This is a genomic window from Chishuiella sp. (assembly GCF_032109125.1).
Taxonomy (GTDB): Bacteria; Bacteroidota; Bacteroidia; order Flavobacteriales; family Weeksellaceae; genus Empedobacter.
In genome coordinates, this window is sequence record NZ_DAMCLZ010000009.1 from 57,672 (window position 1) to 115,342 (window position 57,671).

Below are 57,671 nucleotides of genomic sequence, written 5' to 3' on the forward strand. Positions count from 1 at the left end.
ATTTATTTCTTCATGAGCTTTTATTCCACAATCTAAAACAATAACTAAAGATATATTATTTTCTATAGCAAAGTCTATACTTTCTTTTGAAATACCATATCCTTCATTATTTCTATCAGGAATATAAAAAAAGACTTTCGAGTAGATGGAAGTCAGAAACTCATAAAAAAGAGTTACAGCTGTGGTTCCATCTACATCGTAGTCTCCAAATATTAATATATTTTCTTGATCATCTATAGCATTTTTAAGTCTTGATACAGCATCAGCCATACCTTTCATTAAAAATGGATCATGTAAATTTTCTAAGGAAGGATTAAAGTAAGATTTTGCAGTATCAAAATCATTAATTCCTCGTTGGGCTAATAAAATAGCAAGTGCTTCAGAAATATTTAGTTCTTTTTTAAGATTACTAACTACCTCTGTAGACGGCTGTTCTTTTATTTCCCATTTTTTTTCCATCTCTTTAATTTACATAAATTTTAATTAGAGAGAAGGGTAAAAGCGTAAAAATTTATTTAGATTTATTTGCTTCTTTAACGTATTTATCTAGTGCCATTGTCATAGACGGTATTTTAGGAGTTGGCACTTCAATATCTACACGTAATCCCATCTCTTTAGCTTGTTTTACTGTTGATTGTCCAAAAACAGCAATTCTAGTTTCTCCTTGTACAAAATCAGGGAAATTTTCAAATAATGATTTAATTCCTGAAGGTGTAAAAAATACTAAAATATCATATTTTACATCAGATAAATCAGACAAATCACTAGAAACAGTTCTAAATAAAGTTGCTCTTTGCCAATCTAATTTTAATCCATCCAATAATTTAGGAACATCAGCTTTTAAAACATCTGAAGCTGGTAATAAAAATTTTTCGTCTTTATGTTTTTTCAAAAGAGGAAGCATATCTGCAAAAATCTTTTCACCAATATACACTTTACGTTTTCTATACACAATGTATTTTTGTAAATAAAAAGCAATAGCTTCTGATTCACAAAAGTATTTCATTGAATCTGGAACTGTAAACCTTAATTCTTCTGCTAATCTAAAGAAATGATCTATAGCATTTCTACTAGTAAATATGACAGCTGTTGCTTTCGAGAAATCTATTTTTTGATGTCTAACGTCTTTCGCATCTACTCCAACAACTTGGATGAATGGTCTGAAATCAATTTTGATTTTGTTAGCTTTCTCTATCTCGTAGTACGGCGAGTTTTCTGCCTGTGGCTTAGGTTGTGATACTAATATTGATTTAACTTTCATAGTAATTTTAGATTACCTTACCTATTGTCAATAGTTTCATTAAAACCATAAAAGGTAAAATTTCTAGGGTGCAAAGATACAAAATATTATAATACCATATCGACTTATTATTGCTTATTTGCTTCGAATAAATATGATATATTTCAATTACTCGATTCAAAAATAACAATAAGAATCCTCCAATTATAAGATAATCTTTATTAATCGTTGTATAAAAAAATAAAAAACATACAATTAATAGTAATACGATATTTTTAGCATTTACAAAACTTGAGCTTTTCATGTAAAAAGTAACTGAGCTAGACTCATAAAAAACACGATAAAAAGTTATTTCAATAAAAAGCCTTAATAACATTACTACACTTATTAGTGTAAAAGTTATTCCTAAATTAGCCAAATAATGAAATTGAAAACCAGGAAAATAATTAAAATCAATATCAAAATAGGAAACTAATAATAAACTCATTAACAGTACCATAATTCCATCAACAATAAAACTAAATAATGTTGTATTGTCATCTGTAAAACTAACATATTCATTCTTATTCCCTAATAATTTATAATTTGTAGCAAATAAATATTTTACTGCACAAACTAATAAAAGACAAGCAACAATGATAATGATAACAGTATCATTACCTATCGCATTTTTTTGTATAGAAATTAAATCGGTTGTTTTCATAATTTTTTCAAAAATACAAAAGACTTACAATCTTATAACTATCTTTATCCCCACAAAATTATAATTATGTCGGACAAATTAGTGATTATCCCGACCTACAATGAAAAAGAAAACATAGAAGCTATTATAAGAGCAGCTTTATCAGTAGAAGAATCGTTTGATGTTCTTATTGTTGATGATAGTTCTCCTGATGGTACAAATGACATTGTAAAACGCTTGATTACTGAGTTTAATGGTCGTTTACATTTAGAAATAAGAACAATAAAAGATGGCTTAGGCCGTGCTTATGTTCATGGTTTTAAATGGGCTATAAAAAACAATTACAAGTATATTTTTGAGATGGATGCTGATTTCTCTCATAATCCTAATGATTTACCTCGGTTATATCATGCATTAATAGATGGTTCTGATTTAGTTATTGGCTCACGCTATTGCAATGGAGTTAATGTAGTTAATTGGCCTATGAATAGAGTTTTATTATCTTATTTCGCTTCTAAATATGTTCGATTAATTACTCGTTTACCTGTAGATGATGCTACAGCTGGTTTTGTAGGATATAGAGCTAAAGTTTTAGAAACTTTAGATTTGGATAAAATAAAATTCAAAGGTTATGGCTTCCAAATAGAAATGAAATATAAATCTTGGATTAAAAAATTTAGTTTAAAAGAAGTTCCTATTATTTTTACTGATAGAACTTTAGGAGAATCAAAAATTAGTTCGGACATTATAGGAGAAGCTGTTTTTGGTGTTATATCTTTACGTTTAAGAAAAATTTTTGGAAAATTATGAGATATCTTAATATAGTTTACTTTTTTTGCTTGATTTCAACTTTAAGTTGTGCTCCCAAAAATTTTGATGAGCCAGATAACTTAATAAAAAAATCAGAAATGATCAATATTATAACTGATCTATATATTAGTCAACAAGGTATACAAATGTTTCCTGCAGAAGGTAATGAAGATCAAAGTACATTATTAGCAAAAGATGCTGTAGATGTTATGAAAAAACATGATATTAATTTTCATCAATTTTCAGAAAGTTATAAATATTATAGTCTTCAACCAGAACTATTGAGAGATATGCTAGATCAAGTCAAAAAAAATCTTGAAGAAAAGCTTTCTAAAGAAGAAAAAGAAAGAATAAAGAATCAGAAAAATATAAAATAAAAAAAATCAAGCTTTAAAAGCTTGATTTTTTTTTATTTTAATCTTTATATATATCTTCTTCTAAAAAAGTAAGATAATTTTCGTACCTAGAAATTGCTATTTCTCCCTCCTCTACAGCATCCCTAACTGCGCATTTAGGCTCATTCACATGAATACAATTATCAAATTTACAATCAGATTTAAGTTCTAATATTTCAGGAAAATATCCTTGTAATTCCGATTTATCTATATGGACTAATCCAAATTCTTTGATTCCTGGTGTATCAATAATAAAACCACCAAATGGCCATTCATACATTTGTGCAAATGTTGTTGTATGCTGTCCTTTACTATTAAAATCAGAAACCACATGAGTCTTTAAATTCAAATTAGGATTTAAAGTATTTAGTAAAGTTGATTTACCAACACCAGAGTGACCAGCTACTAAGCTTACATTTCCTTTCATTCTATCTCTTACTAAATCTAAGTTAAGACCTGTTTCAGCAGAAATATCAATACTTTCGTAACCAATAGAATCATAAATAGATTTATATAGTTCTAAATCTATTAATTGCTCCTCCGTGTAAGCATCCATTTTATTGAATAAAATAACAACAGGTATGTGATACGCTTCAGAAGTAATTAAAAATCTGTCTATAAAACCAAAAGATGTTTTAGGATTAGAAAGAGTTACAACCAAAAAAGCAACATCTATATTTGAAGCAATAATATGTGTCTTTTTTGATAAATTAACTGATTTACGAATAATATAGTTTTTACGCTCATGAATATTCGTAATTACAGCAATATCATCTTTGTCAATTTCAAAATCAACCTCATCTCCAACAGCGATAGGATTGGTATGTTTGATATTTGCTATTCTAAACTTTCCTCTAATTCTAGCCTGGAAAGTTGTACCATCTTCCGTAAGAAGATGATACCAACTACCAGTTGATTTTATTACAATTCCTTTCAATATATTTTATTTTTTCCCCATAATTTGATTCTGTTGTGCAACAGACTCTTGATGGATTGCTTGTAAAAGTCTATCTACAAAATCTTCAGACAAACCTAAAGAAACACCTGCTTTTACAGAGTTATCTTTGATTTGTTTCCAACGATCTGGTTGAAAAACAGCTACGTTATGATCTTTTTTCAAATTTCCGATTGAATTAGAAACTTTCATACGTTGTGCAATAGAATCTAAGATTGTTGTATCTAACTCATCTATTTGATGACGTAAATTATCAATTGCAGACTTGTAGATTGCATCTTTATCATCTGATTGACGAATCTCTAAATCTTTTAAAATCTCTAATAAACGAGCTGGTGTAATTTGCTGTGCAGCATCAGACCAAGCTTCATCTGGATTGTTATGTGTTTCAATCATTAACCCGTTGTATTCGAAGTTGAATGCCTGTTGTGCAACATCATATAATCCTGTTCTGTTTCCACAAATGTGAGATGGATCACAAATGATTGGAACATTAGGTAATTTATTTTTGAAATCTAAAGCGATTTGCCACTGTGGATTATTACGGTATTTTGTTTTCTTGTATGTTGAAAAACCACGGTGAATAGCACCTAAATTTTTAATTCCTTGCCCTTCTAAACGCTCTAAAGCTCCAATCCATAAATCTAAATCTGGATTTACTGGATTTTTTACTAAAACTGTTTTATCTGTATCGCGTAAAGCTTCAGCTATTTCTTGAACTGTAAAAGGATTTACTGTAGAACGAGCTCCAATCCATAAAACATCAACATCATATTCTAATGCTAATTTCGCATGATTTGCATTCGCAATTTCCGTTGCGATTTTCATCCCGAATTCGTCTTTAACTTTCTTTAACCAGTTAAGACCAATTGCACCTACTCCTTCAAAACAGTTTGGTTTTGTACGAGGTTTCCAGATTCCAGCACGAAAAACTTTTACATAGTCTTTGTCTAAGTCTTCTGCGATTGTCATCATTTGTTTTTCGCTTTCAGCGCTACAAGGACCAGCAATTATCATTGGTTTCTCGTATTCTTTAATCCAGTTATTAATTTCCATAATTTCTACAAATTTAAGGTTTATCAATTATTATTTGATAGTATTATTTATTTCTTATTTAATATTCTACGTATATCGTTTGTATTCTTTAAATATTGATGAATATCTTTTTCATCTTTTTCATCAATCATTTTTCTAATTTTTGATATTTCTATCTGATAAGCATCAATTGCTTTTAACAAATTATCTCTATTTTGAATAAAAATTGGTGTCCACATATCTGGTGAACTTTTTGCTAAGCGAACTGTTGACTCGAATCCTGAACCTGCCATATCAAAAATTGCTTCCTCATTTTTTTCTTTCTTCAATACAGCTTGCCCTAACGCAAAAGATGTAATATGAGAAAGATGTGAAACATAAGCTATATGCGAATCATGCGCTTCTGATGACATAGTTTTTACATTCATCCAAAGTGATTGATATATTTTTTTTACTTTATTAGCTGCATCAATCTCACTTTGTTCAACATCACATAAAATAGCTACCTTATTCAAAAATAATTCTGCGAATGCTGCTTTTGGTCCTGAATTTTCTGTTCCTGCAATAGGATGTGTAGCTACAAACTGTTTTCTTTTGGGATGATTAAGAACTTTTCTGCAAATTCCTGCTTTAGTAGATCCCATATCCATCACAATTGTATTATCTCTTATTTTATCTAAAATTTCTGGTAATACATTCTGAATCGCATTAATGGGAACAGCTATCACAATTAAATCTGAAATTTGTATCGCTCTATCCAAAGAAACAACTTCATCTACAATGCCCAATTCTAAGGCTTCTTTTTGATGTACTTCATTTTGGTCTACACCAATTATATTTTCAGCTATTCCAACTTTTTTTAGAGCTAAAGCAAAAGATCCTCCTATTAATCCTAAACCTATTATCGAAATAGTTTTCATTTTTCTAATCGTTTTTTTACTTCTATTAATTTTTCGATTGGTGCACAAAGAGAAAAACGAATAAATCCTTCTCCATTACTTCCAAAAATACTTCCTGGAGTTATAAAAATTTTTTTATCATAAAGTATTTTATCTATAAATGCTTTATCATCTTTTTCTCCTTCTGGTAATTTTGCCCAAACAAACATTCCTACAGCATTTGGATTATATTCTACATTTAACAAATCTGCTATTTGCCATATGATCTCTCTTCGTTCGTTATATATTTTAGTTAAACCAGTATACCAGCTATCATCAACTAAAAGAGCTTTTGTAGAAGCTTTTTGGATTGCAAAATTCATCCCAGAATCCATATTCGATTTTACTTTTAAAATAGAATTAATTAAAGATTCTTTTCCTATTACCATTCCAACACGCCACCCCGCTATGTTAAAGGTTTTACTTAGTGAATTTAACTCAATACAAATATCCTTTGCTCCTTCTATAGATAATATACTTGTAGGCTCATCATTCAATATAAAACTGTAAGGATTATCATTTACAATTAGTATATTATGTTTTGTTCCAAACTCAACCAATTTCCTTAGGACTTCTTTACTTGCTTTTGCTCCTGTTGGCATATGAGGATAATTAACCCACATAATCTTTGGTTGTTGTTCTGCTAACTTTTCTAATTGATCGAAGTCTGGTAACCAGTTATTTTCATCTTTCAAATCATAAAATAATGGTTTTGCTTGTACCAATTCTGTTACCGACGAATAAGTTGGATAACCAGGATTAGGAATTAAAACTTTGTCACCTTCATTTAAAAAAGCTAATGAAATATGCATTATTCCTTCTTTTGATCCCATTAATGGTAATATTTCTGTTGAAGGATCAACTTCTACATCAAATTTATTTTTGTAGAAATATGCCATTGCTTCTCTTAATTCTGGAATTCCACGATAGCTTTGATAACCATTTACTCCACTTTGTGATACATTAATCAATTCTTCAATTACTGAAGAATGAGGTTGTAAATCCGGACTTCCTATTCCTAAAGAAATTACTGGAATATCTGTCTTCATATTTGCTATTTCTTGTAATTTTTTCGAGAAATAGTATTCTTGTACACTTTGTAATCGTTGGGCTTCTACTATCATTTTTTTCCCAGTTTATATTCTCCTAATATTTCTAAATCAGTTAATTTTCGTGCAATTTTTCCAAGTAATGCATAATATTGTTCTTTCTTTTCGAATGTAATATCGATATGAAAAGAGTATTCCCAAGGTTTCTCTATAATTGGAACAGATTGTATTTTATCCATATTTATACCACATTCTGCAATTTTATTCAAAACATCAACCAAAGCTCCAGATTCATGAGAAACAGAAAACCTCATAGATACTTTATTGAAATCTTCGTAATCATTGTGTTCTCGCTGCAATACAAAAAAACGAGTAAAGTTATCTTGAAATGTCTGTATACTAGATTCTAATATATCCAATCCATAAACTTCTGCTGCTTTTCTTGAAGCAATTGCAGCTACATTATGTAAATCTTGGTCAATAATATCTTTTGCTGTCAGTGCTGTATCTATATCATTTACAACTTTCCAAGTTTGATGTTTTTCAAGAAATTTATCACATTGTAAAATTGCCATTTGGTGTGAACGAACTTCTTGAATATCTTCTATAGTTCTTCCTTTTTTTACCATTAATTGATGTTGAATTGATAAAAAAATCTCTCCAACAATCTTTAAATTATACTTTGTAAGCAAAGCGTAATTTGGTAAAATAGCACCAGCGATTGTATTTTCTATCGCCATAACAGCTTGGTCAACTTTTCCTTTTGCAAGTGATTTTGCTAAAGTTTTGAATGTATCACATTCTACTATTTCTATATCATTTCCTAGATAATTATTAGCAGCTTCATGATGATAAGAACCAATGTAACCTTGTATTGCAACTCTTTTTTCCATATTTTTTGGCAAAAAAAAAGTCCCACAAACGCGGGACTTTAATTTATCTTAATATCATTCTAACAATCAATTATGAAAACACAGTCCCTGCTCTTTCGGATAATACCCAAAAAAGTAAAAGAAAAATGTGTTAAAATAATTAAATGTTGTCATTCTTGATTTTCAAATTATTGAACAAATCTACAGAATATTTTTTTAAACAAGCAAATCTTTTTCATTAATTTTATCAAAATTTTTCATCAAATGGGAATAATCATTAAAGATTTAACAAAGAAATACGGTAATCAATTGGCTTTAGATAAAGTTTCATTTTCTATAAAAAATGGTGAAGTTGTTGGTCTATTAGGTCCTAATGGAGCAGGAAAATCAACACTAATGAAAAGTATTACTAATGCTATAAATCCAGATACTGGAGATATTTTAATTAATGATTTTCATGTAACGAATAGCCCTATTGAAACAAAAAAAATGATCGGTTTTTTACAAGAAAATAATCCATTATATATGGAAATGTATGTAAAAGAATATCTAGAATTTGTTACAAATGTTAGAGAAGTTCCTAAAACAAAAATTGATGAAGTCATCGAAAAAGTTGGATTAACTAAAGAAAAACACAAAAAAATTCAACAATTATCAAAAGGCTATAAACAACGTGTAGGTTTAGCACAAGCTATTATTTCTAGTCCTGAAATTTTAATTTTAGATGAACCTACAAATGGTTTAGATCCTAATCAAATTTTAGAAATCCGTGACGTAATTCGAGAAATTGGAAAAGAAAAAACTGTTATTCTTTCTACTCATATCATGCAAGAAGTAGAAGCTTTATGTTCTCGTGTTATTTTATTAAATAAGGGTAAAGTAATTGCTGATCAAACGATAGAAGAGTTTAGAGGACAATATAGTAATCTTGAAGAAGCATTTCATACTTTAACACAATAAAAAAATCCGTAGACAAACTACGGATTTAGTTTATAAACAAATTGTGGTTCTGTTCTCATAAATATTTTTAATATTGAACATTTATTAATGAATCTAAAGGAATTAAAACTCCATTTTTTATTTGTAAGAATTTATCAGTAACAGACCATACTGTTGTTTCTATTTTCTTAGGACCTTGTTCTGTTTGAAATGTTATATAAGCCTTCGATTTAAATTCATTTCCTAATCTTACAGCACCATTTAATTTCTCTGTTTGTAGTTCAACATCCTCTTTGTAAGCATCTAAAAATTTGTATTTTTTTACGTCTTCCTTTTCGATTAACTCTACTTTTTCCATTTGTTTTAATTTTTAATGATTATATTTTTCCGTAATGCAATATGAAATTAATCATATTTTATAAATGAAACAAACACTAAAAGTAATTCTAATGTATTTTTAATTATTGATATTAATCTAAATGATATCTATATTTATAAACAATAAAATAACTAAATTTGCATCATGTCAGACGAAAAGAAATTTAAATCCGGTTTTGTAAATATTATTGGCAATCCAAATGTCGGTAAATCTACTTTAATGAATATGTTGATGAAAGAACGTCTTGTGATTGCGACTCACAAAGCACAAACAACTCGTCATCGTATAAAAGGTATTTTGACAGGGGAAGACTATCAAATAGTTTTTTCGGATACTCCAGGAGTTCTGGATCCAGCCTACGAATTACAGACTAAAATGATGGATGCTGTAAAAGAATCATTAGTTGATGCTGATGTTATTCTTTATGTTGTTGAAATAGGTGAAAAACGATTAAAAAACGAAGAAGTTTTTGAACGTTTACAAAAAACATCTACTCCAATCATTTTATTATTAAATAAAATTGATACAGCTACACCTGATCGTCTGAATGAAGCTGTTGAATACTGGCATGAACTTTTACCAAATGCAGAAATTTTACCAATTTCAGCAAAAGAAAATGTTAATGTTGATTTGTTAATCAATAAAATAAAAGCAATTATTCCTGAAGGTCCACAATATTATCCAGATGAGCAATTGACTGACCGTTCGGAACGTTTTATTGTAAATGAAGTGATTCGTGAAAAGATTTTATTAAATTATCAAAAAGAAATTCCTTATTCTGTAGAAGTTGTTACAGAAAGATTTAAAGAAGATTTACATCTAATTTCTATTGAATCTGAAATTTATGTAGAACGCGATTCTCAAAAAGGAATTATTATTGGTCACAAAGGAGAATCTTTATCAAAAGTAGGAAAAGAAGCGAGAGAAGAACTAGAAAAATTCTTCGATAAAAAGGTATTCTTAAAACTTTTTGTAAAAGTTAGAAAAGACTGGAGAAGTAAAGAAAATGATTTAAGACGATTTGGTTATTAAATCAATAGAATAAAAAATAACAAAAGCGTTGAAATTTCAACGCTTTTATTATTTTACTTCGATATACTTTCTACAAACTGATGTGCTCTTATTTCAGCCCAAGAATATTTATTATTTTTTAATGGAAAACCACAATGTCCTCCAAATTTTGGCATTTCGAATGTGCAAAATTTATGCTGACGGAACATCTCGACAGGAAAACATTTTTCTCCTAAAAAAGGATCATTTTGTGCATTAACAATCAAACAAGGTGTTTTTATTTGATGAATAACTGTCAAAGGTGAAGCTTTTTCATAATAATCATCTTTGGAAGAATATCCATGCAATGGAGCAGTATAATATTCATCTATCTCATCAAAAGATTTTATTTTATCCAACATTTCTTCGTTCAGTTGACCTGGAAATTGTTTTGCTTTTTCTTTGAATTTAGGAACAAGTGTTCGTTCAAAATTCTTGAAATAAACTTTATTAAATCCTTTTTTCAAAGTATCCGAACAAGAAGTTAAAGAAAGTGGTGCAGAAAAAATAATTCCACATTTTATTCTTTTATCTATTGCATAAGCACCAAGATAATTCAAAATAATAGCTCCTCCCATCGAGTAACCAAGTAATACTATTTCTTTGTAGCCATCTTTCAATGCTTTTTGTACCACACAATCTACATCATCAATAGAACCATGATGATATAACCTACATGTTGCATTCATTTCTCCCCCACAAGATCTATGATTCCAGGCAAGAATAGAATATCCTCTTTCGTAAAAATAATCAGAACAAGAATTAAGGTAAGTTCGCTTCGAATCTCCTTCTAAACCATGAAAAAGAATAACTAATTTTTCTTTGTTTGATTGTTTTCTCCAATCTAAGTTCAAAAAATCACCATCTGCTGTAGTTATTTTTTCCCTTGTATAATTTGGAATAGGATATTGTTTAAATTTTGAAGGATATATGGTAGAAAAATGAGAATTTCTATTAAGTAATGTTGGTTTTGGATAGCTAGATTCTTGGATATATGGCATTTCTAATAAATTTTAGCATCAACAAGAAAATCTTTTTTTATTTCTTCATTAATATTTGCAATAATTTTAGATTTCCCCATCAATAATTCTTGTCGCATCGCTGGTGAATTTATTTTTACATACAAAATACGTTGACGAACCTCAACTCGATCTGTATATTTCTCAAAAAACTTTCCCATCACAGCAAACCAAGCTTCTTCTGCTTTCACTTCCCAAATCAGCTCTTCTTTTCCACTTTGTTTTATAAAATGTTCTAATGCCTGACCTAAAGTTTGCTGATTACTTCGCTTTTCATACTTTTTCATAATCGGAAAACCTTACTTTCAGCATTTATTTGTTTTATAATTTGTTCTGTTCTTTCTGGATGTGTATCTGTAATAAATATTTGTCCAAATCGTTCTTCGTTCACCAATTTCACCAATTGCGTTACACGATGTTCATCTAATTTATCAAAAATATCATCCAATAACAACAATGGCGTAATATTTAATGATTTTTTTATCACTTCCAACTGTGCTAACTTCAATGCAATTAAATAAGATTTTTGTTGTCCTTGCGAACCAAATTTCTTTATGGGATAATTTGTTATCGTAAATAATAAATCGTCTTTATGTATACCTGCTGTAGAATACTGAGCAGAACGATCTTTGTACAAAGCATCTTTCAGTACTGTTTCAAAAGGCGAATCATTTAATTGTGAAACATATTCTATATTCACTTGCTCGCGTCCTTCAGAAATTTCATTGTAATATTTCAAGAAAGCATCCAAAAATGTTCCTACAAATTCCTTACGAACAACATGAATGTTTTTACCTAAATGAATCAATTCTTCATCATAAATTTCCAATGAAGTTGGATCAAATGTATTATTTGCCGCAAAATATTTCAACAAAGCATTTCGTTGCATAAGTACTTTGTTATAGCGTATTAAATCTGCTAAATACTGTTTGTTGGATTGAGAAATTATATTATCCAAAAACTTTCTACGAACTTCGCTTCCTTCCTTTATCAAATCGCTATCATAAGGGGAAATCATCACCAAGGGATATTGCCCAATATGATCAGAAATACGATCGTAAGTTTTTGAATTTCGTTTTAATTGCTTTGGTTGTCCAGAACGAACCAAGCAAAAAATCACATCATCAGATTCATTTTTATCAAACGTTCCTTCTAATGTAAAAAAATCACGTTCGAACTGTATGTTCATCGCATCAGAATGATTAAGATAAGATTTGCTCAAGGCCAAATAATGAATTGCATCCAACACATTTGTTTTTCCCTTTCCATTTTGTCCTACAAAAGCATTTATTTTCGATGAAAATTCGAAATTATTTTCATCAAAATTTTTGAATTGTCTTGCCTTAAGTTCTTTCAAATACATAAAGCAAAATTACAAATTAAAAACTTGTCTATTCAACGAAAAAATAAAGATTATAGAAAATGATTTTAAAACTAATCTCTTTTTTTGAGCAATCACTTCGTGCCGTGCTTTGCGTTGCGTTGCAATAAATCGTATAAAATTGAAATAAAAAAAGAAGGCTAAGATTAGTTTATCTTAGCCTTCTTTCATTAAGCATATTATGCATTTTTATCGTTGGATTTTTCGTCTTCCGATACAATCCAGCTTTTTAATGTATCCTTAATTTCGTCAATTGACTTTCCTGTTTTTTCTTGAATTCTACCAACAACATCATCAAATTTTCCATCTGTTGCAGTTTCATCATCTCCGAACCACTCTCCAAATTTTTGTTTTGCAGCTCCTTTTAATTGATTCCATTTTCCTTCGAATTCTAAATCACTCATAGTATTTTGTTTTTAATAGTTTCGAGTAATTAATCACAAAAATGAATCCATTTTTCTGTTTTATCACATATTTTTTTGATAAATACTCATTATTGAGTAATTATCAATTTATATATTTCTAGATAAAACAAGCATGATAAAGCGTTAGTAATTGAAATTCAAACCATTCTATACCAACAAGATAATATTGACTAATATTTTAATATAAAAGATTGAAATGGAAAGCACGAGCAGCAGGCAACGCCAAAATAAAAATTTAAAATTTATTTATTTTAGAAGATTTTTTTTAATTTTTCGGTAATTTTTAGACTTGATGATTCTACCATGATCTGTAATTAACAAAGCTGCATATTCTTTTTGTTGGTTTATCAATTCCAAACCTTTTTCTTTTCCAAGAACCATAATTGAAGTGCTAAAACCATTGCACAATTCGGCATTTGGACCAATTACAGTTACTCCTGTAAGCCCAGTAGACGGCATGCCTGTTTTGGGATTGATAATGTGTGAATAGCGAATACCATCGATTAAAATAAATTTTTCGTAATCACCAGAAGTTGTTACAGCAGCATTTTTCATTCCTAAAACATCTGCCATTTTATAACGTTGAAAAGGATTTGTAATTCCTATTTTCCAAGCTTTACCATTGGGTTGAGTTCCCCAAGTAGTCATATCACCAGAAGCATCAATAATCCCTGCTTTTATTCCAAAATGTGTAAGACATTCTCTAGCTTTTTGTGCAGCATAACCTTTTCCTGTAGAACCAAAACCTATTTTCATTCCAGGTTTTTTTAGAAAAATAGTCGAGTTTGATTTATCTAAAATTATATTTTGATAGCCTATATTTTTTATTGCTTTCTCGATATCTGCTTTTGATGGCATTGTATCCATTGAACCATCAAATTTCCAAATTTTATCCATTGCAGCAAAGCTAATATCGAAAGCTCCTTTTGTAATTTCAGAAAAATAAATTGCTCGTTCGGTAAGTTCAAAAACTTCTTGGTCAACTTTTATCGGTTTTATTCCTGCATTTTGATTCACTAAAGAAACTTGAGATGTTGGTATCCAATCGGAAATTAATTTCTCTATCCTTATCATTTCATCAATCGCTTTGTTGATATTTTTTTCAACAGAGATAGAATCATTATCAACCAATGTGATTTTGAATTTACTTCCCATTAAAATTGTATCTCTAATTCCGATAACTTGAGCATTTATCGGAACTAGAGTGTACAATAGTATAAAAGTGAATATGTATTTTTTTAAGTTAAGTTTCATGAAGAAATTTAATTCGAATTAATCATTATATAAATTAATAACAATCAGTCAAAAATTGTCCATTCATCTTAAATTCTTCAAATGTTTTTGCTAAATGTTCTTGACAAATAATTTCTAAAACTTTTTCAATATCATGTTGCATTGCTAAAGCTCCACAAATCATTATAATTCCACCATTTTGTAAAGTTTCAGCAAAAAAACGTTCATCTTGTTTTACCAAATCCATAACATATTGCTTTTGTTCTTCACGAGAAAATGCAATATTAAATTTCGCTAAATGATTTTTATTGATTTGTTCTTTTGCAAATGATTCGTAGTTCTTTGTAATGGAATTATGATATTTGAAACCTGTATATAAATGTGTTTCTACATTTTTATTATTTTCATCTATCATTCCTAAAAATGGAGCTATTCCTGTTCCATTTGCTATCATTATAACTTTTGTTGCCTTACTAGGAAAATGAAAAGCTTTATTCTTTACAATACGTGCCTTGATTGAAGCTCCTTCTACTAGTTGATGTAAGTATTGAGAACCTAAACCAAACTCGTGTAACTTAACTACCAATTGTAATTTATTATTAACTTTTCCGATTGAATATAATCTTTCTCGATGATCATTTGCAGGATATATTGCCAATAAATCTCCTGATTTAAATTTTTCCTTTACAGATAATGTCACATTAAATGTAGCATCTTCATCAGTAATTTTTGTTAATGAAAAAACATTCATGTTTTTTAATTTAGGAGCTTTTCCTACATACATTGCTGGTGTTGTAGCTAAAGGAATATCTGTAGCTTCTTTGTATTCTTTTACCCAAGTTGTAAATTCTTCTGGTGATTTATCATTTACAGTTACAATATTCAATAAACGATTCGTCCATTCCTGCTTTTCTAATAAATTATCTACCTTATAAGCATAAGCACAAAATTCTTTATAAGAACGAGATCCAAAACCAACCACTGTAAAATCAACTTTTTGTTGTTGTGGAAATTTACTGACTAATTCTTCAAATTTTTTAGCATTTGTTGGTGCATCACCTATTCCGTATGTAGATGTAAAAACTATGAATTGTTTCGCATTGGGATACACTTCGTATTGATTCATTTGAGTAACAAATGATTTTTTACCATTCGCCAATAATTGTGTTTGAATTTTATCTATAAAACCTAAAGTCGCGCCATTTTCTGAACCTACAAGAAGTATAATTTCGGCTTCATTTGATTTGAATTTATTCTTAGCTATTTTTGTTTTTGTGCGTTTGAATGTGATAACGAAACCAGAATAAATAAAAAATAAAATACTAAAGCAAGAGATTGCTAAAATTACTGCCCAAACTATATTTACGTGTCCTGTGTGTAATTTACTACTATATCGAAGCAATGCTTGCGCAGTAGAAAAAGGAGTTTGAGCTTCTATTTTTCCATTAATTTGGTTGATAATAAACTCTTGTCCTGTGACTGTTATTTTATAAAACTCTTGAGGATCTTCTCGATCAAAAGGGAATTCTATTTTTCTAACATCAACTAATTTTATTTCCTTAAATGATGAAAAATCTTTTAAGGAAATTCTCTTTGTATTTTCATTTACAGATGAAGTAATTTCTGTATTTAATTTTTCATTTTTAGGAATTAAATCAAATCGATTTAAAACCATAAAAACTCCTGTGAATGTTATTATAATAATTGGAATAAGAAAAATTCTCCCAAAAATAACATGATAATATTGTGAAAAATATTCTTTATTTATTTTAGCAAAAAAATGTCGAAATCCTTGCTGTCTTTTTATAATTAATACTAATCCAGAAACAGCAATTAGAAATAGCAAGAAAGTCATTACTCCAATTATAACCCGACCTGTTTCATGTAAAAATAATGAACGATGAAGAGTTATTACAGAGTTCATAAACTCACTCTTCTCTATAGGATCGCCTAATTTTTCTCCTGTTCTTGGATCAACATAAAATTTAAAATCATTTCCGTCTTCATCAAAACCTTCTAATGTTACAAATTTATTTTTATCAATACTCAACTCTGTTAAATCTCCATATTTTTGTTGTAAAATAGGTAAAGTTTCAGCTAAAGAAATTGTATTGAATTGTTCTACTTTATAAGGATGAAGTTTTTGCTCTATAGGTCGAAATGACAAAATGACTCCTGTAATAGAAGTCATTGTTATAAATAGAAATGATATATATGCTAAAGTAAGATGAGCATAGCGCCAAATTGATAAAATCATGATGAAATTCCTTATTGAGCTTTCGTTAATTTCACGTATCTTATGTACCCCTTTCCTTCTGCCTTTTGAGTTAAAGCTGCTGTTGTTAAAGGAATTTCTACATCAGAAACATGATATTCTCCATCTTCTACAGCAGATTCAAAACGTAATTTGTATCCTTTGTTTAATTTAGATTCATCTATTGCAAAAGTTGTGATACTACGATCTCCTGCTCCAATAGAAGCTCCCGTAATTCCACTCAACTTTTCTTTTTTCTTTTTGTTGAATTTATCCCATTGTTTGAAACCATTGTACCATTGCTTATCAGCACCCATGATGTATAATGTTTTTTCGTAAGCACCTTTTGCATCAACTAAAGAAACTACTACGTAAGCACCTTCACCTTTATAGTTTTTTAATTGCAACATGCATTTGTATTTTGCATTTTGTGCAAATCCAAAAGATGATAGAGCTAAAAATAATGTTACAAATGTTAATTTTAAAATAGATTTCATTGTATGTTTTTTTTATTTACAGTTGTATTATTTTAAAAACTCAACTGATATATTATTTTCTTTTAAATATTCATTCTCACTTGCTAAATCGTAAGCAGTTTCATCAAATTCTGTTTTAAGATCTTTTTTCGCTCCAATAGATAAAAGATATTTTAATACAGCATCATCCTGTGCTACAAAAGCTGCACGATGTAAGGCTGTCATTCCATCAGAGTTTTGTGCATTAACATCAATTTTTAAAGGTGCTAATAATTTTAATAAATCAAGATCATTTTTTGTAACTGCTGTCATGTATAATGTACTTCCATCAGCTTGTGGTGTAGAAAGATTTAAACCTGCTTTAGTTAAAATAGCTAGTTTTTGTTCAAAATCTTTTGCATTTTGTTTTCTATACGATTGAATTAAGTAAACTCCTAAATTTCCTTCGTTTGCCTTAAGATCAGTTTTAGCTCCGTTTTGAATTAAATAAGAAACAACTTCTGGAGAACCTTTCTGAACTGCTGCAAATAATGCTGATTCACCTTTTGCGTTAACAGTATTAATATTTTTAGTTTTAGCTAAAATTTGTTTTACAGCATCTAAATTATTTGTTGAAGAAGCGATCATTAAACTATTATTACCGTCATTATCTGTAGCATTAACATCTACCCCTTTTCCAATAAAATAATTAATTACATCAGCTTGGTCTTTTTTTCTAACAATATTATGCAAAACATTTTCTCCATTTGTACCTTTAGTCTTTGGATCTAATTTTACTTCTTCAACTAAATATTTATAAGTATCTAATGTATTAGCTGCAAAACGAGTTCCTCTTGAAGCATATATCAATGCACCATTTGTTGGTTTTACACCCTTTTTTACTAATGATTTTAATAACTCTACATTTCCATTTATAGCTGCATAATCAAAAAGAGTATTCCCATTATTATCTACATCTTTTAAAGATAATCCTTTAGAAAGTAAATATTCTGTTAATTTAAAATCTTTATCATTTCCTATAGCTTTAAATAAAATTGTTTCACCATTACTATATTTTTCTTTTGGATTTACTCCTGCATCAAAAAATGCTTTATATATAGCAGGATCTATTTGACCAAAACCAGCTGCGAAAGCTAACGGAGTTGCTCCTTTATCATCAGTTTTATTCACATCAGATCCTTTAGCTATTAAATAATTAATTGCTTCTAAATTCCCTCTCATTGCAGCCCAATGAATGTATTGTCTACCATCGTGTGTAGATTTCTTTACACTATTACCTGGTTGTTCTACTAAATATTTTATAACATCTAATGATGCATTATTATTAATTGCTAAAGTTGTAGGGTCAAAATTACCTCCATTTGGTTGTGCTGGATTATTCCCTTTAGAGATTTCTTCTTTAACAACTGCTATCGTTGGATTTGCTTTCCAGAAATCTGCATTTAATAATGTATTTGTTTGTGCTTTTATGAAAGAAGAAAGCAAAACTAGAGTTATAAATAATTTTTTCATTTTTTATAATTGTTATTTAGACCAACTATTAATTGGATGTCAAAAATAATATATTATTTATAATTATTCTAAACATTTAGATTTTATATTCATTTCATGAGAAAGGTCATTTTATTTTATATCTAATTGATAATAAATATACATATTACTTATTTTTAATTAAAAAGTTAAAAACAAACATAAAAGGATTGCTAAAGCAATCCTTTTTATTTTAACTATCTCTTCGAGGAGCATTTTCTCTACTTTTCAAAATATCTTCAACATCTTCTAATTTAAAACCTTTTGCTTTTAATAGAATAAGATAATGATAAAGTAAATCTGCTGATTCATTTAAAAACAAATCATCGTTATTATCTTTTGCTTCAATTACAACTTCTATCGCTTCTTCTCCAACTTTTTGAGCAACTTTATTAATTCCTCGTTTGTATAATTTATTGGTATAAGAGTTTGGATCATCATCTAAATCAATACGATCATTTATCGTTTGTTCTAATTCATAAACAAATCCTCTGTTCGATTCTTCTTTAAAACAAGTTATTGCTCCTGTATGACATGTTGGTCCATAAGGTTTTGTTTTAATAAGAATAGTATCATTATCACAATCAATAGCAATTGATTTTACTTCTAGAAAATTACCTGATTCTTCTCCTTTTGTCCATAATCTATTTTTTGAACGAGAAAAGAAAGTAACTCTTCCTATTTCTTTTGTTTTATCAAAAGCTTCTTGATTCATGTAACCAAGCATTAAAACTTGATTATTCAAATAATTTTGAATAATCACAGGAACTAATCCATCATTGCTTTTTGTAAAATCAATATTCATCGTATTGGTATGTTTTGTTCTTTTAAATAATTTTTTAATTCTGGAATTGGTATTTCTCCAAAATGGAAAATACTTGCAGCCAATCCTCCATTCGCTTTTGTTTGAGTAAATACTTCAGAAAAATGTTCTTTTTTTCCTGCTCCACCAGATGCAATAACAGGTAAATTAACCATATCAGCAACAGCTTTAGTAATATCTATCTTGAAACCAGCTTTCGTTCCATCACCATCCATTGATGTTAATAATATTTCTCCTGCCCCAAGTTCTTCAACTTTTTTTACCCAGTCTAAAGTTTTCCAATCTGTTTCAATTTTTCCTCCACTCACAAAAACTTTTTGTGTTCCATCCACATTTCTTGTATCTACAGCTACAACAACACATTGTGATCCAAATTGAGCTGCTAATTCTGAAATAAGTTGTGGATTTTTTACAGCAGATGAATTAACTGATACTTTATCTGCACCAGCATTAATAACTATAGAAGCATCTTCGACAGAGTTTATTCCTCCACCAACAGTAAAAGGAATATTAATTGCTTCTCCTATTCGTTTTACCATTTCTGCTAATGTCTTTCGTTTTTCTTGCGTTGCTGTAATATCTAAGAAAACCAATTCATCTGCTCCTTCATCAACATATTTTTTGGCTAACTCTACTGGATCTCCAGCATCTCGTAAACCTTCAAAATTTATCCCTTTTACCGTTCTTCCATCTTTGATATCAAGACACGGAATAATTCTTTTTTTTAACACCTTTTTTATATTTTTAAGTCATCAGTAATTAAGTTTTTAAGTAGCTATTTGGTTCAGTTAAATATCAATTTATAAACCTAAAAACATACTAAACGAATAACTTAACTACTTCTTTCAACTCTATTTTACCTTCATAAATTGCTTTACCAAGAATAGCTCCTTCACAACCTAATTCTTTTACTTTTATTAAATCATCAATTGAAGAAACACCTCCAGAAGCAATTAATTTAATATTAGCATTTGTTAAAATCTCCTGATACAATTCATTCGATGTTCCTTGTAACATACCATCTTTAGCAATATCTGTACAAATCACATAATCGATACCTTTTGTATGGTATTCTTTTATAAACTCTATCACATCCAATTCAGAACTTTCTAGCCAACCATGCGTTGCTATTTTTCTATCTTTAGCATCCGCACCCAAAATAATTTTTTCGCTACCATATTCTGAAATCCATTCATTAAATAAAGTTGGATTTTGTACAGCAATACTTCCTCCTGTGATTTGATTTGCACCAGATTCAAAGGCTATTCGGATATCATTATTCGATTTTATTCCTCCTCCAAAATCTATTTTCAGATTTGTTTTTGTTGCAATTAATTCTAATGTTTTATAGTTAATAATTTGGCTGGATTTTGCTCCATCTAAATCGACCAAATGCAAATATTCAATTCCATATTCCTCAAATTCTTTTGCAATTTCTAAAGGATTCTCGTTGTATATTTTTTTTGTATTGTAATCTCCTTGAGAAAGACGTACACATTTTCCTTCTATAATATCTATTGCAGGTATAATTCTCATCACTATATTTTGATTCTTTAGACTTAAGAAATAAAGATTTTAACACACAAGTAAATTAACAACTTACATATTAAAATCTTAAGCCTTAAAACTAATTATTTAATTTCTTTTAATATTTCTTGAACAGCTCTTTCTAGCTGAGGATCTTTATTTTCTAAACGATCCATAAATGTATTCTTGATATATATATCAGGAGAAACACCTGTTTTCTCTAAATTTTTACCATCTAATGTATATGTTCCCCAAGCAGGAATTCTATAAAAAGAACCATCTACTAAACTTTTCCCTGATGTAAAAATGATCCAACGATAGGTTTCTTGACCAATTATTTTACCTAATTTAAGTGCTTTGAATCCTGCAGAAGTCATTTCTGCATCACTTAATGAATATTCATTAATTAATAATACAATTGGTTTACCTGAAGGAGCAAAATTTGGTTGTACTGTTAATTGTCCTTCACGATATTTCCATTGTAAATATGGACGTTGCGCTAAAAAGTTTAAAACTTTATCATGAACATTTCCTCCTGTATTGAAACGTAAATCAAGAATTACACCTTCTTTTTTATTTTCTTGTTCTACCATATCCAATAAAAAAGCATCCAATTCTGGAGAAGTCATGTTTTTCATGTACGAATAAGCAATTCTATCATTACTCAATTGTTTTACTCGTTGACGATTTTCATAAATCCATTCATCATATAAAAGTCCTCTAAATGTATAATTTGCTATTGGATGAATTTTAGTTGTGATTGTTTTACCATTTCTATTAAATTCTAATTTTAATTCATCCAATTTTTTAGGTGTAGTAAAATAAAAATCTCTATTTATTTTTTCATCAACTTTCTGATCATTCACAGCAATTAAAACATCGCCTTCTTTTATATCTACATTTTTAAGAAATGCAGGAGATTTTCTTACAATTCTATCAACAACAAATGGTTGATCATTCTTGAATACTAAGCCTGTTTCATTTGTAAAATAATTTAATCGTTTATCTTCTTCTTTTCCAGACGAAGAAAAACCTAAATGAGAAGAATTTAATTCTCCTAATAAATCATTTAATAATATTCTTAAATCATTACGATTATTTACAAATGGTAAATAAGTTGCATATTGTTGTTTTTTAGCTTTCCAATCAACTCCATGAAAATTTTCATCGTAGAAATTTTCTTCTATTCCAGCCCAAGCTTCATCATACATTTGTGTAAATTCTGAAGATAAATTTTTATCAAAACTGTAGTTAAGATTTATTTTTTCTGGATTTGTAGAACTAATACCAAATTTATACACACTATCATCAATTAAAGCATATAAATTTTTATCATTTCTAATAATATAATCAGCTCCTTTTGCGAAAACTTTATCTGTTTTGCTCTCTTCAAAATCAGAAGTTACATTTCTAAACAATTGGAATTTTCCATTGTCTTGGTTTGAGTTATAAAATAAATATTGTTTTTTATCATCGGAAAAAAGAAATGGATTTGTTTGATATCCGAATCGATCTGTAACCATTTCTATTCGTTCCAAAAATCCTTCAGGATTTACAGTTAATTCTTTAAGTTCTTTTTTCTCCTCTTTCTTTTCCTTTTTCTCAACCTTTTTTTCTTCTACAAAAAGATTATCAAATTTTTCAGATTTATAAGCTTCATCAAACCAATCTAAAGATGCTTTGTAAATATTAGATTTTTGCATTCCTAATGGATAAGAAGGATTAGTTCTATCACTTGCAAAATAAATGTATTTACCATCAGGAGACCAAGTCGGATCTTCCTCGGATACGCCAGTGTTTGTAAGATTAATTGTTTTATTTTTTTTGATATTATGTATAAATATATCTAATTCGAAATTTCGCTTAGCTGAAAATAAAACATATTCATCATTTGGAGAAAATGATGGTTTAGAATTTTGAAATCCCCAAATTTCATCTTTAACAATAGTAGATGATTTAAATGATTTTAAATCCAATAATCTTACTTCATCTCGTCCACTTAAATAAACCGCTTGTGATAAATCATGATTAAATGTGATATCTCTATTATTTCTTGTATCTGATGTTAATTGCTCTGATCTTCCTTTTCCATTTGCTGCAACTTTAAACCAATTTTGATATCCTTTGTAAGTTTGATTAAAAATTAAATTTTGATTGTCTTTTAACCATTTTACTTCTAGAACTCGTTCTTTTCCATCTGTAATTTTATTAACGAATTTTCCCTCTATATCAGAAACAAAAATAATTCCTCGACTTACAAATGCTATTTTCTTTCCATCTGGAGAAACATCAAAAAATGAAACCTCATCAGCTGTACTAAAACTTTGTTCTTTATCTATTATTTTATTTGTATTAACATTAATTGTTACTGGATTACTTGTTTTTGTATTAACATCATAAACAAACAATTGATAATCTTTTTCAAAAATCACTTTTGAACCATTTGCTGCAACAAAAGGTTTTTTAATTGATGTATCAAAGGCTGTTAAAGCTTCTTTTTTACCATTTTCTATTTTATAAAGATTATATTCTCCGTTATTTTCATCAGAAATAAAATAAATAATTCCTTTTTGATCAACTGTAGGATTAAAATCTTTTCCTCTATAATCTGTATATTGTTTAAATGCTTTTGTTTTTGGATTATACGCTAATAAATCTGGATTATTTTCTCCCTTGTAGCGTTTACGAGCAACTTGATTTGCACTTTCTGTAGAATTTGTAAAAATATATTCTCCAGAAGGTGTTTCTACTAATCCATTTGTTGTATTAAAATAATTGGTAAACAATGGTTGTGGTGTTTCTCCATCTAAAGCAATTTTAAAACTTCCGAAGTTATTATTTTGGTTTGATGTGAAATAAATATTTTTACTATCCCAACTCCAGCTTTCTACATCATCTTTCGCTTGATGAAAAGTCAATTGCTTTATTTGTCCTCCATTTATAGGCATTACATAAACATCATAATTACCATATTGGTTTGAACTAAATGCGAGCCATTTTCCATCTGGAGAAACTCTAGGATTTGTTTCTTCTCCTTCTAATGCTGTTATTCTGGTTGCATTTCCTCCATTAGCATCAACTTTCCAAATGTCACTATCGTAACTAAAATAAATGGTTTTTGCATCTGGACTAAATGATGGATTTGATGTAAAATAGACTTTTTCTTGTGCAGACAATTGTAAAAAAGAAAATGCTGTTAGTAAAGTAAAAATTGTTTTTTTCATGTGTGTTAATTTATATCAATCGTTTATTTAGAATCTATTAAAAAAATAATTTATTATCTTCTATAAACTTAGGAAATTCTGTAGAATACGTTCTCCTATTCCAGCAGATTTTTCGGGATGAAACTGTGTAGCATAAAAATTATCTTTTTGCAATGCAGCAGAATATTCTAAAATATAATCTGTTTTAGCGATTGTATATTCAGATAATTCACAGTAATAACTATGTACATAATAGATATCAGAATTTTCATCAACATTTTTCAATAAATAATTTTTTAATTCATAAATATTATTCCAACCCATTTGAGGAACAATTTCTGTTGGTGGAAATAATTTTACTTGTACAGGGAAAATTCCTATACATTCTGTATTTCCTTCTTCAGAAAACTCACACATTAATTGTTGTCCTAAACATATTCCTAAGGTTGGTTGCTTCAAATTTTTTATTAATTGATCTAATCCTCTTTCTTTTAGATATTTCATTGCTGAAGCAGCATGACCTACTCCAGGGAAAATAACTTTTTCTGCATTTTTTATTTTTTCAAAATCATCTGTTATTTCTGCTTCGTAACCTAACCTTGCTACAGCATTCAGAACTGATTTTGTGTTTCCTGCATTGTATTTTATTATAGCAATCATTTTTTCTAATTTTAAGTTGAAATGTTATTAAGTGCTTAAGTTGTTATGTATTTGATTAAGTAATTTTATTCAGAAACTTAAAAACTGATTAACTTAAACACATAATCACTTACAACACTCCCTTAGTACTTGGTAAAATCATTTTATCTGGATCACGTTTTACAGCAACTTTTATGGCTTTTGCAAAAGCTTTAAAAATAGCTTCTATTTTATGATGCTCATTTATTCCTTCTGCTTTAATATTCAAATTAGCTTTTGCTCCATCAGTAAATGATTTGAAAAAATGATAAAACATTTCTGTTGGCATTTGTCCAATCATTTCACGATTAAAATCTGATTCCCAAACCAACCAATTTCTTCCACCAAAATCAATAGCAACTTGAGCTAAACAATCGTCCATTGGTAAAGCGAAACCATAACGTTCGATACCCAATTTATTTCCTAAAGCCGATGAAAATACTTCGCCAAGAGCAATTGCGGTATCTTCTATTGTATGATGTTCATCTACTTCTAAATCTCCATCCACTTTTATCTTTAAATCCATTTGTCCGTGACGAGCAATTTGGTCTAGCATATGATCAAAAAAATGAATTCCAGTCGAAATGTCTGATTTCCCTGTTCCGTCTAAATTCAAATCGATTTTTATCTTTGTTTCATTGGTATTTCTTTTGATAGATGCAGTTCTATTTTCTAATTTTAGAAATTCATAAATTTCTTTCCAAGAAGTAGTTTTTAATGCAATTGTATCGTTTAAATCTTCATTTTTTGAAATTTCATTTGCTCCCAATGCTTCATCGTTCGCAATAAAAATTCCTTTTGCTCCAAGATTTTGAGCTAATTTAACATCTGTTATTCTATCTCCAATAACAAAAGATTTTGCTAAATCGTAAACTGAATTATTGATATATTGTGTTAATAAGCCTGTATTTGGTTTTCTTGTTGGTGCATTTTCTTTGGCAAATGTTTTATCAATATATACTGCTTCAAATTTTACACCTTCATTTTCAAAAGCTTTAATTACAAAATTTTGAATTGGCCAAAATTTTTCTTCTGGATGTGCTTCTGTTCCCAAGCCATCTTGGTTTGTTACCATGATTAATTCATAATCTAATTCTTTAGCAATTTTACCTAAATAAGTAAATGCTTCTGGATAGAATTCTAGTTTTTCGAAACTATCAACTTGGTAATCTGATGGTTCTAATATCATTGTTCCATCACGATCTATAAATAGGAGTTTTTTCATAATAAGTTCTAAGTTCTAAGGTATAAGGTATAAGATTTCAAGTTTTACTCCTTAGAATATTTATCGTTTTTAATAAATCTCTCATAACCATTGAGAAGTTTTCCAACTTCATTCAAAAATGGAATAAGTTCATTATATGTTTCTATTGTTATATAATTTAAATCTTTACTTAATAGTAAAAAATATTTCACTTCTTCAAAAGAGCCTACCGAGTGAGAAACAAAGCTCAATTTATGTGCAATTGTTGATTTGGTTCTACCTTCAACAATATTTGAAGGGATAGAATAAGCGGCTCGCCTTATTTGACTTGTAATTCCAAAAGTTTCTTCTTTAGGAAAAGTCTTTGTAATCTCATAAATTTTTAAAGTTAATTCATGAGATTTTTTCCAAACAATTAAAGTGCTAAAACTACTCATATACAAAATTTACTTCTATTAAATTACAAATAAAACCTTATGCCTAATAACTTAATTCTAAAGACTTTTTAAATTTTCTAAAATCTTCTCATTTTCCTCTTCTGTACCAACTGTTATTCTTAAACAATTTTTACACAAATCGTCATTTGTTCGATTACGGATAACAATTCCTTTTTCTATTAATTCATTGTAACGTTTTGTAGCATCATCAACTTTTATTAAAATGAAATTAGCATCACTTGGATAAATTTTTTCTATAAAAATTATTTCTTTTAGAGCTGTTTCAAGAAGTTGTTTTTGTTTAATAATTGTTTGTGTAGTTAACTTTATTTTATCATAATCTTTTAGAATTTCTAATGCTTTTTGTTGAGTCAATTGATTGATGTTATATGGTGGTTTTATTTTATTCAATACAGCAATAATATCTAGACTTGCATACAAAATACCTAAACGAATTCCTGCCAAACCAAATGCTTTTGATAAAGTTTGGATAACGATAATATTCGGATAATTTTTAATTTCTTCTATCCAAGATGGTTCTGTAGAAAAATCAATATAAGCTTCATCTATTATTACTAAACCATTGAAGCGTTTGACGATTTCTAAAATATATTCTCTTTTGATGATTTCTCCTGTTGGATTATTAGGAGAACAAAGGAAAATCATTTTTGTGTATTCATCTACTTTAGAGAAAATATCTTCGATATTGGGTTGAAAATCATTTTCATTTAATAGAGATTTACGGTATTCTATTGCATTTAAATTTGCTAAAACACTATACATTCCATAAGAAGGAGAAATCGCAATAACATTGTCTTGGTTTGGTTCACAAAAAGCACGAAAGATTAAATCTAAAACCTCGTCACTTCCGTTTCCTAATAAAATCTGGTTTGCTGGATAGTTTTTAATTGTACTTAGTTCGTTTTTTACATTTCGTTGAAATGGGTCGGGATAACGATTTAATCCAGTTTCATAAGGATTTTCATTTGCATCTAAGAATACGAAATCATTAGTAATTTCTTGAAATTCATCACGAGCAGATGAATAGGCTTTCATCACTTTTATGTTAGGACGAATGATATTATTTATATTAAATGTTTTCATTTTATTTAGTTTTCAAGTATTATGTTTTATAATTACTGTTTGCGTTAGGGATTGTAGTGAAAATCCTTTTTCCTTAGAAAAAGATTGCAACGTAAAGCCCGACCGAAGGGAACGCCCTATTTAACTTATACCTTATAATTTAAATCTTGTAATCTTAAGGTTACTGCATTTTTATGAGCAAATAATTCTTCGGCTTCTGCCATTAATTCTATTGCAGGACCAATATTTTTGATTCCTTCTTGTGATAGTTTCTGAAAGGTAATTTTCTTGATAAAACTGTCTAAAGAAACACCTGAGTAATTTTTTGCATAGCCATTGGTTGGCAAAGTGTGATTTGTTCCCGAAGCATAATCTCCTGCACTTTCGCACGAATAATTCCCTAGAAAAACTGAACCTGCATTGATTATTTTTGGAATATAATTTTCCGCTGATTCACACGCAAAAATTAAATGTTCTGGTGCATAGATATTTGAAAATGTAACACAATCGTCTATCGTTTTCAAAACTATTCCTCTTGAATTATTAAGTGCTTGTTGGGCAAATTCTTTTCGAGGTAAAACAGCTAATTGATTCTCTAATTCCTTTAATGTTTGGTTTAAAGTATTCTCGTTATTTGTTAATAAAATTACTTGAGAATCTGTTCCATGTTCAGCTTGTGATAATAAATCTGCAGCAATGTATTTGGGTACAGATGTTTCGTCTGCAATAACTAGAACTTCGCTTGGTCCAGCCGGCATATCTATTGCTACACCAAAATTCTGAGCGACTTGTTTGGCTGCTGTTACGTATTGGTTTCCTGGGCCAAAAATTTTATCGACTTTATTGATTGTTTCTGTCCCAAATGTTAAAGCTCCGACAGCTTGAATTCCACCTACTTTTACTATTTTTTCTATGCCTATAAGATTGGCTGTATATAAAATAGCTGGGTGAATTTTACCCTCTTTATTTGGAGGTGTACATAAAATAATGTTTTTACAACCTGCTAATTTTGCAGGAATTCCCAACATTAATGTTGTTGAAAACAATGGAGCTGTTCCTCCAGGTATATAAATTCCTACATTTTCTATTCCTCGAGATTCTCGCCAGCATTGTACACCTTGTGTGGTTTCTATAACATTACTTTTTTCGAACTGTGCTGAGTGAAATTTTTCTATGTTTGATGCAGCTAATTGTATAGCTTGTTTTAAATCATTTGAGATTAGTTCATCTGCTTCATCTATTTCTTGGCTTGTTACAAATAGGTTTGTTAATTGAACTTTATCAAATTGTGCTGTAAAATCTACTAAAGCCTTGTCTCCTTCTGTTTTTATTTTATCAAAAACTTCTAATACAATTTTTTGTAAATCTTTTGATTCTTTTGTTGGACGTGTTGTTAATTCTGTCCAATCGGATACTTGTGGTCGTATATATGTTCTCATTATTTTAGTTTTTAAGTTTTAAGACTTAAGTTATAAGGTTTTCATCATACTTATGACTTATACCTTTATATCTTAACACTATAAAATCATTTTCTCTATTTCTAATACTAAAATACCTTCTGCACCCAATTCTTTTAATTGTTCTATAATATCCCAAAAAGTATCCTCTTTAACAACAGTATGTATAGATGACCAACCTTTTTCTGCTAAAGGCAAAACGGTAGGAGATTTCATACCAGGAAGTAAACCTATAATTTCTTCTAATTTATCATTTGGAGCATTGAGAAGTATATATTTATTTTCTGATGATTGTTTTACAGCTTCTATTCTAAACATTAAACGGTCTAGAATGGCTTGCTTTTCTGTATCTAAATTTTTATTTGCGACTAAAATAGCTTCAGATTCTACAACAGTTTCAACTTGTTTCAACCCATTTGTTAATAAAGTAGAACCAGTAGAAACAATGTCAAAAATTGCATTGGCTAAACCGATACTCGGAGCAATTTCTACACTTCCACCAATTTCTTCTATTTTTACATTGATTCCTTTTTCTTGGAAGAAGTTTCCTAAAATTCTAGGATAAGAAGTTGCTATTTTTTTATTTTCGAAATAAGATAAATCTGTATAAACTTCATCCTTTGGGATAGCTAAACAAAGTTTACAACCTGCAAAACCTAATTTGCGAACATTATTAATATCCTTATCTTTTTCCCAAACTTCATTTTCTCCTAGAATACCAATATCAGCAACTCCTTGTTCTACATATTGCGGAATATCGTCGTCGCGAAGAAATAATACCTCGATTGGAAAATTAGATGATTCTGTTCTTAACTTTCTATTGCTTGTAGATATTTTAATTCCACAATCTTTCAATAATTCAAGTGATTTTTCACTTAGTCTTCCACTTTTTTGAATGGCTATTTTTAATTTACTCATTTTATAATTTTTATATTTTTTGTTTGAGTAAATCTGAAAGAGAAAATTAAAATAATAGAAAGTAATAAAAAAATCCCGTTTGATTTACTCAAACGGGATTTAGATATATTATTTGACACATGTCCATATCACAATCAGCTCGCTTGAGTGCAAGTATGATGGTGATGATGATGGAACTGAATTGTGTACATTATTTTCTTTTTGTTGGAACAAATGTATAAATAAATTTTGGATGAAAATGATTTTTGAATTAAAAATTTTAAAAATTATTTTTTTTGACAATTTATTTATTAAAAATAAAACATTGTATATCAAATAATTTAGTTTGTGTATAATTAATAATAACAAAAAGTTTTATAAACCACTTCTCATTACTTTAAAACCAATATAGTATGATCAATCTTAATTATTTTACTTTTGTAATTATTTTAAATTTTATTTAAAATAATTTTGTTAGAAAGATCTAACTTTATTAAGTTTGTCATAAATATTAATAACACATAGAATGAAAAAAATAATTCTACTCTTATTGTTTTCTACTTTTCCAGTTCTCGGACATGCCCAACAAGTCACAATTATTGGAACGGTAAAAGACTCGGAAACCAAACAGCCAATTGAATTGTATAACATCAAAGAAGAAAATTCTGATAATAGCATCAATTCAGATAAAAAAGGAAATTTTAAAATAGATATTACACAAAGTAAAACTGACATTAAATTAATAATTGAAGCATTAGGTTACGAAACAGATACAATACAATTACAATCTAACAAAACAGATTATACTATTTTTCTAAAACCTGAAACAACAAATAAATTAGACGAAATTGTTGTTACTGGAACTACAAGAGCAACTTTACTAAGAGAAAATCCAATTTCTATTGCTCCTGTATCTTTAAAACAGATAGAAAGAACTGCTGAAAGCAATATTATTGATGTTCTTGTAAAAAATGTACCTGGATTAAACGCAGTAAAAACAGGTCCGAATATTTCGAAACCATTTATACATGGTTTAGGATACAATCGTGTTCTAACAATGTACGATGGAATGCGACAAGAAGGACAACAATATGGTGATGAACATGGTATAGAAATAGATGATTATACAATAGAAAAAGCAGAAGTTATAAAAGGGCCTGCAAGTCTTTTATATGGTTCTGATGCAATTGCTGGAGTAATTAGTTTATTCCCATTTATTCCAAAAGAAGGAGATGGTAAATTACACGGGAAATATACAAATGAATACCAAACTAATAATAGTCTTATTGGGAATGGATTACGTTTAAGTTATTCTGACAAACATTTTCTTTTTGGTTTGAGCGGTTCTTATAGAATGGCTAAAAATTACCAAAACCCAATTGATGGAAGAGTCTATTTAACAAATTTTAATGTAAAAAACTTTGCAGCTTTAGTCGGCTATAAATCAAAAAAAGGATATACACATCTTAATTTTACATTGTATGACAATAGACAAGGAATTCCAGACGGAACCAGAGACTCAATCTCAAGAAAATTTACAAAACAAATTTTTGAAGGTGACGATGATGATATTTTAAATCGTCCTATTGTTTCTAATAAAGAATTAAAATCATATAAAATACCAGATTTATCACAACATATACAACATTATAGAGCGTATTTACATAGTTTCTACGAAATTGGAAAAGGAGATATTGATGTTTTAATTGGTGGTCAACAAAATATCAGACGAGAATTTACTCATCCAACAGATCCAGAGCAAGCAGGAATGTATATGCGACTAAATACCTTAAATTATAATGTAAGATACAATGCTCCAAAATTTTCAAATATCGAAATATCAGTTGGTGTAAATGGAATGTTACAGAATAATAAAAATATGGATGCAACAGACTTTCCTATTCCAAATTATGATTTATTTGATGGCGGAGCTTATTTATATGGGAAATGGAAAAGAGAAAAATGGAGTATTAGTGGAGGAATTCGCTATGATTTACGAAAAGTAAAATGGAATGATTTTTATGTCGGTACAAATCCTATTACTGGATTCGAACAACAATCTAACGCAAATGATGAAGGTGCAAATCTTCAATTTGATGCTTATAAAAAGAATTTTAACGGTATTAGTGGAAGTATAGGAGCAACATTTCAAGCATCAAAAAACATTAGTTTAAAAGCTAATATTGGACGAGCATATAGAGCTCCAAATATTACAGAAATAGGAAGTAATGGTTTAGATCCTGGTGCACACATTATTTATTTAGGAAATCGAAATTTCGATCCAGAATTTTCTTTACAAGAAGATTTAGGAATTAGTTTAAAATATAGAGACTTTTCTAGCGAAGTAAGTATTTTTAATAACAACATACAAAACTATATTTATATGTCTATGGTAGCTGATGCACAAGGAAATCCAGTTGTAGATGCACAAGGAAATAGAACCTATAAATACGAACAATCGAAAGCACAATTATATGGAGCAGAAGTATCATTTTCTTTACATCCAGAAAAATTAAAGGGATTTCGTTGGGATAATAGTATGAGTGTTATTTATGGATTCAACCGTGCTTCGACATTCAAAGGAAAAGGGAATGAAGGAGAATATTTACCTCTAATTCCTCCAATGTCTATAAACAGTGGGATTTCTAAAGAAATAAAACCTAAATCAAAGTATTTTACAGCTATCATTCCAAAATTCGAAATGGAATATACAGCAACACAGAATAGATTTTTAGGTTTAAATGGTACAGAAACTAGAACATCATCTTATACATTATTTAATTTAGGAGTTACAACAGAAATTAAATATTCAAAAACTAAAAATATACAGTTTATTGTTCAAGCAAATAATTTATTCGACAAAGCTTATCAATCTCATCTTAATCGATTAAAATATTTCGAGTATTATAACACTTCTTCAAGAGGAAATTCTGGGATTTATAATATGGGACGCAACATAGTATTCAAACTTATAATGCCTTTCTAAAAAAGAAAGGAATCATTAGCTATCTTATTTATTTTTTTAAAGTCTGTTTAAATTATTCTTTATGAATAGTATTTAAACAGACTTTTATTTTTTTTACTTTAATTATTTGGGCAATCCCTACAGGCCGCACTATTCGCTGTATCTTTTATAAACAATCAATCACGCGTTATAAAATTGTTTATAAAAGGATGCCGCTACTATTGCTATTGCAAACTAATAAAGATTTTAGAATAAAATATTAAAAATTACTTTCTTTAATGTTCTACTAAATAGTTATAATTAGCTATTTTTAGAATTTAGGAAACTACTGTAAAATTCTTTTTCTCTCTTATAATCTATCGCTTCAATAGAATTATAATTCCATTTAATTTCTATTAAATCTACATTTAAACTATTAGCATAATTTAATAATTCATTCTTTTGTTTATAATTTGCGTAACTTGAAACAAAAATAGCTTTTATACAATTTTTAATATCAAGCATTGTCTGATTAGATACTATTTCATTACGTAAAATTTCTAATGTACATTTTTCTTTATTAAATAAAGCTCCTATTCTAAATTCATTTTCACCTGAATAGTCTATATGCTTACAAAACCATGAATCTATAATTTTTTTCTTAATCTGCTCTTTATAAGAATCTAAACCTACATTTATTAAATGATTACCTTGAATATCTCCAATTTTTTTAAACCAAATATCTTGAAAATTACAATATTCAATATCTTTAGAATAAATATCTAAACTCTTATTTAATTCTAATAATTTATCTTTAGAAAATGCTATACAAACACCTGAATATCTATCAGCATACTGATCCCACATTCTAAGTTTTGTAAAACCTAAACTCTCTTCATATCCTTTAAAACGTGGAATAGAATCAATATCATCATTCATAGAATTTTTACAAAAACATATCTGAAGGAAAGTTGTTTCAAGATTCTCAATAAAACTATCTAATAAATTAACTTCTTCAACTTCTTTTACAGTCTGTTTTCTATTTGCTTGTTCACCATTATATACTATTGATCGACTAGCTTTTCTACTTTCAATAGGATCACTTGAACTTAAGGAATTACTAAATCTTAATTGTTGATTATATAAAATGTAATCAATAGCTGTTGAAGCTTTTGTATAATGATAAATTATATCATCACTATATAGACTATTTAAAAGATTGTGGTTTATTTCAAACATTATTTCTTTAATTTAGCGTACACTAACACTCAAATATACAAACTAATTTAAATTATGATTAACCTTATTTGAATATAATAAATAAGTTATTCCTCAAAAAAATCTTGTTTATACGCACTCAAAGAATAAATTTTGTTTTGATAAATAAAAGACGAATCAACTAAATTAAACACAACTTCATAATTTTTTGCTCCATTCGGATAAATACTAAATTTTACTTTCAACATAGTATCTTCTTCAGTATAATCTTCTAAATGAAATGTAGAAATTACAGGAACAATTTCTTCATTTGTAGAAACATTTAGTATTCCAAAACTATTTACCCATAAACTCATTCTAAATTCATTCAATTCAGTAATTAACTTATAATCTCCATTCAGAATTAATCGTTCCGTTTTCAAAATAATTATTTTTTTATAATTTCTCAAATATAAAACTTGTTCCAATAAAATAGTTTTTATCTCTAATTATTATTTAAAAATTATAAATCTATATTTATAATTTTTTGCACAAAACAGTATATTTACAAAATACATATATGATAATCAACCTAAAAAAACTAAATGATACAAATTAAAAACATCGAAAGATTGAGCGTCGATGAAATCAATCATTAATTAAATAATGGAGCTAAATTCGTTATTTTTCAATATTGTATATCTATTCTAATCATGACATTTAAGAGAAGTAGTGATATTTATTTCATTAAATCAGGAGAATCTACTGTAAAATATAGTATAGGATTTTCTATTATAACATTTATTTTAGGCTGGTGGGGAGTTCCTTGGGGACCTATTTATACTATTGGATCATTGTATAGAAATATTAGTGGAGGAAAAGATATCACGCAAGAAGTTTTAGCTTCATTAAATGCAAATGTAATCGAAGAATAAAAGATTATAAAAGAAATGGAAACCTTTCAAAAAAAGTTTCCATTTCCCTATAAATTAAAAAAGCTTAATATCTTATTAATGAAATTGTTTAAACTAATTATCTTATTAAATTCTATTATAAATAATTTTAAAATATCTTAATTAAAGATTCTTCTTCTATTTTAGAGTGACAATCTTCTAAAGCATTTTTTTCTGATTTACCAGCCTTCCAATGAGAAGTACAGTAAAATTCATCTTTTTTCCACTCTAAATCGTCTTTGAAAAAAGATTTTGATTCTTTTACAGATTTTGATTCACCTGCTATATAAGCAAAACGTTTACCTTCTTTTCTTTTCGGAAATTTTTGTTTTTTTATTAAATCAAATAATGCAGAACCTTTTCCTACATTTGGATTTACAATCCACTTAAATTCTAAATCTGCTTTTGATTCTATTGTATGAATATCATTCTCTGTAGGAACTTCTACACAAACAATCCCTTTGACATGAGCTGATAATGTTTCTATAATTGTAGAGATGACTGGTAATCCTGTTAAATCCGCACCTAAAACAACAAAGTCTGTTTTTGATACTAAATCTTTTTTCTTTGATTTCATAGAAACTCCAATTCTATCACCAACAACAGCTTCATTTGCCCAGCGAGAACCAGGACCATTTAAACCATGGTTTGCAAAATCGATAATAATTTGATTATTCTCGGCATCAATTCCTCTTAAAGTATATGTTCGAGAAACTGGTTTAAATTTATCAGATGGAGAAATCCATTTTTTTGAAGTATCATCATATTCTGCATAGTGTATATCTCTTATACCTAATGGAGGAAATAACAATTTACATGTTCCTCCCAAAGATGTATTCTCAAATAAAGAAACATCATTATTTTCCAAATAAACTCTTATAAGATGAGGAGTTACAAATTCTTTTTTCTTAAGAATAAACTTCTCTTTTATAATTTTTATTTTATCTCCCATCTTTTTATTTAGATTTAATCTAATTCTATACGAATATAAATTAAATTTTAATTTGATCAATATAAAACATTAAAAAAAGAAAAATTTATAGATTTTTTAACATTAAGATTTCATTAATAACTCGTAACTTTTTAGTGTTAAAAAATAACCTAAAATAGACGCTGAAAATGGAATGTACTTTAGACAATGATAGACTTGAAAAAAGAATCCTTCCACTAGAAGGAAGCTTTAATTGTAGAGATTTAGGAAGTATTATTAACAAAGATAATGAATGTATAACAAGTGGTTTACTTATCCGCTCTGACGATTTAGCAAATTTAACTGATGATGATTTAGAAAAACTAAACAAATATCCTATAAGAACCATCATTGATTTGAGAACAACTCACGAACGTTTAAAAAATTATGATCATATTCCTAATAGTTGCAATCACGAAGTTCATTTAGATATTTCTTCTGGACATTTTGATGATTTGATGAAACAATTTAGAGCAGGTATTCCAAATCCTAAACAGTTTATGCGTAATATCTATAAAGATTTTGTTCTAGATAAAACATGTCAAGAAAAATATAAAAACTTTTTTGATGTTATACAGCATAAAAATAAAACCCCAATACTTTTTCACTGTACTGCTGGTAAAGATAGAACAGGCTTTGCAACAGCAATGATTTTATCTGCATTAAATGTAAATGAAGAAACAATCATGAATGATTATTTAGCTTCGAATATATTTTTAGAACAAAAATATGGTCACATTCTAAAAATAGACCCTAATTATAAATACCTAATTGATGTACTACCTGAATACCTAGAAACATCTTTTTTCTACATCAAGAGACATTTCGGAAATGTAGAAAATTATTTATCAAATATTTTAAACGTTGATCTGGATTTGATGAAAAATCTTTATCTAAAAAAATAAAGCGACAAACCTGTCGCTTTATTTTTTAATTCGATTAAAACTTTATTTTTAGAACTTTCATAAAATATAAAAACCAATTTATACTATTAATTCTTAAAATTCATACGTTGTATTCTAACGGCATTCAAAATTGCTAACAATGCAACACCAACATCAGCAAAAACAGCTTCCCACATATTGGCTATACCTTCTGCACCTAACAATAATACAATTGCTTTTATACCCATTGCAAGAATAATATTCTGAATTACAATTTTCTTTGTTTCTCTACCTATTTTTATAGCTGTAGCAATTTTAGATGGTTGATCCGTTTGTATCACTACATCTGCAGTTTCTATTGCTGCATCACTTCCTAAACCTCCCATTGCAATTCCTACATCGGCTAACGCTAATACAGGAGCATCATTAATCCCATCTCCAACAAAAGCTATTTTTTTATGAATATCCTTTTTCAATTCTTCAACTTTGTTTACTTTACCTTCTGGTAATAACTCTCCATAAGCCAAATTCACTCCAACTTCTTTTGCTACTTTTTGAGTAATAACATCTTTATCTCCACTCAAAATAATTGTTTCTGTAACTCCAATATTCATCATTTTACGAATAGCTTCTTGTGCATCAGACTTTATTCTATCAGCAACAATAATATATCCCGCAAACTGATTATCAATTGCTACAACAACAATACTTTCGACAACATTATTTATTTTATCTGGATATGAAATTGAATATTGATCTAAAAGTTTTGAATTACCAGCTAAAACTATTTTAGAATTTACAATTCCTTTTAATCCTTTTCCTGAAATTTCTTCAACGTCAGTTACAGGAAAATCAGAATGATGATAATTCACTATTGCTTTTGCTATCGGATGAGTAGATTTACTTTCCAATGCTGCCACGTAATTTAAAAAATCATCCTGATTATAATTCGTTTCAATTTTTTGAACTTGAAAAACACCTTCTGTCAACGTCCCTGTTTTATCCATCACAACAGTATTTATACGAGCTAATAAATCCAAAAAATTTGATCCTTTTACTAGTATCCCATTTCTAGAAGCTGCTCCTATTCCACCAAAATATCCTAAAGGAATAGAAATAACTAAAGCACAAGGACAAGAGACAACAAGAAAAACTAAACCTCTATATAACCAATCAGAAAATACATAGTCATCAACGAAAAAGTAAGGAATGGTAACAAGAGCAAGCGCTAAAAAGAAAATAATAGGAGTATATATTTTTGCAAATTTTCTAATAAATAACTCTGTAGGAGCTTTTCTAGATGAAGCTTCTTGAACCATTTTTAGTATTTTAGAGATTGAACTGTCTTCAAATTTTTTCGTTGTTTTTATCTCTATAACATTTTCTAAATTCAGCATTCCAGATAAAACTAAGTCTCCTTTTTTATAAGTAGATGGTTTACTTTCTCCTGTCAAAGCTGAAGTATTAAAACTTCCCTTTTCTGATAGTAAAATACCATCCAATGAAACTTTTTCTCCTACTTTTACTTGTATAATTTCATCTATCTCAACTTCTGAAGGTTTTATTGTTATAAACTTATCATCACGAAAAACATGAGCAATTTCAGGACGAACATCTAGAAGAGCTTTAACATTATTTCTTGCCTTATTCACAGCTGCTTCTTGAAACATTTCTCCTATCGTATAAAACAACATTACTGCAACTCCTTCTGGATATTCACCAATTAGAAACGCACCTAAAGTGGCAATTCCCATTAAAGAAAATTCATTAAAAAAATCAAATTTCTTAGCAAGTTTAAATGTTTCTCCCCAAACAGGATAAGCAACAAAAATATATGAAACTAAAAACCATGCTAATCGAACCATTTGTTGATCGACAAACCATGTTGGTTTTATAACATATTGGATAATTATTCCTGCAAAAAATAAGAATAAACTAATTATTAAAAATAATTTATTATTGTCATGATTATGTTCGTGATCATGGTTATGTGAATGTTCATCATGATGATTTTCATTCACTTCTTCGCTACTACAACATTTACAATTTGACATAAAATATAATTTATACGACAAATATAAACGAGATTGTATGCAACCAAATTGCAAACTTAAGATTTACAATGATCGCAAATTCCTTTCAAGATAAAAGAAGATTGCTCTATACTGAAGTTTTTAGGAAGATCTATTTCTGGTAAATGAATATTTTTTAAACAAAACGTTTGGCTACAATTGTTGCAATGAAAATGTGCATGAGTAAATTCTGGTGTGCAATTACAATTTGATTCACACATAGCATATTTTATAGATCCTGTTCCATCTTCAATAGAATGAATTAATTTATTTTCTTCAAATTTTTTCAGCGTTCTATAAATTGTTGTTCGATCTGCTTGATCCATTTCAATTTCTAAATCAGCTAAACTCAAAGCTATCTCAGACTTCATTAACCTATCAAGCACTAACAATCTCATCGCAGTTGGATTAATTGCTCTCATTTTTAATGTATTCGATAAAAGATCAGTCTTCATTTCATTCTATTTTGAGTAATAAAGTTATGAAAGATTCATAAAATTCTTGATATAAAACTGTTTAAAATATTATCTTTGAACTATGCTTTGGGAAAACATCATTGGTCAAAAAGAAATCAAATCTAAACTTCAGGAATCTATTAAAAATAATCGAATAAGCCATGCGCAATTATTCGTTGGAGCTGAAGGATCTGGAGCATTAGCTCTAGCAATTGCTTATGCGAGAGAAGTTTTATGTGGTTCTGATAATCATCAATGCGCATTAAAAGTTGATAAATTACAACATCCCGATTTACATTTTGCTTTTCCTTATTCGGCGACAGATTCTGTAAAAAAGCCATTAGCCAAATATTTATTGAATGATTGGAGAAATTTCATTTCAGAAAATGTTTATGGAAATTTAACTGATTGGATGACACATCTTGGAATTGAAAAAAAACAAGGCGTAATTCCTGTTGATGAAGCAGATGAAATTGTAAAAACATTAGCTCTTAATAGCTACGAAGGAGGGTATAAAATTATGATTATTTGGCAACCAGAGACAATGACTACTGCTGCTGCAAACAAATTATTAAAAATAATTGAAGAACCACCTCAAAAAACACTTTTCATTTTAGTTACAGAAAGAGAAGATTTGTTGTTACAGACAATTATTTCTCGCTGTCAAATAGTAAAAATTCCAAAACTTTCAATAAAAGATGTAAATGATTATTTGATCCAAGAAAAAAACATACAACAAGATAAAGCTCAACGTATATCCTTTCTTTCTCAAGGGAATATACGAGAAGCATTATATGAGCTTAATAATGAAGAACATTTATATGATAAATATTTTGTAATTTGGGTTAGAAAGGCTTTTATGGCTGCCAAAACTCCTATTGTCTTAAAAGATTTAATTGATTGGTCAAACCAAATAGCATCTTGGTCAAGAAATAATCAAAAAGATTTTTTAAATTATTGTTCAGAAATTTTTAGACAGGCTTTACTTAAAACATATCAATCCAATGATTTAACCTTTTTAAAAATAGAATCTGAAGGTTTTAAATGGGATGGTTTCTCTCCTTATATTAATGGAGCAAATATTGAAGATATTCTTAATGAAATTAATGAAGCTTCTTATCATATAGATAGAAATGGTAATTCTAAAATAATTCTTTTAGATTTATCTATTAAATTAACTAGATTTTTACACCGAAAAATTAATTCATAAAAAAAACCACTCATCTAATGAGTGGTTTTCTTTATATTATTGAATGTTATTCAATTATTTTGTTGCTGGAGCTTCAGTTGCTGGAGCTTCTGTAGCTGGAGCTGCTTCTTCTACTTTAGCTGCTGCTGAATCTACTGTAGCTGCTGCTGAATCTACTGTAGCTGCTGCTGAATCTACTGTAGCTACTGCTGAATCAGCTGTTGCTTCTACTGTTTCTTCTGCTTTTTTCTCTCCACAAGATACTGCTCCTAATGATAAAGCTGCTACTGCAACTACTGCGAAAAATTTTTTCATGACTTAATTGTTTTATAATTATTAATAATTTTCGATTAATTTTCTTTGTCAAAGTTATTTTTTATCTCAAGTAATTTCATGTAAAACCTATGTAATATAATTGTAATTAAAAAATACTGAATTAAAAAAGTTTAAAACACTGAAAATTAGATTTTTATTTTTTTATTTTACAACTAAAAAATAAAAATTGTAAAATAAATAAAAGAATTAACAACTAATTATTTTCTAATAATAAACATTTTTAATGTCTATAAATGTTTTTTTTTCTTTATTAATTAATAAGATTCACAAAAAAAATTATTTATTTATACATTTGTATAAATTTAATTAAAATATATGCTAGTAGTTTCTTACATTCAAGAAAACAAAGACCGTGTAATTGAAGGATTGAAAAAACGTAACTTCAAAAATTTAGGTCTTGTTGATGAAGTTTTAAATGTTGATGAACTTCGTCGTAAAACTCAATTTGAATTAGATAATGTATTAGCTGAATCCAACAAATTAGCAAAAGAAATTGGTAATTTGTTTAAAGATGGTAGATCGGAAGAGGCTAATGAATTAAAAAACAAAACTGTCGATTTAAAAGAAAAATCGAAAGAATTACAAGATTTATTATCTTCTTACGAAAACTCCGTTAAAGAGATTTTGTATCAAATTCCAAACATCCCAAATGATATTGTTAAAGCAGGTATAAATGCTGATGATAATGAAATTGTATTTGAAAATGGTGATGCGATAGCAAAACCAAATAATCTACCACATTGGGAACTAGCTAAGAAATTTGATATTATTGATTTTGAATTAGGTGTTAAAATTACTGGTGCTGGATTCCCGGTTTACAAAGGTAAAGGAGCAAGATTACAACGTGCTCTTACACAATTCTTTTTAGATAAAAATGCTGATGCTGGTTATACAGAAATTGTACCTCCATTCGTAGTTAATGAAGCTTCTGGATATGGAACTGGTCAGTTACCTGATAAAGAAGGACAAATGTATTATATCAAAGAAGATGATTTATATCTAATTCCTACAGCAGAGGTTCCTGTTACTAATATTTACCGTGACACAATTGTTAAAGCTGAGGATTTACCGATTACATTGACAGCATATTCTCCTTGTTTTCGTAGAGAAGCAGGTTCTTACGGAAAAGATGTTAGAGGTTTAAACCGTTTACACCAATTCGAAAAAGTAGAAATTGTTCGTATTGAAAAACCTGAGAATTCATATGCAGCATTAGATGGAATGATAGAACATGTAAAAGGTATTTTAGAAGATTTGGAATTACCTTACCGTATTTTACGTCTTTGTGGTGGAGATACAGGTTTTACAGCTGCAATAACTTATGATTTTGAAGTTTTCTCAGAAGCACAAGAAAAATGGTTAGAAGTTTCTTCTGTTTCGAATTTTGAAACTTTCCAAGCAAACCGATTAAAATTACGTTATAAGGATGAAAATGGAACTCAATTAGCACATAGTTTAAATGGTTCTGCATTAGCTTTACCTCGTATTTTAGCTTCTATATTAGAAAATCATCAACAAGAAGATGGTACGGTTAAAATACCAAAAGCATTACAGCCATATACACGTTTTGAAATATTAGACTAATAGGGCCAGCTATATAAAAATAAAAACTCGGAATATATTCCGAGTTTTTATTTTTATATAGCTCTTTTATTTCTTCGTTTTTATGAATAATGTTAACAATTAATTTTAAACAAATTTCATTAATTAAGTTTTATAAAATATATTCTAATTCTTTTTTTAAACTAACTTCCCATTTAGGAATATCTATATGATAAGTTTCTTTAATTTTAGTCTTATCTAATAAACTGTATGCTGGTCGCTTAGCTTTTGTTGGAAAAGCAGAACTAGGAACAGAATTAATTTCTATTGATGAATTTGAATATTCTTTAATTTTATTTGCAAAATCAAACCAAGAGCATTCTCCTTCATTAGAATAGTTAAAAATTCCGTAAACAGTGTGTTCTTTTTCTATAATATCTAATATGGCTTTTGCTAAATCTAATGCATTTGTTGGCGAACCAATTTGGTCGTTAACAACAGATAAAGATTCTCTTTCTTTAAATAATTTCAACATTGTTTTTACAAAATTATTTCCAAAACGAGAATAAACCCAAGCTGTTCTTATGATAATTGTTTTTGAATTATTTTTTACTGCAAGAATTTCACCATCTAACTTTGTTTCACCATAAACCCCAATAGGATTTGTAGAATCATTTTCTTTTCGTGGAATAGAATCTATACCGTCAAAAACATAATCTGTTGAAATGTGTATAAATGGTATATTTTTCTGATGTGTGATTTTTGCTAAATATTCAGTTGCTTTAGCATTGACTAAATAGGCTTCCTCTGCAAAATCTTCAGCCTTATCTACTGCTGTATATGCTGCACAATTAACTACAAAATCAAAATCTTTATCTTCAAAATATTGAGTAATCAAACTTTCATTAGTAATGTCAAGTTCATTTCTTGTAACAAAAAAACATTCTACATTTTTATAGCTCGTTGATTGTTCTAAAATTGATTGCCCTAATTGACCGTTTGCTCCTGTAATTAATATTTTTTTCATCTAGTTTATATAGTATTTAGTAAGTTTTTATTTTAATTCTTTAATCAAGCTCATTACTTTATCTACTGTCTGATCTAAATTTAATTCTGAATTATCAACTTCTATAGCATCATCAGCTTTTCTTAAGGGAGAATAATCTCTATTAGAATCAATATAATCTCTCTCTTTTACATTTTTAAGAACCTCATACATAGAAATTTTTTTTCCTTGTTGCTGATATTCTAAAAAACGTCGTTTTGCTCTAATTTCTGGAGATGCTGTTATAAAAATTTTGATATCAGCATTAGGAAAAACAGTTGTTCCTATATCGCGACCATCCATTACAATTCCTCCATTTTTACCCATTTCTTGTTGTAGATGAACACAATAATCACGAACGGCTGGAATTTCGGAAATTGGACTAACCATATTTGAAATTTCCATAGAACGAATTTCTTGTTCTACATCAATTCCATTTAAATAAGTATGATTTTTTAATGTTTGATCATTCTTTTTGAAAGATATTTTAATATCAATAAGATGATCAATTAAAGAGTTAACATCAATCTTTTTATTGTTAATAAATCCTTTTTGAAATGCATACAAAGTTACAGCTCTGTACATTGCTCCACTATCAATATGTGTATAATTTAAGTTTTTGGCAATAATTTTTGACATCGAACTTTTACCAGTTGATGAAAAACCATCTATTGCAATAATTAAATCTCCTTTCATTAAAATACGAATTGATAACAAATATAATGTTTTATGTTTGTTTGATAATTATCTACAACCAAGGATTACTTCTCCAATAATCTCTTCCTTGTATTAATCTATCTAAATTTATAATCAAACCTATATGATTTGATCCTCCAGATTTATGATAATTTGCATGGCCAAACTCAAATCTAAATGCATTTACACGCATTCCAAAACCATAAGTTAAACCAGATAACGAACGAACACCATCAACAGCTAGATCATTACCTCTTTTAAAATTATACCCCAAACGCATATTAAAATCTGAATCAGGAAACAACTCTGCTCCAACAGAAACATGATCTATAACTTTACGACCAAAAGAAACTTCTTCTCCATTTTTATTATATGGTTGAGAGATATCAAATTTTTGCAAATCATGCAACGAAAATGTAAATTCCAAAGGAACATGTTCTAATCGATGTGAAAGACCAAGATTAATTTGTGTAGGCATCTTTTCTGTCTTCCCGTTGTAAGTTTGTAACTGACCTCCTATATTACGAACAACTAATGAAACATTAATATTTTTATCAAAATCATGATAAGATAATCCCAAGTCGGCTGCAATTGCTGAAGATTTATAAGTTTCTATAGTAGAATTTATATATTTTAAGTTAGCTCCTAATGTCCAATAATCACCTATTACTCGGGCATAACCTAATGTAATTGCAGCATCACTAGCCTTAAAATTACCAGTAAGATTTCCACTTTCATCAGTTCCTACTAATTTTCCATAATCTACATATTGTCCATGAAGCGATAAATAATTTTCTTGATCAATTTCATAAACAGTTGAAAATGTTCCAAAATTAACATCAGCAATGTAGCTTACATAATTCAAGGCAAATTGTCCGTGCATTTCTCTATTCATCAATGCCGGATTCCATAAAGAAGAATTCGGATCTGCATCCCAAGATGTTTGTGCATTACCTCCTAATGCTGCCTGACGAGCTGAAGTTGTAATATTTAAAAATTCATATACACGCGTTCCATCTTGCGCAAAAACAAAGGTTGAAGACGCAATTAAAATTAATGTACTTATACTTTTAAACATTCAGCAAAAATAGATATTTTCTAATAACGAAAACAGCAATGTTTTCGTATATCATCATTTAAATTAAAAATTATACTTATCTTCCATTTACCTAAAAATAAAATATGGATTATTTTTTTACTCTAATTATTATTATTTTCTTAATCATTTTATTTAAGAAAAATAACGATCTTAAAAGACGAATTGATAATCAAGATTCAATTATCAAGTATTTACAAAATAATATTGAATCTAAAAATAATGAATCTATATCAAACAATAAAGTTATTGATACATCTCCAATTATCGATTATGAAAAAAGAATTGATAACGCTGTAAAACCTATTATCAATTTACAAAAAAAGAATTCAAAAATTGATTCATCTATCAATAAATTCGTTGATTTTCTGAAAGATAACTTCCTCACGATCACTGGAATTATAACTCTTGTTCTTGGAATTGGTTATTTCGTAAAATATGCGATTGATCAAAATTGGATAAGTGAAAACTTACGTTTCTATATTGGAATATTCTTTGGATTAGGAGTAATAGGAGTTGCTCATAAACTAAGAAAGAATTATGAAGTTTTTTCTTCTATTCTAATTGGAGGAGGTATTTCTATCTTGTATTTTTCTTTAACTATTTCTTTCAGAGAATATCATCTTTTCTCTCAAAACATAACTTTTATATTACTCACATTCGTAACTATATTTTCTATTGTTTTAGCATTATTATACAGCAAACAAGTTTTGGCTATCTTCTCTATTATTGGAGGTTTTTGTGCTCCACTAATGATTAGTTCCGGAGAAAGTAATTATACATTCCTTTTTTCATATTTAGTCTTACTTAATGTAAGTATGCTATACATGTCATTCCGAAAAAAATGGCAAATAATTACATTTATCGCATTTGTTTTTACTTCTATATATAGTTTAGCATGGACACAAGATACAAGTTCAAAAAATCAGTTATTATTTTTCTTTATTAACTATTTCATTTTTAACCTAAATAGTTTGATTAATTATTTTGATAAAAAAGAATTTTCTGTGTCAAACTGTATTTTGTTAACTATCAATACAATGATTTGTACAAGCTTGATTGCAAATAATTATTCAATAGAAATTAAAGAATATCCTGCCTTGATTTCTTTTTTATTTTCTTTTACCAATTTAGGATTATTTTTCTGGATCAAAAACACTACAAAAAATAAACTACTTCAAAATACATTATTAGGTTTAGCAATAACTTTATTCACTTTTGGAATTGGGTTAGGTTTCAAGGCAAATATTGTTTCTTTATGTTTTGCTTTAGAATCTACGTTGCTATTATATTTATGGAAAAAATCAAAAGAAGATATTTTTAAATTATTCTTTATTGTAATGTTTCCTTTCCTATTTATTGCCCTTTGTATTAATTGGTTTTCTTATATCGAAACAGAAAATATACTTCCAATTTTATTAAATAAGGTTTTTATAACAAGTACTATTGTCTCAGGATGTTCTGTATTTAACATCTTATTAATTAACGATTTTGAAGAGGATGAGAAGTTTCTTGGATTAAAATTAACTCACTCTAAATTAATCTTTACAATAATATCTATTCTTATTATTTACAATAGTATTTTATTTGAGTTAATATATCAAATAGAATCATATTTTTATTATCAAGAAATTATTTGCTTTGTATTGATTTACACATTATTCTTCAATTCAATTTTATTTATAAGTAACAAAAAATTAAAGTTAAATAAAGTTATTATCTACTTAATATTATCTATAACAATGCTATGTATTTTTCTTTTACCAATAATTGCAAATAATATAAACGAAAATTCACAAACTAACTTTATTTCAATCCATTATTATATTTACATATTGTACCTTATCCCTTCAATTTATAGTCTATATATTATTTATCATAAAAATGAATTCAAAGAATCAAACAGCTTACAAATTATATTTTCAATCGTAATAACTTATACTATTAGCTTCGAGATTTATAATCTTTTCATGTTGTCTACAACACAAATATCAGAAACAAATTACACTCATCAACAGGATATATTTAGGTTAATATTATTACCAATATGTTGGGCTATCATTGGATTTAGTTTTTTATTTATTGGAATAAAAAAACAATTAAAAACATTTCCTTTATTGGGACTAATTCTTTTTGTATTGATTATCCTTAAACTATATTTTATCGACGTATGGCAGATGAGTAATGTTTTTAGAATAATATCTTTTATTGTTTTAGGAATATTAATTTTACTTACATCTTTCACCTACCAAAAATTAAAAAAATTAATGATTAATTTAATTGATAATAAAAAAGCGCAAGATTAATCTTGCGCTTTTAATTTTGATATTTTTATTGCTTCAGCAATTTCTTGAACGTCTTTTGAAGAAGGAGATTCGAAAATTTCTAAATTAAACAGAGGAACTACAGCAATAATATGGTCAAAAATATCAGCCATGATCACCTCATATTCATTCCACAGAATTGTATTTGCAAACATAAACAATTCTAAAGGTAATCCATGTTCTGTTGGCTGTAGTTGTCTTACCTCGAACATCATATCTTTACGAATTTTTGGGCTATTAAAAGTATATGCTTTTATATATTGTCTATACAATCCCACATTTGTTAGCCTTCTTCCATTAGCAAAAACAGTAGGATCCACATTATTATTTGTATTATAATCCTTTATTTCATTCGTTTTATCAACAATATACTCTCGAAGTATTTGTATTTTTTTTAATTCTTCAATTTCATTTTCTGTAAGAAATCGAACAGAAGACATTTTAATATTCAATGCTCTTTTTATTCTACGCCCTCCTGCCTTTTGCATACCTCTATAGTTTCTAAATGAGTCTGAAACCAAAGCATATGTAGGTATTGTAGTGATTGTTTTATCAAAATTCTGAACTTTAACTGTTCCAAGATTTATTTCTATTACTGTTCCATCAGCTCCATATTTAGTCATTTCAATCCAATCGCCAACACGTACCATATCATTTATGGAAACTTGAATACTAGCAACAAAACCTAAAATTGTATCTTTAAAAACTAACATTAAAACTGCAGATGCAGCTCCTAAAGAAACTAAAAATGTTATTGGAGATTGACCTGTAAGTATTGAAAAAATGAGTATTCCTGTAACAAAAAAAACAAGTATATTTATTACTTGTAAATAACTATCAATTGGCTTATCCACAAAAGATTTTTTTGTTCTCAAAAAATCTCTAAAAGTCCTAAAAATTGCAGAAAATAATAACCCTATAGTAATTACTTGCGTAATATTAATCATTTGTAAAGCTATATTTACCCAATTAGGAAATCCTTTAAAAATTAATGGGATTGCATCTTTTGCTATAACAAGAGGAACAAGGTGAATTAAGTATCTTAGTACTTTATTCTCTATTAATAAATCATCTAATTTTGTTTCACTTTTTTGTATAAATTTAGTAACGATTAATAATAATACTTTTCTCAACAAGAAGTCGATAACATATAAAATTAATAGTAAAGCAACTGTTAAAACAACAGAAGTAATAATTGTTGTAAAATAATTAGAAAGACCTGTTTTTGAAATCAAATTAAATGTTGATCGATATAATTCGCTCTGTAAATTTTTATCTAAAATTTCCATAATTAGTAAACTGATAGAACAAAAATAAGTTTTTTATTTTTTAAAAAGCCTCATTAATAGTACTATTAATGAGGCAATAAAAATATTATTATAAAAAATAATAATACATAGGTAGGTAAGTAAGGTTAAAACTTAAGAATTAGGAAAACCTAAAAAAACTATATAAAAACCAAACCCTAAATAAAGCTCTAGTTCCTAATTCTAAAATTTATGAAAAAAATGTACTAATTTTCTTTTAATGATTTTATTTCAGATTTTAAAGTTTCTGTCATTTTTATTAATAAATCAATTTGTTTTTGTTGTTCTATAGTATGAATATATAATTCTTCCACTTTCTCTAATGTTTGTGTTGCTGTTAATCCAACGTTTATTGAATATCCAGTAGCCGTCTTATTTAATTCTGAAATTGGAGTTACTCCTGGTAAATGATTATTTTCTTTAATAAATTTTTCAGTCTGATATAAATCAATGAAATTATAATTATTATTTAAAATTGATTCTCCTGTATAATAATTCTGAAATACATAATCAGGGTATGTACTGACATTTTGATTAACGCTACCTCCTGCATTAATACTACTTGTAGAAGTTATTCCACCATATACAGTTAATAATTCTGTACCTAATCTTTTACTTTCTGCATTACTTGGATTAGCTCCAATGACAACCCAACCATTACGAAAAGACCCATCAGTATTCATTCCATAATATCCAGTTATAATATTTGCTCTAGTTCCATTATCAGAACCTTGTCCAACTTGAAATATAGGATCTCCAATTGTATTATTAGTATTTGACCCTGTAATGTTTTTACTTGTATATTTATTATATCTACCTAATGCAATACTACTACGTGTTGGAGCTTCAGTTCCAACTCCAATTGCAATACTATGATTAAAAAAAGTTTGAGCAGTATTTCCAAAAGCTAAACTATAAGCTGAAGTACTAGAAGTCTTAGAGTTATATCCAAATGCAAATGAATGTGATCCATTCGCTTCTACTCCACCATTTCCAAAAGCAAAAGAAGATATAGCACTTGCTGTTGATCCTAAATTTGATGCACTATCCCAATAACCTCCAGCAAAAGAACCATTTCCTGATGCTGTGTTTAAATTTCCTATTGCTGTAGATTGTTCTCCGGAAGCTACTGTATTCCTACCAAGAGAAACAGCCTCTATACCAGAAGCTATGTTTGAAGATCCCATAGCTACAGAATTAACTCCTACAGAACCTTTTCTATCTGTTCCTGTTCGTATAGCTCCAACAACATCCAACATTACTTTATTTGTACTTTCATAGACAGAAGATTTTCCAACAGAAATTGATCCCATTTGATAAATATTTTGTGTATTAGTTGTTGCTGGTGTTTTATCTAAAACGTTATACCATGGTTCAACATAATTAATTGGAGTATTTTTTAACGCTACCCATAATCCAGTATTAGATCCTGAACCATTATCTAATGCAGAATCAAAATAATAATAACCTCTTTCTGTTACATTTTTAGATTTACCTGTTGTTGTTTCGGCCGAAGAAGTAACAAAAACAATTGTCCCATTCTGATCTGATCCAAATAAATCATTAGAATTATTTAATTGAACCCCTGTTATTCTGGGTGCTATAATTCCAAAAGGTTTATTTATATTTTGAGTCTCTACTATTACATCTAAAGTTGCTTTTGGATCATTTGTATTAATCCCTACCTGAGCATATGTAAAAGAAACACTTAGTAGAATTATAAAAAAATGTATACGTTTATTCATAGTAGTAGTCTTTTTAAATTTTTTTATTTTAATGAGTTTAATAAAATTAAATCATTAGTAAAAGGTTGATTAAAATCCTATTACAAAACTCTATATTTCAAAAATTAAAAAGAAGTTTAGTATTGTCATTTTTCAAGAAAAATAATAATAAAATAAAATAATTAACTGATTAACAATTAATTAAATTTCATTATTTCAGAATATTATAATTAAATTATAGTGAAATAATACAGCTATTTTAATACTAATGTTTAAGATTTATTCTTTTTTATCATATTATTTATAAATTCTGAAGGAGACATATTCATTTCTTTTTTAAAAATTTGAGTAAACCTACTATGAGAAGAAAAGCCACTATGTTCAGCTAAATAATCTATTTTATAATTAACATATTCAGGATTAGTATAAATTTTTTTAACTATATAATTAATTTTTAAACTATTAATATATTCATTAAAATTTTTATTCCTATGATTTTGTAACAATGCAGAAGTATATTTAGTGTTCGTCTCTAAAATTGATGTTAAACTTGATAAAGAAAAATTTTTTGAAATAAATAAATCTGTTTGTTCAAATTCTTCTAATTTCTTAACCAACTCTATTTCCTTATTTTTAGGAATTAATAAAGTATTTTTAGTTGAACGAAAATTTGTTTTTTCTCTATTATTAATTTCTTTTTCTAAAGTAGAGATAACTTCTTCAAACCTTGATTTTATAACAATTTTTCTTCTCTCAAAAAAATAAACAAAAACTATAAAACAAATAATAAAAGTTACGAGTATTATAATAGAAAACTGTAAATAATTTGATGTTTCAGTAATTTTATTTTGTTTTTTTTGAATGTTTTGCTCAGAAATCTTTTCTAATTCTCTTTGTTTATTATTATTAAAATTAATGTAGTTTTTTAATGTGTATTTTTGATTTAATTTATCATCAATATTATAAAATAATCTTTCTTCTGTAATCTTATCAATAAATAGTTTATTCTTTCTATGTTTTGCAAGAGACATAGCTTTATCAAACCAAAATCTACCATTTTTATAATTATTTTTTAATACATAAAAAATCCCTAAATTCATATAATATAATTCAATAAGATAATGTTCGTCTTCATTTATATTATCATTTAGAGTAGAAGATTGATTTAAATAATAAGTTGCTTTATTTAATTGATTATCCTTAAATAAATCAAAAGCAAGTGTATTATAACTAGATGCTAATCTAATTTTATTACTTTTGGATTTATCATCTTCATAAACATTATCCAAGTATGTAGAAATTAATTTCCTATAAGGTATTGCAGCTTTATAATTTCTATTTTTTTCAAACTTTAAAGCAAAAGCCTGGTTAACCATAAAATTGGTATATGGTTGATTTACTTTTTTTGAAAATTCTAACGCTAAATCTAAACTTTTATCAGCTTCATTCTTTAATCCTATATCCCTATATTCCATAGATAAAACAAACTGAGCAGCAAATCTATCTTCAAAATTATTTGTCAAAATAGCTAATGAATCTGCAGATTTTAAATGATTAATTGACAATGCATATTCTTGAAATTTCATATATGCAAAACCCAATTTCAAATGAGCTTGTGTTTTTTCTAAGTCATTTACAGACAAACTCATTATCTTTTTAGCTAATAATAATTCATCATGCGAATTAATATTCTCTTTATCTAATAGCTCCTGAATTTCACTACTAATCGCTTGTTTTTGTTGAGATAAAGTAATTAATGGATAGGATAATAAAAGTAGAGAAATGATTGATTTTATTTTTATTAATTTATACAATTTAAATATTTATAAGTGTTTTTTTGTTAATAATCAAGAATCGAGCAAAATGTATTCATTTTAAAATAATATTATTTTATTTTTACAAATCAAAAAAATATTAAACCAACAATATGAAATTAAAATCTATTATCTATTTTATCTTATTTACAATTCTAACATCATGTAGCAGTGATGATAATTCGACAATTACAAGTACTGAATCAGAACCAATTCCAGAACCTGTAAAAGAGAATATTTACATTTTCTCTAACAATAGTAAAACAATAGATTTGAACTATTATAAAGGTGATAAAGGTGAAGAATATCCTGAAGAAGCTGAGGATTTTTTCAAAAAAAATTGGTCATTCTATAATGATCCTTTAATAGAAAAAATTGAGCTAAGAAATGACTCTATTATTATTAATAAAAGTAATATTACAGAAAAATATAAGTATTCAAAAAATGGAAATGATATTATAATTTATGATAATAAAGAAAAAATAATTATTGGAAGTTTAGATGAAAAAACTAATAATCTAAAAATTTATAAAAATTTTCAGAGCTTCTTTTTTTATGACGAAAATACAAGTGAATCATTTTCTAGTAAAAAATCTAATTATGGAGAAATTAATTACAATGATATTTTTCCATTAATTAAATCAACCCCTAAAGATCTCAAATCAAAAGAAGATTATATTTTTTGGGGTAATATCGAATATAGTTTTAAAAAATAATTTATTTAAAAAAAACAGATTTAATAATTTTGTCTTATATAAAAATTAAAAACCCTCAAATCTAACGATTTGAGGGTTTTTCAGTACTCGGAGTGGGAATCGAACCCACACTCCAAAGGAACACGAGTTTGAGTCGTGCGCGTCTACCAATTCCGCCATCCGAGCCTTTATGGATTGCAAATATAAGCTTTGTTTAAGTAGAAATCCAAATATTTTTAGAAAGTTTTAAATAACAACCTCTAATGTATCAAATGCTAAATGTTTATTATCTGGTAATGAACTATCTACCTCATCATGAAAACCTAAATAGTGAGATATGTGTGTAAAATAAGTACATTTCGCTCCTATTAAATCCGAATAACGAATCGCTTCATCCAATAAAATATGAGAAAAATGCTCATTTTGTAATCTCAAAGCACTAATAATCAAAACTTCAATTCCTTTTAATTTTTCTATTGACTCATCAGGAATTGTTTTAACATCTGTTAAATAAGCAATTTTACCATCAATTAAATACCCCAGAATAGGTAATGCACCATGCAATATTTTAATTGGTTCAATTTCAAAACCTGCTACTTCAAATTTCTTATTTTGTATTACATTTTCTATAACAGTAGGAACTCCTGGGTATTTATTTTCAGTAAACATATAAGGAAAACGATGATGTAATTCATTCAAAACTCGCTTTAATCCAAAAACATTTAAATCTTCTCCGGATTTAAAAACTAACGGACGAATATCATCTAATCCTAATACATGATCATTATGCTCGTGTGTATAAATTATACCATCTAAACGTTGTGCATTATAGCGAAGCATTTGTTGTCGAAAATCTGGACCACTATCAATCGTAATTATTTTCCCATCTTTTTCTAGTAATAATGAAGATCTTAACCTTTTATCCTTAGGATTTGTTGATAAACATACAGGGTGATCACTTCCAATAATTGGAATACCCTGAGAAGTACCTGTACCTAAAAAATGTAATTTTATATTTGATTTAGCCATAATGATTTGGTAAATTTACCACAAACAATTTGAATTTTAGATATGGCATTAGAACAAGTTCTTACACCAAAACAAAAAGCTTTAGAAATAAATTTAAATCCAAAAATTTATGGTTCTTTTGCAGAAATAGGTGCAGGTCAAGAAACTGTTCGTTTTTTCTACCGCGCAGGTGCGGCTTCTGGAACAGTTGCGAAAGCTATGAGTGCATATGACAAGGAAATGTCTGATTCTATTTATGGCGTTGAAGAAAATAGAAGATATGTTACTCAAGCTCGTTTAAAAAAAATGTTAGACCATGAGATGTCTTTAATGAAAGAACGTCTTATTCTTGATCATTATAAAGAAAAAGCTTTTTTTACGTATGCTAATACTGTTACAACAATTGATTACTCTAAAAAAAATGAAGGTCAAGGTTGGATTGGTTTACGCTTCAAATTAAATGCTGAGGAAGAAAAAGCTAATGAAATTATTATCCATGTAAAATTTAAAGAAAATACTGCTCAATTACAGCAGGAGACATTAGGTGTTTTAGGTGTTAATTTAATTTATGGAGCTTATTATTTATATGATAACCCTCGTAAATTAATAAAATCATTATATGATACTTTAGATAATGATCAATTAGAAATTGATATGATTAATTTCAGAGGTCCTCAATTCAAATATGTTGATAATCGATTAATGTCTCTTCAATTAGTAAAAAATGGAATGACTGATGTAGCTGTCTTTAATCCTCAGGGGAAAAATATACTACCAGCTGATTTGCTTTACAAAAAAAATATTTTTGCTATTAGAGGATCTTTTCGTCCATTTATGAATGTTAATATGGATATGTTTGAATCTGGTTTAGAGATTTTTAAACAAGAAGATGATGTTCGTATTGATAATACTGAAATTTTGTTTGAAATCACCCTTTCTAATTTGATTGCTTCTGGATTTGAAGGAGAATTAAATGAAAGAGATTTTTTAGATAGAGCAGACATTATTGGTAGCCTTGGCTATAATGTTATTATTTCTAATTTCTCTGAATATTATAAACTCGTAGATTATTTTTCTAAATTTACTCGTAATCAAACTAAAATAGGTTTAGCGATGGGAGTAAATAATCTTGTAGAAATTTTTAACGAACAATATTATGCTGATCTTCCTGGAGGAATTATGGAAGCATTTGGTAAATTATTCAAAAAGAATGTCAAAGTATATTTATATCCTTACTTAGATAAACAAAAAAATATTCTATTAAACTCTAAAAACTTATTAGTAAGTGATAATGTTCATGAGCTTTACAAATATTTCTTATATAATGGCAGAATAAAAGATATTCTAAATTATAAAAAAGAATATTTAGATTCATATTCTCGTCAAATATTAGACAAAATTGCAAACAACGAAGATGGTTGGGAAAAAGAATGTCCTGATGGAGTTGCTGATATGATTAAAGAAAAAGGAATGTTTGGATATAATTTTAAATATCTTTTACAATAAAATAAAAAAGGAGACTAATTAGTCTCCTTTTTTATTTTGATTTATTATTTATATAAACGATCCTTTACATATTCCACTTGTGTTTTACCATGTGGTTTTGGTTTACCTTCTTCATCAAGATTTACCATTGTTATATTTTCTACAGAGATCACTTTCTCGTGAGTCATTTTATTACGAACTTCACAACGAAGAATCAAAGAAGTCCTTCCAAATTTTACAACTTCTATCCCGATTTCAATAATATCACCTTCTCTAGAAGCTGACATGAAATTAATCTCAGACATAAATTTTGTTACAACATGAGAGTTTTCTAACTGTACAACACTATACAAGGCTGCTTCTTCATCTATCCATGCTAATAATTTACCTCCAAAAAGTGTTTTATTTGGATTCAAATCTTCTGGTTTAACCCATTTACGTGTGTGAAATTTCATAATTTTTTGTTTTTAGTAAGTTTTTATCAAATTTAGACAACTTATTAGCATCACAAATAAACTTAACTAAATTTAACGCATTATTTCCATCTAGTAAAGATTCATTCTTGCGAATTAAAGAATCTGAAATTTCTTGTATTGCATCTATATGAAAATTTTTTTGATCTGTAGATAATTTCTGAGAGCAACAAACATTTTTAAAATCACAATAAAGCATTTTATTCAAGTATTGATCACCTATTTTTATTGTTCCTTTCTCAGCTATAATAGTTATACTACTTTCGAAATTTTTATTAAAAACAGAAGTTGTATAAATCATATGTCCTATTGTACCATCTGCTAAAAAATCTACATAACCAGAATCATCAAATTCAGTAATATTTTGATGTGTAAAATTAAAGCTTTTGGCATCTGTACACTTCACATCATCAAACCAAAAATTAATAATATCTATAAAATGAGAAAACTGAGTGAATAAAACTCCTCCATCCATTTCGTTATTTCCATGCCATTCACGCATTTTATAGTAATTTTTATTTCTGTTCCAATAACAGTTAATATTTACCATAAAAATTTTGCCTAGTGAACGATTTTCTATTAAATTTTTGATATACTGGACAACAGGAGAAAAACGAAGTTGCATAGACGTAAAAACACGTAATTTTTTTTCTTCTGCAACTTTCATTATTTCATTTGCATCTTCTATTGATAATGCAATTGGTTTTTCAATCAAAACATTTTTCCCTGCTTTTAGGCAACGTATAGCATGTTCACGATGTAATCCATTTGGTGTTGCTATTATTACAACATCTGTTTCCTTATCTTCTATCAGAAAACTTTCTAATGTAGAATAAGATTTTAAAGGAAAATCATCTGGTAAATTGAAATCTACAACAGCAATTAACTGTGCATTTTCCACTTCTTCAATCGCTTGTTGATGAACACGTCCTATATGACCATAACCTAAGATGGAAAAATTTATCATTGATTTATTTTATAATTTTTTCTAAGATCTTCTGTGTAATTAAGTATGTAGGTTTTACTCCTGTTAATCCTAAACCTCCAGAAGCTAGTGTACTTCCTGTTTCTAATGGATTATCAGAAGCATAATAAGCATACATTACTTTTACATCTCTATCAATATGATGTCTAATTTTTGATGCAACTTGAATTGCTTTTTGGTAATGAGCTCCTTCCATTTCTAAACCAATTGCTTGGAAAGATGAATTTTTGAAATATTCTAATACATCCTTATTTTGTAAAGATGTTCCCAATACAGAAATCATAGGTCCTTCATAAACTCCTAAGCCTTGTCCTTCAAAATCTGCTGCGGATAATTCATTATCAAAAACATAATTATCTGTAGTCCCTTCGAAAACATGAGCTGTAGCAATCATAATATCACCTTTTACTCCTTCTAAAATTCCAGCTTTACCCATTATAGCAACAGATTTTACATTCATTTTAAAACGAACATCTTCAACTTTATATGGTTTTAATAACTCATCC

General features: G+C 27.9%; 55 protein-coding genes and 1 tRNA gene (2 of these 56 cut by a window edge). 12 read left to right on the forward strand and 44 right to left on the reverse strand.

Translation table 11 applies throughout. The features are described 5' to 3' along the window. The 3 genes in view from recJ to RT575_RS10465 are tightly spaced (at most 52 nt apart) and all read right to left on the reverse strand, a layout consistent with a single transcriptional unit that may run on beyond the window. Positions 1-459, reverse strand: the beginning of a protein-coding gene (recJ, locus tag RT575_RS10455; protein WP_313383446.1) for a single-stranded-DNA-specific exonuclease RecJ. The gene continues 1,242 nt to the left of window position 1, outside the view; only the first 459 of its 1,701 coding nucleotides appear in the window; its start codon is at positions 457-459; its stop codon lies off the left edge, out of view. A gap of 52 nt (positions 460-511) precedes the next feature. Beyond that, entirely contained in the window at positions 512-1,261 is a 750-nt protein-coding gene (locus tag RT575_RS10460; protein WP_313580701.1) for a uroporphyrinogen-III synthase, read from the reverse strand. A 7-nt stretch (positions 1,262-1,268) separates the two neighbouring features. Then, entirely contained in the window at positions 1,269-1,943 is a 675-nt protein-coding gene (locus tag RT575_RS10465) for a DUF4271 domain-containing protein (protein WP_313383444.1), read from the reverse strand. 66 nt (positions 1,944-2,009) lie between these two features. On the opposite strand from RT575_RS10465, the gene RT575_RS10470 reads away from it, so the two are divergent. After that, entirely contained in the window at positions 2,010-2,732 is a 723-nt protein-coding gene (locus tag RT575_RS10470; RefSeq protein WP_313580703.1) for a polyprenol monophosphomannose synthase, read from the forward strand. Beyond that, on the forward strand, positions 2,729-3,109 hold the full coding sequence (locus RT575_RS10475) for a DUF4296 domain-containing protein (protein WP_313383441.1): 381 nt from the start codon (positions 2,729-2,731) through the stop codon (positions 3,107-3,109). The genes RT575_RS10470 and RT575_RS10475 overlap by 4 nt, the downstream gene beginning before the upstream one ends. A 37-nt stretch (positions 3,110-3,146) precedes the next feature. Here the strand turns inward: RT575_RS10475 and rsgA are convergent, their stop codons facing one another. Genes rsgA through RT575_RS10500 form a run of 5 tightly spaced genes read right to left on the reverse strand, consistent with a single transcriptional unit; the run spans position 3,147 to position 7,997 of the window. Beyond that, a complete protein-coding gene (gene rsgA, locus RT575_RS10480; protein ID WP_313580704.1) occupies positions 3,147-4,064 on the reverse strand; it encodes a ribosome small subunit-dependent GTPase A in 918 nt (305 codons plus the stop codon). Positions 4,065-4,070: 6 nt separating this feature from the next. Continuing rightward, entirely contained in the window at positions 4,071-5,138 is a 1,068-nt protein-coding gene (locus RT575_RS10485) for a bifunctional 3-deoxy-7-phosphoheptulonate synthase/chorismate mutase type II (protein ID WP_313383437.1), read from the reverse strand. A gap of 47 nt (positions 5,139-5,185) precedes the next feature. After that, the gene (locus tag RT575_RS10490; protein WP_313580706.1) at positions 5,186-6,037 is read right to left on the reverse strand and encodes a prephenate dehydrogenase; all 852 of its coding nucleotides are present in this window, start codon (positions 6,035-6,037) and stop codon (positions 5,186-5,188) included. Beyond that, on the reverse strand, positions 6,034-7,179 hold the full coding sequence (locus RT575_RS10495; RefSeq protein ID WP_313580708.1) for an aminotransferase class I/II-fold pyridoxal phosphate-dependent enzyme: 1,146 nt from the start codon (positions 7,177-7,179) through the stop codon (positions 6,034-6,036). The genes RT575_RS10490 and RT575_RS10495 overlap by 4 nt, the downstream gene beginning before the upstream one ends. Continuing rightward, the gene (locus tag RT575_RS10500; RefSeq protein ID WP_313580709.1) at positions 7,176-7,997 is read right to left on the reverse strand and encodes a prephenate dehydratase; all 822 of its coding nucleotides are present in this window, start codon (positions 7,995-7,997) and stop codon (positions 7,176-7,178) included. Before RT575_RS10500 ends, RT575_RS10495 begins: the two co-directional genes overlap by 4 nt. 243 nt (positions 7,998-8,240) lie before the next feature. Between RT575_RS10500 and RT575_RS10505 the strand changes: the two genes are divergently transcribed. Then, the gene (locus RT575_RS10505; RefSeq protein WP_313580711.1) at positions 8,241-8,936 is read left to right on the forward strand and encodes an ATP-binding cassette domain-containing protein; all 696 of its coding nucleotides are present in this window, start codon (positions 8,241-8,243) and stop codon (positions 8,934-8,936) included. Between the two features lie 67 nt (positions 8,937-9,003). Here RT575_RS10505 and RT575_RS10510 read toward each other — a convergent pair whose 3' ends face one another. Next, positions 9,004-9,273, reverse strand: coding sequence for a hypothetical protein (locus RT575_RS10510; protein WP_313383428.1), 270 nt, complete (start codon positions 9,271-9,273; stop codon positions 9,004-9,006). 165 nt (positions 9,274-9,438) lie between these two features. On the opposite strand from RT575_RS10510, the gene era reads away from it, so the two are divergent. Then, a complete protein-coding gene (gene era / locus RT575_RS10515; RefSeq protein WP_313383427.1) occupies positions 9,439-10,326 on the forward strand; it encodes a GTPase Era in 888 nt (295 codons plus the stop codon). A 53-nt stretch (positions 10,327-10,379) separates the two neighbouring features. Here era and RT575_RS10520 read toward each other — a convergent pair whose 3' ends face one another. From RT575_RS10520 to hisG, 18 genes are all read right to left on the reverse strand, one after another. Further along, on the reverse strand, positions 10,380-11,345 hold the full coding sequence (locus RT575_RS10520; RefSeq protein ID WP_313580713.1) for a YheT family hydrolase: 966 nt from the start codon (positions 11,343-11,345) through the stop codon (positions 10,380-10,382). Positions 11,346-11,347: 2 nt separating this feature from the next. After that, entirely contained in the window at positions 11,348-11,650 is a 303-nt protein-coding gene (locus tag RT575_RS10525; protein WP_313580715.1) for a DciA family protein, read from the reverse strand. After that, the gene (gene recF / locus RT575_RS10530; protein ID WP_313580717.1) at positions 11,647-12,726 is read right to left on the reverse strand and encodes a DNA replication/repair protein RecF; all 1,080 of its coding nucleotides are present in this window, start codon (positions 12,724-12,726) and stop codon (positions 11,647-11,649) included. Before recF ends, RT575_RS10525 begins: the two co-directional genes overlap by 4 nt. A gap of 197 nt (positions 12,727-12,923) precedes the next feature. After that, positions 12,924-13,148 carry a CsbD family protein gene (locus tag RT575_RS10535; RefSeq protein WP_313383421.1) on the reverse strand — a complete coding sequence of 75 codons (225 nt, stop codon included), beginning with the start codon at positions 13,146-13,148 and terminating at the stop codon, positions 12,924-12,926. A 267-nt stretch (positions 13,149-13,415) separates the two neighbouring features. Then, the gene (locus tag RT575_RS10540) at positions 13,416-14,423 is read right to left on the reverse strand and encodes an FAD:protein FMN transferase (protein WP_313580719.1); all 1,008 of its coding nucleotides are present in this window, start codon (positions 14,421-14,423) and stop codon (positions 13,416-13,418) included. 34 nt (positions 14,424-14,457) lie between these two features. Then, complete coding sequence (locus RT575_RS10545) at positions 14,458-16,659, reverse strand: PepSY domain-containing protein (protein WP_313580721.1); 2,202 nt, start codon at positions 16,657-16,659, stop codon at positions 14,458-14,460. Positions 16,660-16,670: 11 nt separating this feature from the next. Further along, entirely contained in the window at positions 16,671-17,153 is a 483-nt protein-coding gene (locus tag RT575_RS10550; RefSeq protein WP_313580723.1) for a DUF2271 domain-containing protein, read from the reverse strand. 27 nt (positions 17,154-17,180) lie between these two features. Continuing rightward, the gene (locus RT575_RS10555) at positions 17,181-18,644 is read right to left on the reverse strand and encodes an ankyrin repeat domain-containing protein (RefSeq protein ID WP_313580725.1); all 1,464 of its coding nucleotides are present in this window, start codon (positions 18,642-18,644) and stop codon (positions 17,181-17,183) included. Between the two features lie 211 nt (positions 18,645-18,855). Beyond that, positions 18,856-19,467 carry a bifunctional phosphoribosyl-AMP cyclohydrolase/phosphoribosyl-ATP diphosphatase HisIE gene (gene hisIE, locus RT575_RS10560; protein WP_313580727.1) on the reverse strand — a complete coding sequence of 204 codons (612 nt, stop codon included), beginning with the start codon at positions 19,465-19,467 and terminating at the stop codon, positions 18,856-18,858. After that, positions 19,464-20,216, reverse strand: a complete 753-nt coding sequence (hisF, locus tag RT575_RS10565; RefSeq protein ID WP_313580728.1) for an imidazole glycerol phosphate synthase subunit HisF — start codon at positions 20,214-20,216, stop codon at positions 19,464-19,466. The genes hisIE and hisF overlap by 4 nt, the downstream gene beginning before the upstream one ends. Before the next feature lie 88 nt (positions 20,217-20,304). Further along, a complete protein-coding gene (hisA, locus tag RT575_RS10570) occupies positions 20,305-21,021 on the reverse strand; it encodes a 1-(5-phosphoribosyl)-5-[(5-phosphoribosylamino)methylideneamino]imidazole-4-carboxamide isomerase (RefSeq protein WP_313580729.1) in 717 nt (238 codons plus the stop codon). Positions 21,022-21,116: 95 nt separating this feature from the next. After that, positions 21,117-24,236 (reverse strand): S41 family peptidase, encoded by a 3,120-nt coding sequence (locus RT575_RS10575; RefSeq protein WP_313580731.1) that lies wholly within the window; start codon positions 24,234-24,236, stop codon positions 21,117-21,119. 60 nt (positions 24,237-24,296) lie between these two features. Continuing rightward, positions 24,297-24,875 (reverse strand): imidazole glycerol phosphate synthase subunit HisH, encoded by a 579-nt coding sequence (hisH, locus tag RT575_RS10580; protein WP_313580733.1) that lies wholly within the window; start codon positions 24,873-24,875, stop codon positions 24,297-24,299. A gap of 109 nt (positions 24,876-24,984) precedes the next feature. Further along, entirely contained in the window at positions 24,985-26,118 is a 1,134-nt protein-coding gene (gene hisB / locus RT575_RS10585) for a bifunctional histidinol-phosphatase/imidazoleglycerol-phosphate dehydratase HisB (protein ID WP_313580734.1), read from the reverse strand. 44 nt (positions 26,119-26,162) lie between these two features. Further along, positions 26,163-26,534: a four helix bundle protein gene (locus RT575_RS10590; RefSeq protein WP_313580735.1), complete on the reverse strand. Its 372-nt coding sequence runs from the start codon at positions 26,532-26,534 to the stop codon at positions 26,163-26,165. Positions 26,535-26,591: 57 nt separating this feature from the next. Continuing rightward, entirely contained in the window at positions 26,592-27,638 is a 1,047-nt protein-coding gene (hisC, locus tag RT575_RS10595; protein ID WP_313580737.1) for a histidinol-phosphate transaminase, read from the reverse strand. Between the two features lie 125 nt (positions 27,639-27,763). Further along, positions 27,764-29,056 carry a histidinol dehydrogenase gene (gene hisD / locus RT575_RS10600; RefSeq protein WP_313580738.1) on the reverse strand — a complete coding sequence of 431 codons (1,293 nt, stop codon included), beginning with the start codon at positions 29,054-29,056 and terminating at the stop codon, positions 27,764-27,766. Positions 29,057-29,134: 78 nt separating this feature from the next. Further along, complete coding sequence (hisG, locus tag RT575_RS10605; protein WP_313580739.1) at positions 29,135-29,992, reverse strand: ATP phosphoribosyltransferase; 858 nt, start codon at positions 29,990-29,992, stop codon at positions 29,135-29,137. Positions 29,993-30,497: 505 nt separating this feature from the next. Between hisG and RT575_RS10610 the strand changes: the two genes are divergently transcribed. Further along, entirely contained in the window at positions 30,498-32,957 is a 2,460-nt protein-coding gene (locus RT575_RS10610; RefSeq protein WP_313580740.1) for a TonB-dependent receptor domain-containing protein, read from the forward strand. Positions 32,958-33,236: 279 nt separating this feature from the next. On the opposite strand, the gene RT575_RS10615 is transcribed toward RT575_RS10610, so the two are convergent. Then, complete coding sequence (locus RT575_RS10615) at positions 33,237-34,154, reverse strand: DUF2971 domain-containing protein (RefSeq protein ID WP_313580742.1); 918 nt, start codon at positions 34,152-34,154, stop codon at positions 33,237-33,239. An 86-nt stretch (positions 34,155-34,240) separates the two neighbouring features. Beyond that, entirely contained in the window at positions 34,241-34,555 is a 315-nt protein-coding gene (locus tag RT575_RS10620; protein ID WP_313580744.1) for a hypothetical protein, read from the reverse strand. Between the two features lie 270 nt (positions 34,556-34,825). On the opposite strand from RT575_RS10620, the gene RT575_RS10625 reads away from it, so the two are divergent. After that, positions 34,826-35,047 (forward strand): hypothetical protein, encoded by a 222-nt coding sequence (locus RT575_RS10625; RefSeq protein ID WP_313580746.1) that lies wholly within the window; start codon positions 34,826-34,828, stop codon positions 35,045-35,047. A 127-nt stretch (positions 35,048-35,174) separates the two neighbouring features. Here RT575_RS10625 and RT575_RS10630 read toward each other — a convergent pair whose 3' ends face one another. Beyond that, complete coding sequence (locus RT575_RS10630; RefSeq protein ID WP_313580747.1) at positions 35,175-36,017, reverse strand: siderophore-interacting protein; 843 nt, start codon at positions 36,015-36,017, stop codon at positions 35,175-35,177. A 167-nt stretch (positions 36,018-36,184) separates the two neighbouring features. Between RT575_RS10630 and RT575_RS10635 the strand changes: the two genes are divergently transcribed. Next, a complete protein-coding gene (locus tag RT575_RS10635) occupies positions 36,185-36,940 on the forward strand; it encodes a tyrosine-protein phosphatase (RefSeq protein ID WP_313580749.1) in 756 nt (251 codons plus the stop codon). Between the two features lie 86 nt (positions 36,941-37,026). Here the strand turns inward: RT575_RS10635 and RT575_RS10640 are convergent, their stop codons facing one another. Continuing rightward, a complete protein-coding gene (locus tag RT575_RS10640) occupies positions 37,027-38,973 on the reverse strand; it encodes a heavy metal translocating P-type ATPase (protein ID WP_313580751.1) in 1,947 nt (648 codons plus the stop codon). 56 nt (positions 38,974-39,029) lie between these two features. Then, positions 39,030-39,446 carry a transcriptional repressor gene (locus RT575_RS10645; RefSeq protein WP_313376396.1) on the reverse strand — a complete coding sequence of 139 codons (417 nt, stop codon included), beginning with the start codon at positions 39,444-39,446 and terminating at the stop codon, positions 39,030-39,032. Positions 39,447-39,528: 82 nt separating this feature from the next. Between RT575_RS10645 and RT575_RS10650 the strand changes: the two genes are divergently transcribed. Further along, complete coding sequence (locus RT575_RS10650; RefSeq protein WP_313580753.1) at positions 39,529-40,656, forward strand: DNA polymerase III subunit delta'; 1,128 nt, start codon at positions 39,529-39,531, stop codon at positions 40,654-40,656. A 54-nt stretch (positions 40,657-40,710) separates the two neighbouring features. Here the strand turns inward: RT575_RS10650 and RT575_RS10655 are convergent, their stop codons facing one another. After that, the gene (locus RT575_RS10655; protein WP_313580755.1) at positions 40,711-40,950 is read right to left on the reverse strand and encodes a hypothetical protein; all 240 of its coding nucleotides are present in this window, start codon (positions 40,948-40,950) and stop codon (positions 40,711-40,713) included. 336 nt (positions 40,951-41,286) lie between these two features. On the opposite strand from RT575_RS10655, the gene serS reads away from it, so the two are divergent. After that, a complete protein-coding gene (serS, locus tag RT575_RS10660; RefSeq protein ID WP_313580757.1) occupies positions 41,287-42,555 on the forward strand; it encodes a serine--tRNA ligase in 1,269 nt (422 codons plus the stop codon). A 130-nt stretch (positions 42,556-42,685) separates the two neighbouring features. On the opposite strand, the gene rfbD is transcribed toward serS, so the two are convergent. From rfbD to porQ, 3 genes are read right to left on the reverse strand one after another with little or no spacing between them, the layout of a single operon-like run. Next, entirely contained in the window at positions 42,686-43,540 is an 855-nt protein-coding gene (gene rfbD / locus RT575_RS10665; protein ID WP_313580759.1) for a dTDP-4-dehydrorhamnose reductase, read from the reverse strand. Between the two features lie 27 nt (positions 43,541-43,567). Beyond that, positions 43,568-44,254 (reverse strand): (d)CMP kinase, encoded by a 687-nt coding sequence (cmk, locus tag RT575_RS10670; protein WP_313580761.1) that lies wholly within the window; start codon positions 44,252-44,254, stop codon positions 43,568-43,570. A 52-nt stretch (positions 44,255-44,306) separates the two neighbouring features. Then, on the reverse strand, positions 44,307-45,332 hold the full coding sequence (gene porQ / locus RT575_RS10675) for a type IX secretion system protein PorQ (protein WP_313383379.1): 1,026 nt from the start codon (positions 45,330-45,332) through the stop codon (positions 44,307-44,309). Between the two features lie 104 nt (positions 45,333-45,436). Here porQ and RT575_RS10680 point away from each other — a divergent pair, with 104 nt between their 5' ends. Further along, complete coding sequence (locus RT575_RS10680) at positions 45,437-47,656, forward strand: DUF2339 domain-containing protein (protein WP_313580763.1); 2,220 nt, start codon at positions 45,437-45,439, stop codon at positions 47,654-47,656. Here RT575_RS10680 and RT575_RS10685 read toward each other — a convergent pair. From RT575_RS10685 to RT575_RS10695, 3 genes are all read right to left on the reverse strand, one after another. Continuing rightward, entirely contained in the window at positions 47,653-48,963 is a 1,311-nt protein-coding gene (locus RT575_RS10685) for a mechanosensitive ion channel family protein (RefSeq protein WP_313580765.1), read from the reverse strand. The genes RT575_RS10680 and RT575_RS10685 overlap by 4 nt on opposite strands. Positions 48,964-49,187: 224 nt before the next feature. Next, entirely contained in the window at positions 49,188-50,726 is a 1,539-nt protein-coding gene (locus tag RT575_RS10690) for a hypothetical protein (RefSeq protein WP_313580767.1), read from the reverse strand. 251 nt (positions 50,727-50,977) lie between these two features. After that, entirely contained in the window at positions 50,978-52,519 is a 1,542-nt protein-coding gene (locus RT575_RS10695) for a helix-turn-helix domain-containing protein (RefSeq protein WP_313580769.1), read from the reverse strand. A gap of 113 nt (positions 52,520-52,632) precedes the next feature. On the opposite strand from RT575_RS10695, the gene RT575_RS10700 reads away from it, so the two are divergent. Beyond that, positions 52,633-53,235, forward strand: a complete 603-nt coding sequence (locus RT575_RS10700) for a hypothetical protein (protein WP_313580771.1) — start codon at positions 52,633-52,635, stop codon at positions 53,233-53,235. A gap of 84 nt (positions 53,236-53,319) precedes the next feature. On the opposite strand, the gene RT575_RS10705 is transcribed toward RT575_RS10700, so the two are convergent. Both RT575_RS10705 and RT575_RS10710 read right to left on the reverse strand, forming a co-directional pair. Further along, positions 53,320-53,400, reverse strand: a tRNA-Leu gene (locus tag RT575_RS10705). Positions 53,401-53,460: 60 nt separating this feature from the next. Then, entirely contained in the window at positions 53,461-54,243 is a 783-nt protein-coding gene (locus RT575_RS10710) for an MBL fold metallo-hydrolase (RefSeq protein ID WP_313580773.1), read from the reverse strand. A gap of 42 nt (positions 54,244-54,285) precedes the next feature. Between RT575_RS10710 and RT575_RS10715 the strand changes: the two genes are divergently transcribed. Continuing rightward, positions 54,286-55,728, forward strand: a complete 1,443-nt coding sequence (locus RT575_RS10715) for a TonB-dependent receptor (RefSeq protein ID WP_313383369.1) — start codon at positions 54,286-54,288, stop codon at positions 55,726-55,728. A gap of 44 nt (positions 55,729-55,772) precedes the next feature. On the opposite strand, the gene RT575_RS10720 is transcribed toward RT575_RS10715, so the two are convergent. The 3 genes in view from RT575_RS10720 to RT575_RS10730 are tightly spaced (at most 4 nt apart) and all read right to left on the reverse strand, a layout consistent with a single transcriptional unit that may run on beyond the window. Next, a complete protein-coding gene (locus tag RT575_RS10720) occupies positions 55,773-56,162 on the reverse strand; it encodes a hotdog domain-containing protein (protein ID WP_313375030.1) in 390 nt (129 codons plus the stop codon). After that, positions 56,143-57,147, reverse strand: coding sequence for a Gfo/Idh/MocA family oxidoreductase (locus tag RT575_RS10725; RefSeq protein ID WP_313580775.1), 1,005 nt, complete (start codon positions 57,145-57,147; stop codon positions 56,143-56,145). The genes RT575_RS10720 and RT575_RS10725 overlap by 20 nt, the downstream gene beginning before the upstream one ends. A 4-nt stretch (positions 57,148-57,151) precedes the next feature. Beyond that, positions 57,152-57,671 carry the 3' end of a DUF6909 family protein gene (locus RT575_RS10730; protein ID WP_313375028.1) on the reverse strand. The gene runs 1,142 nt beyond the window's last position, so only the last 520 of its 1,662 coding nucleotides appear in the window; its start codon lies beyond the right edge, outside the window; it ends in the stop codon at positions 57,152-57,154.

Coding starts and splice junctions, on each gene's coding strand:
- RT575_RS10645 (WP_313376396.1), bottom strand. CDS start 39,446: ATGAAGACTGATCTTTTATCGAATACATTAAAAATGAGAGCAATTAAT.
- RT575_RS10475 (WP_313383441.1), top strand. CDS start 2,729: ATGAGATATCTTAATATAGTTTACTTTTTTTGCTTGATTTCAACTTTA.
- rfbD (WP_313580759.1), bottom strand. CDS start 43,540: ATGAAAAAAATATTAATTACAGGAGCAAACGGTCAATTAGGGCAATCA.
- RT575_RS10490 (WP_313580706.1), bottom strand. CDS start 6,037: ATGAAAACTATTTCGATAATAGGTTTAGGATTAATAGGAGGATCTTTT.
- RT575_RS10460 (WP_313580701.1), bottom strand. CDS start 1,261: ATGAAAGTTAAATCAATATTAGTATCACAACCTAAGCCACAGGCAGAA.
- era (WP_313383427.1), top strand. CDS start 9,439: ATGTCAGACGAAAAGAAATTTAAATCCGGTTTTGTAAATATTATTGGC.
- RT575_RS10575 (WP_313580731.1), bottom strand. CDS start 24,236: ATGAAAAAAACAATTTTTACTTTACTAACAGCATTTTCTTTTTTACAA.
- RT575_RS10710 (WP_313580773.1), bottom strand. CDS start 54,243: ATGGCTAAATCAAATATAAAATTACATTTTTTAGGTACAGGTACTTCT.
- RT575_RS10505 (WP_313580711.1), top strand. CDS start 8,241: ATGGGAATAATCATTAAAGATTTAACAAAGAAATACGGTAATCAATTG.
- hisH (WP_313580733.1), bottom strand. CDS start 24,875: ATGATTGCTATAATAAAATACAATGCAGGAAACACAAAATCAGTTCTG.
- RT575_RS10625 (WP_313580746.1), top strand. CDS start 34,826: ATGACATTTAAGAGAAGTAGTGATATTTATTTCATTAAATCAGGAGAA.
- RT575_RS10655 (WP_313580755.1), bottom strand. CDS start 40,950: ATGAAAAAATTTTTCGCAGTAGTTGCAGTAGCAGCTTTATCATTAGGA.
- hisIE (WP_313580727.1), bottom strand. CDS start 19,467: ATGAATATTGATTTTACAAAAAGCAATGATGGATTAGTTCCTGTGATT.
- RT575_RS10495 (WP_313580708.1), bottom strand. CDS start 7,179: ATGATAGTAGAAGCCCAACGATTACAAAGTGTACAAGAATACTATTTC.
- RT575_RS10500 (WP_313580709.1), bottom strand. CDS start 7,997: ATGGAAAAAAGAGTTGCAATACAAGGTTACATTGGTTCTTATCATCAT.
- hisB (WP_313580734.1), bottom strand. CDS start 26,118: ATGAAAAAACTCCTATTTATAGATCGTGATGGAACAATGATATTAGAA.
- RT575_RS10550 (WP_313580723.1), bottom strand. CDS start 17,153: ATGAAATCTATTTTAAAATTAACATTTGTAACATTATTTTTAGCTCTA.
- RT575_RS10470 (WP_313580703.1), top strand. CDS start 2,010: ATGTCGGACAAATTAGTGATTATCCCGACCTACAATGAAAAAGAAAAC.
- RT575_RS10690 (WP_313580767.1), bottom strand. CDS start 50,726: ATGAATAAACGTATACATTTTTTTATAATTCTACTAAGTGTTTCTTTT.
- RT575_RS10720 (WP_313375030.1), bottom strand. CDS start 56,162: ATGAAATTTCACACACGTAAATGGGTTAAACCAGAAGATTTGAATCCA.
- RT575_RS10545 (WP_313580721.1), bottom strand. CDS start 16,659: ATGATTTTATCAATTTGGCGCTATGCTCATCTTACTTTAGCATATATA.
- RT575_RS10715 (WP_313383369.1), top strand. CDS start 54,286: ATGGCATTAGAACAAGTTCTTACACCAAAACAAAAAGCTTTAGAAATA.
- RT575_RS10680 (WP_313580763.1), top strand. CDS start 45,437: ATGGATTATTTTTTTACTCTAATTATTATTATTTTCTTAATCATTTTA.
- hisA (WP_313580729.1), bottom strand. CDS start 21,021: ATGAGAATTATACCTGCAATAGATATTATAGAAGGAAAATGTGTACGT.
- RT575_RS10650 (WP_313580753.1), top strand. CDS start 39,529: ATGCTTTGGGAAAACATCATTGGTCAAAAAGAAATCAAATCTAAACTT.
- cmk (WP_313580761.1), bottom strand. CDS start 44,254: ATGAAAGGAGATTTAATTATTGCAATAGATGGTTTTTCATCAACTGGT.
- RT575_RS10520 (WP_313580713.1), bottom strand. CDS start 11,345: ATGCCATATATCCAAGAATCTAGCTATCCAAAACCAACATTACTTAAT.
- hisC (WP_313580737.1), bottom strand. CDS start 27,638: ATGAAAACATTTAATATAAATAATATCATTCGTCCTAACATAAAAGTG.
- RT575_RS10615 (WP_313580742.1), bottom strand. CDS start 34,154: ATGTTTGAAATAAACCACAATCTTTTAAATAGTCTATATAGTGATGAT.
- RT575_RS10510 (WP_313383428.1), bottom strand. CDS start 9,273: ATGGAAAAAGTAGAGTTAATCGAAAAGGAAGACGTAAAAAAATACAAA.
- RT575_RS10685 (WP_313580765.1), bottom strand. CDS start 48,963: ATGGAAATTTTAGATAAAAATTTACAGAGCGAATTATATCGATCAACA.
- RT575_RS10725 (WP_313580775.1), bottom strand. CDS start 57,147: ATGATAAATTTTTCCATCTTAGGTTATGGTCATATAGGACGTGTTCAT.
- RT575_RS10630 (WP_313580747.1), bottom strand. CDS start 36,017: ATGGGAGATAAAATAAAAATTATAAAAGAGAAGTTTATTCTTAAGAAA.
- RT575_RS10640 (WP_313580751.1), bottom strand. CDS start 38,973: ATGTCAAATTGTAAATGTTGTAGTAGCGAAGAAGTGAATGAAAATCAT.
- recF (WP_313580717.1), bottom strand. CDS start 12,726: ATGTATTTGAAAGAACTTAAGGCAAGACAATTCAAAAATTTTGATGAA.
- RT575_RS10590 (WP_313580735.1), bottom strand. CDS start 26,534: ATGAGTAGTTTTAGCACTTTAATTGTTTGGAAAAAATCTCATGAATTA.
- porQ (WP_313383379.1), bottom strand. CDS start 45,332: ATGTTTAAAAGTATAAGTACATTAATTTTAATTGCGTCTTCAACCTTT.
- RT575_RS10525 (WP_313580715.1), bottom strand. CDS start 11,650: ATGAAAAAGTATGAAAAGCGAAGTAATCAGCAAACTTTAGGTCAGGCA.
- RT575_RS10610 (WP_313580740.1), top strand. CDS start 30,498: ATGAAAAAAATAATTCTACTCTTATTGTTTTCTACTTTTCCAGTTCTC.
- RT575_RS10485 (WP_313383437.1), bottom strand. CDS start 5,138: ATGGAAATTAATAACTGGATTAAAGAATACGAGAAACCAATGATAATT.
- serS (WP_313580757.1), top strand. CDS start 41,287: ATGCTAGTAGTTTCTTACATTCAAGAAAACAAAGACCGTGTAATTGAA.
- RT575_RS10465 (WP_313383444.1), bottom strand. CDS start 1,943: ATGAAAACAACCGATTTAATTTCTATACAAAAAAATGCGATAGGTAAT.
- RT575_RS10535 (WP_313383421.1), bottom strand. CDS start 13,148: ATGAGTGATTTAGAATTCGAAGGAAAATGGAATCAATTAAAAGGAGCT.
- RT575_RS10700 (WP_313580771.1), top strand. CDS start 52,633: ATGAAATTAAAATCTATTATCTATTTTATCTTATTTACAATTCTAACA.
- hisG (WP_313580739.1), bottom strand. CDS start 29,992: ATGAGTAAATTAAAAATAGCCATTCAAAAAAGTGGAAGACTAAGTGAA.
- hisD (WP_313580738.1), bottom strand. CDS start 29,056: ATGAGAACATATATACGACCACAAGTATCCGATTGGACAGAATTAACA.
- RT575_RS10635 (WP_313580749.1), top strand. CDS start 36,185: ATGGAATGTACTTTAGACAATGATAGACTTGAAAAAAGAATCCTTCCA.
- RT575_RS10555 (WP_313580725.1), bottom strand. CDS start 18,644: ATGAAAAAATTATTTATAACTCTAGTTTTGCTTTCTTCTTTCATAAAA.
- RT575_RS10540 (WP_313580719.1), bottom strand. CDS start 14,423: ATGAAACTTAACTTAAAAAAATACATATTCACTTTTATACTATTGTAC.